Origin of the sequence: Acinetobacter sp. S40 (assembly GCF_016624705.1) — a bacterium.
Classification (GTDB): domain Bacteria; phylum Pseudomonadota; class Gammaproteobacteria; order Pseudomonadales; family Moraxellaceae; genus Acinetobacter.
In genome coordinates, this window is record NZ_JACVTU010000009.1 from 57672 (window position 1) to 107786 (window position 50115).

Annotated in this window: 50 protein-coding genes and 1 pseudogene (1 of these 51 cut by a window edge); 27 read left to right on the forward strand and 24 right to left on the reverse strand. The window is 40.0% G+C overall.

Annotated elements, in window-relative coordinates:
- The 5 genes in view from pseG to tviB are tightly spaced (at most 44 nt apart) and all read right to left on the reverse strand, a layout consistent with a single transcriptional unit that may run on beyond the window.
- A protein-coding gene (pseG, locus tag IAE19_RS11720; RefSeq protein WP_200461116.1) for a UDP-2,4-diacetamido-2,4,6-trideoxy-beta-L-altropyranose hydrolase crosses the window boundary here: on the reverse strand, positions 1 to 792 show its 5' portion. The gene continues 306 nt to the left of window position 1, outside the view; 792 of the gene's 1098 nt are visible here — the first part of the coding sequence; its start codon is at positions 790 to 792; its stop codon lies beyond the left edge, outside the window.
- Between the two features lies 1 nt (position 793).
- Positions 794 to 1486: a pseudaminic acid cytidylyltransferase gene (pseF, locus tag IAE19_RS11725; protein ID WP_200461117.1), complete on the reverse strand. Its 693-nt coding sequence runs from the start codon at positions 1484 to 1486 to the stop codon at positions 794 to 796.
- Between the two features lie 2 nt (positions 1487 to 1488).
- On the reverse strand, positions 1489 to 2649 hold the full coding sequence (pseC, locus tag IAE19_RS11730) for a UDP-4-amino-4,6-dideoxy-N-acetyl-beta-L-altrosamine transaminase (RefSeq protein WP_200461118.1): 1161 nt from the start codon (positions 2647 to 2649) through the stop codon (positions 1489 to 1491).
- A 1-nt stretch (position 2650) separates the two neighbouring features.
- On the reverse strand, positions 2651 to 3649 hold the full coding sequence (pseB, locus tag IAE19_RS11735; protein WP_200461119.1) for a UDP-N-acetylglucosamine 4,6-dehydratase (inverting): 999 nt from the start codon (positions 3647 to 3649) through the stop codon (positions 2651 to 2653).
- Between the two features lie 44 nt (positions 3650 to 3693).
- The gene (gene tviB / locus IAE19_RS11740) at positions 3694 to 4971 is read right to left on the reverse strand and encodes a Vi polysaccharide biosynthesis UDP-N-acetylglucosamine C-6 dehydrogenase TviB (protein ID WP_200461120.1); all 1278 of its coding nucleotides are present in this window, start codon (positions 4969 to 4971) and stop codon (positions 3694 to 3696) included.
- Between the two features lie 311 nt (positions 4972 to 5282).
- Here tviB and IAE19_RS11745 point away from each other — a divergent pair, with 311 nt between their 5' ends.
- From IAE19_RS11745 to IAE19_RS11765, 5 genes are all read left to right on the forward strand, one after another.
- The gene (locus IAE19_RS11745; protein WP_200461121.1) at positions 5283 to 6386 is read left to right on the forward strand and encodes a polysaccharide biosynthesis/export family protein; all 1104 of its coding nucleotides are present in this window, start codon (positions 5283 to 5285) and stop codon (positions 6384 to 6386) included.
- A complete protein-coding gene (locus IAE19_RS11750) occupies positions 6386 to 6814 on the forward strand; it encodes a low molecular weight protein-tyrosine-phosphatase (RefSeq protein WP_200461122.1) in 429 nt (142 codons plus the stop codon). Before IAE19_RS11745 ends, IAE19_RS11750 begins: the two co-directional genes overlap by 1 nt.
- 20 nt (positions 6815 to 6834) lie before the next feature.
- Complete coding sequence (locus IAE19_RS11755; protein WP_200461123.1) at positions 6835 to 9036, forward strand: polysaccharide biosynthesis tyrosine autokinase; 2202 nt, start codon at positions 6835 to 6837, stop codon at positions 9034 to 9036.
- A 196-nt stretch (positions 9037 to 9232) separates the two neighbouring features.
- Positions 9233 to 9940: an FKBP-type peptidyl-prolyl cis-trans isomerase gene (locus IAE19_RS11760; protein ID WP_200461124.1), complete on the forward strand. Its 708-nt coding sequence runs from the start codon at positions 9233 to 9235 to the stop codon at positions 9938 to 9940.
- 50 nt (positions 9941 to 9990) lie between these two features.
- Positions 9991 to 10683 carry an FKBP-type peptidyl-prolyl cis-trans isomerase gene (locus tag IAE19_RS11765; RefSeq protein WP_200461125.1) on the forward strand — a complete coding sequence of 231 codons (693 nt, stop codon included), beginning with the start codon at positions 9991 to 9993 and terminating at the stop codon, positions 10681 to 10683.
- A 124-nt stretch (positions 10684 to 10807) separates the two neighbouring features.
- Here IAE19_RS11765 and murJ read toward each other — a convergent pair whose 3' ends face one another.
- Positions 10808 to 12361 carry a murein biosynthesis integral membrane protein MurJ gene (gene murJ, locus IAE19_RS11770; protein WP_200461126.1) on the reverse strand — a complete coding sequence of 518 codons (1554 nt, stop codon included), beginning with the start codon at positions 12359 to 12361 and terminating at the stop codon, positions 10808 to 10810.
- A gap of 43 nt (positions 12362 to 12404) precedes the next feature.
- A complete protein-coding gene (gene ampD, locus IAE19_RS11775) occupies positions 12405 to 13001 on the reverse strand; it encodes a 1,6-anhydro-N-acetylmuramyl-L-alanine amidase AmpD (RefSeq protein WP_200461127.1) in 597 nt (198 codons plus the stop codon).
- A gap of 161 nt (positions 13002 to 13162) precedes the next feature.
- Here ampD and nadC point away from each other — a divergent pair, with 161 nt between their 5' ends.
- Entirely contained in the window at positions 13163 to 14008 is an 846-nt protein-coding gene (gene nadC, locus IAE19_RS11780; protein WP_200461128.1) for a carboxylating nicotinate-nucleotide diphosphorylase, read from the forward strand.
- On the opposite strand, the gene IAE19_RS11785 is transcribed toward nadC, so the two are convergent.
- The 5 genes from IAE19_RS11785 to IAE19_RS11805 form a co-directional block, all read right to left on the reverse strand.
- Entirely contained in the window at positions 14005 to 14208 is a 204-nt protein-coding gene (locus IAE19_RS11785; RefSeq protein WP_200461129.1) for a hypothetical protein, read from the reverse strand. The genes nadC and IAE19_RS11785 overlap by 4 nt on opposite strands.
- A gap of 182 nt (positions 14209 to 14390) precedes the next feature.
- Complete coding sequence (locus IAE19_RS11790; RefSeq protein ID WP_200461130.1) at positions 14391 to 16556, reverse strand: phosphocholine-specific phospholipase C; 2166 nt, start codon at positions 16554 to 16556, stop codon at positions 14391 to 14393.
- 288 nt (positions 16557 to 16844) lie between these two features.
- Positions 16845 to 17561, reverse strand: a complete 717-nt coding sequence (rph, locus tag IAE19_RS11795) for a ribonuclease PH (RefSeq protein ID WP_200461131.1) — start codon at positions 17559 to 17561, stop codon at positions 16845 to 16847.
- Between the two features lie 108 nt (positions 17562 to 17669).
- Positions 17670 to 18821 carry a fatty acid desaturase family protein gene (locus IAE19_RS11800; RefSeq protein WP_413784520.1) on the reverse strand — a complete coding sequence of 384 codons (1152 nt, stop codon included), beginning with the start codon at positions 18819 to 18821 and terminating at the stop codon, positions 17670 to 17672.
- A gap of 38 nt (positions 18822 to 18859) precedes the next feature.
- On the reverse strand, positions 18860 to 19882 hold the full coding sequence (locus IAE19_RS11805) for a flavin reductase family protein (RefSeq protein ID WP_200461132.1): 1023 nt from the start codon (positions 19880 to 19882) through the stop codon (positions 18860 to 18862).
- A gap of 189 nt (positions 19883 to 20071) precedes the next feature.
- Between IAE19_RS11805 and IAE19_RS11810 the strand changes: the two genes are divergently transcribed.
- Entirely contained in the window at positions 20072 to 20707 is a 636-nt protein-coding gene (locus tag IAE19_RS11810) for a TetR family transcriptional regulator (RefSeq protein WP_200461133.1), read from the forward strand.
- 121 nt (positions 20708 to 20828) lie between these two features.
- Complete coding sequence (locus IAE19_RS11815) at positions 20829 to 21476, forward strand: TetR/AcrR family transcriptional regulator (RefSeq protein WP_200461134.1); 648 nt, start codon at positions 20829 to 20831, stop codon at positions 21474 to 21476.
- Positions 21477 to 21528: 52 nt separating this feature from the next.
- Here the strand turns inward: IAE19_RS11815 and IAE19_RS11820 are convergent, their stop codons facing one another.
- Complete coding sequence (locus tag IAE19_RS11820; RefSeq protein WP_200461135.1) at positions 21529 to 22146, reverse strand: thiol:disulfide interchange protein DsbA/DsbL; 618 nt, start codon at positions 22144 to 22146, stop codon at positions 21529 to 21531.
- A 199-nt stretch (positions 22147 to 22345) separates the two neighbouring features.
- Here IAE19_RS11820 and ubiG point away from each other — a divergent pair, with 199 nt between their 5' ends.
- The 12 genes from ubiG to IAE19_RS11880 all read left to right on the forward strand — a co-directional run bounded on the left by ubiG (position 22346) and on the right by IAE19_RS11880 (position 32721).
- On the forward strand, positions 22346 to 23062 hold the full coding sequence (gene ubiG / locus IAE19_RS11825; RefSeq protein ID WP_200461136.1) for a bifunctional 2-polyprenyl-6-hydroxyphenol methylase/3-demethylubiquinol 3-O-methyltransferase UbiG: 717 nt from the start codon (positions 22346 to 22348) through the stop codon (positions 23060 to 23062).
- Complete coding sequence (locus IAE19_RS11830; RefSeq protein WP_200461137.1) at positions 23059 to 23754, forward strand: HAD family hydrolase; 696 nt, start codon at positions 23059 to 23061, stop codon at positions 23752 to 23754. The genes ubiG and IAE19_RS11830 overlap by 4 nt, the downstream gene beginning before the upstream one ends.
- Positions 23755 to 23797: 43 nt before the next feature.
- The gene (locus tag IAE19_RS11835; RefSeq protein ID WP_200461138.1) at positions 23798 to 24544 is read left to right on the forward strand and encodes a YciK family oxidoreductase; all 747 of its coding nucleotides are present in this window, start codon (positions 23798 to 23800) and stop codon (positions 24542 to 24544) included.
- Positions 24545 to 24708: 164 nt separating this feature from the next.
- The gene (locus IAE19_RS11840; protein ID WP_200461139.1) at positions 24709 to 24864 is read left to right on the forward strand and encodes a hypothetical protein; all 156 of its coding nucleotides are present in this window, start codon (positions 24709 to 24711) and stop codon (positions 24862 to 24864) included.
- 218 nt (positions 24865 to 25082) lie between these two features.
- Positions 25083 to 25478, forward strand: a complete 396-nt coding sequence (locus IAE19_RS11845) for an RcnB family protein (protein ID WP_200461140.1) — start codon at positions 25083 to 25085, stop codon at positions 25476 to 25478.
- Positions 25479 to 25678: 200 nt separating this feature from the next.
- A complete protein-coding gene (locus IAE19_RS11850; RefSeq protein ID WP_200461141.1) occupies positions 25679 to 26020 on the forward strand; it encodes an RcnB family protein in 342 nt (113 codons plus the stop codon).
- Positions 26021 to 26145: 125 nt separating this feature from the next.
- Complete coding sequence (gene argA / locus IAE19_RS11855; RefSeq protein ID WP_200461142.1) at positions 26146 to 27501, forward strand: amino-acid N-acetyltransferase; 1356 nt, start codon at positions 26146 to 26148, stop codon at positions 27499 to 27501.
- 364 nt (positions 27502 to 27865) lie between these two features.
- Positions 27866 to 28840: a sulfonate ABC transporter substrate-binding protein gene (locus tag IAE19_RS11860; protein WP_200461143.1), complete on the forward strand. Its 975-nt coding sequence runs from the start codon at positions 27866 to 27868 to the stop codon at positions 28838 to 28840.
- 25 nt (positions 28841 to 28865) lie between these two features.
- Positions 28866 to 29864: an aliphatic sulfonate ABC transporter substrate-binding protein gene (locus IAE19_RS11865; RefSeq protein WP_200461144.1), complete on the forward strand. Its 999-nt coding sequence runs from the start codon at positions 28866 to 28868 to the stop codon at positions 29862 to 29864.
- Between the two features lie 60 nt (positions 29865 to 29924).
- Complete coding sequence (gene ssuD, locus IAE19_RS11870; protein WP_200461145.1) at positions 29925 to 31100, forward strand: FMNH2-dependent alkanesulfonate monooxygenase; 1176 nt, start codon at positions 29925 to 29927, stop codon at positions 31098 to 31100.
- Positions 31097 to 31900: an aliphatic sulfonate ABC transporter permease SsuC gene (ssuC, locus tag IAE19_RS11875; RefSeq protein WP_200461146.1), complete on the forward strand. Its 804-nt coding sequence runs from the start codon at positions 31097 to 31099 to the stop codon at positions 31898 to 31900. The genes ssuD and ssuC overlap by 4 nt, the downstream gene beginning before the upstream one ends.
- Before the next feature lie 17 nt (positions 31901 to 31917).
- Positions 31918 to 32721, forward strand: a complete 804-nt coding sequence (locus IAE19_RS11880; RefSeq protein WP_200461147.1) for an ATP-binding cassette domain-containing protein — start codon at positions 31918 to 31920, stop codon at positions 32719 to 32721.
- Positions 32722 to 32753: 32 nt separating this feature from the next.
- Here IAE19_RS11880 and IAE19_RS11885 read toward each other — a convergent pair whose 3' ends face one another.
- The 6 genes from IAE19_RS11885 to rutA all read right to left on the reverse strand — a co-directional run bounded on the left by IAE19_RS11885 (position 32754) and on the right by rutA (position 37913).
- On the reverse strand, positions 32754 to 33620 hold the full coding sequence (locus IAE19_RS11885; RefSeq protein WP_200461148.1) for an NAD(P)-dependent oxidoreductase: 867 nt from the start codon (positions 33618 to 33620) through the stop codon (positions 32754 to 32756).
- A gap of 15 nt (positions 33621 to 33635) precedes the next feature.
- Complete coding sequence (gene rutG, locus IAE19_RS11890) at positions 33636 to 35000, reverse strand: pyrimidine utilization transport protein G (RefSeq protein WP_200461149.1); 1365 nt, start codon at positions 34998 to 35000, stop codon at positions 33636 to 33638.
- Between the two features lie 29 nt (positions 35001 to 35029).
- Positions 35030 to 35596, reverse strand: a complete 567-nt coding sequence (gene rutF, locus IAE19_RS11895; RefSeq protein WP_200461150.1) for an NADH-dependent FMN reductase RutF — start codon at positions 35594 to 35596, stop codon at positions 35030 to 35032.
- 83 nt (positions 35597 to 35679) lie between these two features.
- Complete coding sequence (gene rutC / locus IAE19_RS11900) at positions 35680 to 36060, reverse strand: pyrimidine utilization protein C (protein WP_200461151.1); 381 nt, start codon at positions 36058 to 36060, stop codon at positions 35680 to 35682.
- 9 nt (positions 36061 to 36069) lie between these two features.
- The gene (gene rutB / locus IAE19_RS11905) at positions 36070 to 36807 is read right to left on the reverse strand and encodes a pyrimidine utilization protein B (protein ID WP_200461152.1); all 738 of its coding nucleotides are present in this window, start codon (positions 36805 to 36807) and stop codon (positions 36070 to 36072) included.
- Complete coding sequence (rutA, locus tag IAE19_RS11910) at positions 36804 to 37913, reverse strand: pyrimidine utilization protein A (RefSeq protein ID WP_200461153.1); 1110 nt, start codon at positions 37911 to 37913, stop codon at positions 36804 to 36806. Before rutA ends, rutB begins: the two co-directional genes overlap by 4 nt.
- 453 nt (positions 37914 to 38366) lie before the next feature.
- Here rutA and IAE19_RS11915 point away from each other — a divergent pair, with 453 nt between their 5' ends.
- The gene (locus IAE19_RS11915) at positions 38367 to 38981 is read left to right on the forward strand and encodes a TetR/AcrR family transcriptional regulator (protein WP_200461167.1); all 615 of its coding nucleotides are present in this window, start codon (positions 38367 to 38369) and stop codon (positions 38979 to 38981) included.
- A 99-nt stretch (positions 38982 to 39080) separates the two neighbouring features.
- Here the strand turns inward: IAE19_RS11915 and rutD are convergent, their stop codons facing one another.
- The 3 genes from rutD to IAE19_RS11930 all read right to left on the reverse strand — a co-directional run bounded on the left by rutD (position 39081) and on the right by IAE19_RS11930 (position 41729).
- The gene (gene rutD / locus IAE19_RS11920; protein ID WP_200461154.1) at positions 39081 to 39875 is read right to left on the reverse strand and encodes a pyrimidine utilization protein D; all 795 of its coding nucleotides are present in this window, start codon (positions 39873 to 39875) and stop codon (positions 39081 to 39083) included.
- A gap of 70 nt (positions 39876 to 39945) precedes the next feature.
- Positions 39946 to 40515 carry a 5'-nucleosidase gene (locus IAE19_RS11925; RefSeq protein WP_200461155.1) on the reverse strand — a complete coding sequence of 190 codons (570 nt, stop codon included), beginning with the start codon at positions 40513 to 40515 and terminating at the stop codon, positions 39946 to 39948.
- A gap of 68 nt (positions 40516 to 40583) precedes the next feature.
- A complete protein-coding gene (locus IAE19_RS11930; protein WP_200461156.1) occupies positions 40584 to 41729 on the reverse strand; it encodes a TDT family transporter in 1146 nt (381 codons plus the stop codon).
- A 204-nt stretch (positions 41730 to 41933) separates the two neighbouring features.
- Here IAE19_RS11930 and ribF point away from each other — a divergent pair, with 204 nt between their 5' ends.
- The 4 genes from ribF to IAE19_RS11950 all read left to right on the forward strand — a co-directional run bounded on the left by ribF (position 41934) and on the right by IAE19_RS11950 (position 46845).
- Positions 41934 to 42935, forward strand: a complete 1002-nt coding sequence (gene ribF, locus IAE19_RS11935) for a riboflavin biosynthesis protein RibF (RefSeq protein ID WP_200461157.1) — start codon at positions 41934 to 41936, stop codon at positions 42933 to 42935.
- Positions 42936 to 43000: 65 nt separating this feature from the next.
- Positions 43001 to 45838: an isoleucine--tRNA ligase gene (gene ileS / locus IAE19_RS11940; protein ID WP_200461158.1), complete on the forward strand. Its 2838-nt coding sequence runs from the start codon at positions 43001 to 43003 to the stop codon at positions 45836 to 45838.
- Positions 45831 to 46370 (forward strand): signal peptidase II, encoded by a 540-nt coding sequence (gene lspA, locus IAE19_RS11945; protein WP_200461159.1) that lies wholly within the window; start codon positions 45831 to 45833, stop codon positions 46368 to 46370. Before ileS ends, lspA begins: the two co-directional genes overlap by 8 nt.
- Positions 46363 to 46845, forward strand: a complete 483-nt coding sequence (locus tag IAE19_RS11950) for an FKBP-type peptidyl-prolyl cis-trans isomerase (protein ID WP_200461160.1) — start codon at positions 46363 to 46365, stop codon at positions 46843 to 46845. The genes lspA and IAE19_RS11950 overlap by 8 nt, the downstream gene beginning before the upstream one ends.
- Before the next feature lie 61 nt (positions 46846 to 46906).
- On the opposite strand, the gene IAE19_RS11955 is transcribed toward IAE19_RS11950, so the two are convergent.
- Positions 46907 to 47386 (reverse strand): NF045616 family extracytoplasmic (lipo)protein, encoded by a 480-nt coding sequence (locus IAE19_RS11955; protein WP_200461161.1) that lies wholly within the window; start codon positions 47384 to 47386, stop codon positions 46907 to 46909.
- A gap of 2 nt (positions 47387 to 47388) precedes the next feature.
- Positions 47389 to 47946 (reverse strand): zinc protease, encoded by a 558-nt coding sequence (locus IAE19_RS11960; RefSeq protein WP_227611022.1) that lies wholly within the window; start codon positions 47944 to 47946, stop codon positions 47389 to 47391.
- 139 nt (positions 47947 to 48085) lie between these two features.
- Between IAE19_RS11960 and IAE19_RS11965 the strand changes: the two are divergent.
- A pseudogene (locus tag IAE19_RS11965) lies at positions 48086 to 49041 on the forward strand (M15 family metallopeptidase).
- Between the two features lie 70 nt (positions 49042 to 49111).
- Complete coding sequence (locus IAE19_RS11970; protein WP_200461162.1) at positions 49112 to 49660, forward strand: NADPH-dependent FMN reductase; 549 nt, start codon at positions 49112 to 49114, stop codon at positions 49658 to 49660.
- The last annotated feature ends 455 nt before the right edge of the window (positions 49661 to 50115 follow it).

A 50115-nucleotide genomic window follows, 5' to 3' on the forward strand; every position in this document is an offset into this window, starting at 1 on the left:
CATTAATTCCGCCATATTATTGGCGTTAATCAAAACTTTATTGGTAAATGGAAGTTTTTTCGATTGTTCTAAAATTAAATCTTTCCAAGGCGCATTAATCCCCATCACGACTGTAACAGATAAATACTGTCGTTGTTGGTCATGAGATAAACGTTCTAACACCGTTCCTGTTAAATTATCTTTATCTATTCCGCCTAAATTCACCAGAATTTTTAACTTATCATGGTGATATGTTTTTGGATGCTGCTCTAGCCATAATCGTTTGCTATGAAATTCGGGACGCAATAAAGCATAACTTGGTCCCATTAAATAGTGGCCTTTGCGATAATTTAATTTTGCATAATCTGAAGAAGTATGTGCTAAGCCACAATCCAAAATGATATCAGCATCATGTAATCGGTTTGCCAAATCATCAATAGCAACAATCCGTTTAACCTTTAGGCGAATGTTTTGTTGCCATATTGCAGATAAACCATAATGATCTACGATCATCCAGTCTACAGTATGTTTTTTCAAAATTTCTAGGGTTTCTTGAGCATCTTGTTGCTCAGTCACACCTAACCAGCGCTGATATTCTGTCAAATCTTGACAAGCATTCAGGGAAGGCTCTGGTAAGACATAGACGGTATAACCACGTTGTCTGACAAATTCAATTAAATTACCTTGATGCGAACGACAGATAAAATAGCTTTTATGACCATGTATTGCTAAAGCATCAGCAATGGTTAAACAGCGAACAACATGTCCTGAACCTATTTGTAAAGATGCGTCAGCTCGAAAACAAAATTTCATGTTATACATTTAAGAGTAATTGTGCCATCAACTCTGCACGATGCCAGTCTTCCAAAGTATCAATATCCTGCACACGTGTTCTAGGAAGCTCTACAATTCGTGATTTATTTGAGAAAATTACTGATTTTTCTAACCATGCCTGTGCTGTTCCCCAATAAAACTGCCCAGCATCATGCCATGCTTCTTCTAAGTCTTGAGAGCGCTTATTAAAGTTTTCTGGCTGGAACATTTCCACGTTACCCGCCTGATTCAGTTTAATTGCTCTTTGAATTGGAAAAGCAAAGGTTGTAGCACTAAATGCATAATCTATAGGGCAATCCTTCAATAACTGTAACCCAGCTCTAAGATCATCAATCTGTACAAATGGTGCTGTTGCATATAAACAGCAAACATAATCAGGCGATTGTCCCTGCAATCGAGTAAAAGCTTGTGTTGCGTGTTGCATAACATCTGCTGTAGTTGAATAATCATCAGACAAATGAGCCGGTCGCATAAATGGAACTTTTGCTCCAAAACTTATTGCAATATCTGCAATTTCTTGATCATCGGTCGAAACCCAAACCTCATCAAAACATTCACTTTTAAGTGCAGCTTCTATCGACCATGCAATCATGGGCTTACCATAGAAGTCTTTTATGTTTTTACGAGGGATTCTTTTGCTTCCACCTCGTGCAGGAATAACCGCCAATCGCATTGTTATACCAACACCTCTTTAAGTGCTTGGTAGACATACTGAATTTGCTCATCAGTCAAATCAGGGAACATTGGTAAGCTAATAGCTGCTTCGTAATAAGCCTCAGCTTCAGGGAAGTCCCCTTGCTTAAAACCAAGCTGCTCATAATAAGGTTGAGTATGTACTGGGATATAATGTACGTTGACACCAATACCTTTCTCTCGCAACGTTTCAAAGATTTCTTTACGTCCTTTGCTCAACTCATTAAGTTTTAAACGGATAACATATAAATGTAATCCAGAGTATGTTTCTGGCAATTGATAAGGTGTAATTAAGGGTAAATCTTTTAATAATTCATTATATTTTTTTGAAATTTCATGTCGTTTAGCCACAAAAGCTTCTAGACGTGTCAATTGAGTAACGCCCAGAGCTGCTTGTAACTCGGTCATACGGTAGTTATAACCCAACTCTACCTGCTGGTAATACCAAGGACCTTCTGAAGGTTTAATCATAAACTCTGGATTACGAGTTACACCATGACTACGTAATAAATCAATTTTCTTGGCTAACTCTTCATTATTAGTAAGCGCCATTCCACCTTCAGCAGTCGTAATAATTTTGACAGGATGGAAGCTGAAAATCGTAATATCAGAATACTGATTAGAACCAATATAATTTTCTTTATATTTGCCACCAATTGCATGAGATGCATCTTCAATAATGCTAAACCCATACTCTTGTGAAAGCGCATGAATCCTTTCCATATCACATGACTGCCCACATAAATGTACAGGCACGACAATCTTCGGTAATTTATTATTTTGTTTTGCAACCTCTAGCTTTACTCTTAAAGCGTCAACCGAAAGGTTATATGTATCTGGATCAATATCAACAAAATCAACATCAGCTCCACAATATAAAGCACAATTTGATGATGCAACAAAGGTAATAGGAGACGTCCAAAGAACATCTCCTTTTTTCAATCCCAATGCCAAACAAGCTACATGTAAAGCTGATGTCGCACTATTCATAGCAAAGGCATATTTAGCCTCTACCAGCTCTGCAACTGATTTTTCAAACAATGGAACTTGCGGTCCTTGTGTCAAAAAGTCAGATTGAAGAACCTGAATAACTGCATCAATATCTGCCTGATTTATATTTTGTTTGCCATATGGGATGAACATTTTAGATATTTCCTACTTTCTCAGCGTTTTGAGTTAACCAAGTTTGTAAGTCTTCTGGACTCATCCATTCAGTATTGTTGTCGCTAGAATAGTGAAAACCTTCTGGAACTCGTTTACCATCTTTAATACGTTCGGCTGTTTCAGCCCAGTCGTTAATTACTGGTAAAATTTTGTAATGCTCTGAATACTCATATGTATAGTATGCATCTTCGACACTAATCATTTGCTCATGAAGTTTTTCACCTGGGCGAATACCAACGACTTCTTGTTTAGCCTCAGGAGCAACTACTGTAGCGAGATCTGTTACCTTCATCGATGGAATTTTTTTCACATAAATTTCGCCACCCACCATGTCTTCAAATGCATGCCAAACCAGCTCTACACCTTGCTCCAATGAGATCATAAAACGTGTCATACGATCATCTGTAATTGGCAACACACCTTTGTCTTTAATTGACATAAAAAACGGAATAACTGAACCACGAGATCCCATTACATTACCATAACGAACAACTGAAAATTTCGTGCCATGTTCGCCTGAATATGCATTACCAGCCACAAATAACTTATCAGAAGCTAGTTTAGTCGCGCCGTATAAATTGATCGGACTACTTGCCTTATCTGTTGATAATGCAACCACACCTTTCACCTTTTTATCAATACATGCATCAATAAGATTCATTGCACCATTGATGTTGGTTTTAATACATTCAAATGGATTATATTCTGCTGTAGGCACAATTTTTGTTGCAGCAGCATGAACAACATAATCAACGCCATCTAAAGCACGATATAAACGCTCTTTGTCTCTTACATCACCAATGAAAAAGCGGACTCTTTTATCATCTTTAAATTTTTTCGCCATTTCCCATTGTTTCATTTCATCACGAGAAAAAATAATTATTTTTTTAGGATTATATTTTTCCAAAGTCATTGGAACAAAAGTATTACCAAAAGAACCCGTTCCGCCTGTTACCAATATTGTTGAGCCTTGTAACATCTCTTCCTCTTTTTAAACAAATTAAATTCGTAATTTTAATAAAATCAAAGTCTAATATTAGTCTCTGCTTTACCCAAAACATATTTCAAATCATAAAGTACATGCTTTTCTTTACCTAAAGCATGGAACTCATCAACAGTCATTTTTTTAAATTGATCATGCGCTACTGCAATCACGATGGCATCATACAGACCCTGTTGTAATTCTTTAATCGGTGCTAGACCATATTCATGTTGGACTTCTGTATCATCGACCCATGGGTCATAAATATCTAAATCCAGATCGTATTCTTTTAAAGCTTTAACCATATCTACAATTTTTGTATTGCGAATATCAGGGCAATTTTCTTTAAAACTAAGGCCCATGATTAGAATTTTTGAACCCACAACTTGTATACGTTGTTTGACCATTTCTTTAATAAGCTGAGTCGCCACATACTCACCCATACGATCATTTAAACGACGGGCTGCGAGTATAATTTCAGGATGAAGTCCAATAGACTGGGCCTTATGGGTTAAATAATAAGGATCTACACCGATACAGTGACCACCAACTAAACCTGGGCGAAATGGTAAGAAGTTCCATTTGGTTCCAGCCGCATTAAGTACTTCTTCTGTATCAATGTCTAATTTATTAAAAATAAGAGCCAACTCATTAATTAAAGCAATATTGACATCGCGCTGAGTGTTTTCAATCACTTTAGCAGCCTCAGCAACTTTAATACTTGGTGCTTTATAAGTCCCAGCTTCAATAATCAATTTATAAACCTGGTCAATATATTCGGCAACTTCAGGCGTTGATCCCGACGTAATTTTCAATATATTGGTCACACGTCGTTGCTTATCGCCCGGATTAATTCGCTCAGGACTATAACCCACAAAAAAATCCTGATTAAATTTTAAACCTGAGATTTTTTCTAAAACAGGGATACAAACCTCTTCCGTTGCTCCTGGATAAACTGTGGATTCATAAACCACAATATCACCTTTTTTTAAGGTTAGGCCAATCGTTTCAGAAGACTTAATTAAAGGCGTTAAATCGGGCTGTTTAAAATCATCAATTGGGGTCGGAACAGTGACAATAAAAAAGTTACAGTCCGTCAATGCACTTGTATTTGAACTAAACTGAAGCTTTTTAGCTTGAGACAATTCACTTGCTGAAAGCTCCAAGGTCTGATCTAACCCTTGCCTCAACTCATCAATTCTTTTCTCAGAAATATCGAAACCGACTACAGACACATTTTTAGCGAATTCAACAGCTAAAGGCAATCCTACATACCCTAAGCCAACGATTGCAATTTTAATGTCAGCAATTTGAAACATAACATTCGCCTTCAGCTGATTTTCTATAAAAATGTTTTTTTCAGTTTATATAGCAAAAGGCTTAAAGCAATACCAATATAAACCGTTGCGTACTATACCAGAAAAATCTATTTTATTTTTTCCATTTTGGTTCTGTAAATGAACACCTACATATCTTTACGATACCTTAATGCTTAAGCTACTAAACGCAAGTGAAAGACGGTGATTTTTACATGCTTTTCGATTTCTTTTGCTGTAAGATTGCGCTATTTTATTAAAATGACTTAAAGTTAGCTGAGTTAGCGCTAAACTAAACAAATACAGGGTCTCGTGTGAAGCATTACCAAAATATTTTAATTCTTGCCTTATGTATAAATGGTACAGGTTGTGCTGTAACCTCCGGTTTTCAAACTTATGACGTGCCCGAAGAAGGCTCTTTTCAAACCGATCTCGGCACATCCGTTGATGTCATTAAGATCACTGCTAATAATTTGCCAATAATACAATCAACAGCAAATGCTTTACCTGCTGGCAGTTTAACGTCTCTTTTTAAACGACACAGTTCTATTTATACACTCAGTGCCGGCGATGTGTTATCCATTCAGTTGTGGAATTATCCTGAGATTGCACCACCGACGACTTCCATTTCAAATGATCAATCTGTACAGGCCTATGGCTATCCAATCGATCAGGAAGGCTATATCCAGTTTCCTTTAGTAGGACGCTACAAAGCGTCTGGAAAAACGCTCGCTCAAATCAATAGAGAATTGCGTAACCGTTTAGGGCAGTACTTAAAAAATCCTGATGTGGTGGTGCGAGTATTATCTTATGAAGGTAAACGTTATTCTGTTCAGGGAAGTGTGACTAAAGGCGGGCAGTTTTTTCTAAGTGATCAACCTGTCAGTGTATATACCGCCCTTGGTTTAGCGGGTGGCGTGACCGATAAAGGAGATGACACCTCTATCCAATTGATTCGTAATGGCACGACCTATGATTTAAATAGTATTGCGCTGGAAAAACAGGGTTATTCACTGCATAAACTGCTCATACAGCCCAACGATACTCTTTATGTAAATTCACGTGAAAACCAGAAAATCTACGTGATGGGCGAAGCTGGCAAAAACCAGGCCTTGGAAATGCGTAATCAAGGTATGAACTTAAGTGATGTTTTAGGTGAGAGTTTAGGTATCAATCCAACATCCGCAAGTGCAAGTCGTATTTACGTACTTAGAAGTAACATCAAGACCCATCAAACACAACTTTATCATTTAAACTTACTGAGCTTGGGTGACTTTGGTCTAGCCAATCAGTTTCAAATGAAAAAGAATGATATTGTCTATATTGATGCGACTGGCTTGACTCGTTGGCAACGTATCGTTAACCAGATTATTCCATTCTCAAATCTGATTTATACCACCGATAGATTGGGGCAGTAATGCAGATACAAAATATTTTAGTGGTTTGTGTAGGAAATATTTGTCGTAGCCCAATGGCAGAATATTTTTTAAAACATCAATATCCACATTTAAATATTGAGTCAGCAGGTATTTCTGGTCTGGTGGGTGAAGAGGCTGATGAAAAAGCTCTACTATGTATGGACTCGTTACAGATTGATATGCGTCCACATATAGCACGTAAACTCAATAGTGATTTAATAAAAAAAGCAGATTTGATTTTAGTCATGAGCTTAAATCAACAAAAGCATTTAGAACAAACTTGGCCTTTTGCAAAAGGGAAAGTGTTTCGACTCGGACATTGGCAACATAAAAATGTGCCTGATCCATATCAACATGATCAGGCATTCTTTGATGAAACCTGCCGTAATATTCAGGCTTACGTGTCTGACTGGAAATCACATATTTAATTTTAAGTAGTTGCATACCCATGAGTCAAAATCCAACAAAAACTGAAGATACCATTGATTTAAAAGAGCTATTTTTCTCTTTAATTGCACAATGGAAAATTATTGCGCTTTACATTATTTTAAGTTTAATTTGCGCTTTACTTTATTTACGTGTAACGCCAAATACTTATTCAGTAGACGCGCTGGTTCAAGTGGAAACACAAAAGGGAGCATCGGCTGCGCTATTAGGTCAGGAACTCTCAAATATTATGGGGTCTTCTGGACTTGGTGGGCAACAAGTTGCCCAAGCAGAAATTGAAATTTTGAAATCTCGGTTAGTGTTAGGAACAACGATACAAGACTTAAATCTTGATATTCAAATTCAACCTAAAAATAACTCTTTGTTTAAACGCTTAATTACTCCAAGCGAATTTGAAACCCAGTATTCTCGCCAGGGTGTCATTGTTAAAGATCAACTCATTGGTTTTAATATTCAGCAATTTGATGTTCCTCAAAGCTATTTGGACAAATCGTTGCTTTTAGAGTTTAAAGATTCTTCTTTTTCTTTAACAGATTTAGAAACTGATGAAGTAGTTGCAAAAGGTAAACTCAATCAGCTCAATACCATTTCTTCAGTTGATGGCCTCTGGAAAATTAAAATTGATGCCAAAGATAAAATCAACGAGCCTTATATTTTAACCAAACAGGCAATTACCACAGCAGTAAATGGTTTACTTGATAATTATGCAGCAGTTGAAAAGGGAAAAATGACAGGGGTCATTGGTTTAAATTATCAAGGCACAGATAAACTGCATATCACCCAAGTTCTCAATGTGATCTTACAGACCTATAAACAGCAAAATATTGAACGTGGCACCGCTGAAAAAGAGCAAACACTTAAGTTTCTAGATAAACAACTTCCTGAATTAAAACAGGAGTTAGACCAAGCTGAGCGTCAATTTAACGTCTTTAGACAACGTTATAATACGGTGGATGTGACTAAAGAATCTGAGCTTTATCTCACCCAGAGTATTCAGCTTGAAACTCAAAAACTTGAGCTCCAGCAAAAGCAAGCAGAACTTGCAGCCAAATATACTGAACAACACCCAATGATGCAGGAAATAAATGCACAACTTGGAGCTGTGACTAAGAAAATTAATGAACTAAATGGTACATTGAAACGGCTGCCAGATGTTCAACGTCAGTATTTGCAATATTATCGAGATGTTGAAGTTAAGCAACAACTTTATACAAGCCTTTTGAACACCTATCAAACTTTAAATATTGCAAAGGCTGGTGAAATTGGTAATGTTCGTATTGTCGATACCGCTATAGAACCAGTTAAACCGATTAAACCACGGAAGTTAATCGTGCTTATCCTATCTATTTTTATGGGTGGTTTTATCGGAGTATTAGTTGCTTTAGCCCGTAATATGTTGCGTACAGGAATTAAAGATTCTTCTCAAATTGAAAATGAACTGGAACTTCCAGTATATGCCACCGTACCCCGTTCTCCTATTCAGGAAAATCGTTTGGCCGTATTGAAGAAGAAAAAGAATATTCCTATCTTGGCTGTAAAACATAGTGATGATATTGCCATTGAAAGTTTACGTAGTATTCGTACTGCGATTCATTTCGCTCTTTCAGGTGCCAAAAATAATATCATTATGATCAGTGGCCCTGCGCCAGAAGTTGGTAAATCTTTTATCTCCACCAACTTGGCCACTATTTTTGCGCAAGGCGATAAACGTGTATTGTTGATTGATGCTGATTTACGTCGTGGCTATTTACATAAATATTTCAATATGGGAACTCAGCCAGGTCTTACTGAATTATTAACTGATCAGGCTTCATCAGCACAAGTGATTCATTCAACTGAAGTGGCAAATTTAAACTTTATGAGTCGCGGTAAAAGCCCATCGAATCCATCTGAGTTATTAAGTTCTCAAAAGTTCCAGACTTTATTACAAGAGCTTTCTCAACAATATGATCATATTATTTTGGATACCCCACCCGTTCTTGCGGTTACAGACGGTATTATTATTTCGCAATATACAGGTGTAAATTTGATTGTTGCTCGTCATGCCAAAACTCAAATGAAAGAGCTTGAATTAGCCCTCAATCGTTTCGAACAAGCTGGCGTAAAAGTGAATGGCTTTATTCTCAATGATATTCAGCGTTCTGCGAGCGGCAGTTATGGGTATAACTATGCTTATGCCTATAAAGCTGCAAAAGACGATTAATTAATCGCACAGTTGCAATCTTTATTATGAAGTCGAACCATTAGGTTCGACTTTTTTACGAGCGAATTAAAGATTGATGTGAAAATAGATAAAAATCCTGTTATTTTTTTTATTAAACAGTCTATGCTTAAGATAGCCATGCTAAGATTGCAGGCGATTGATATTTGGTTAAATAAACAACATTTCTGGAACACTCATGAGTAAAGCCTTACCCATTGCTGTCGCTGTAATTTTAGGCGGTGCTGCACTTATTCCCGTTTACTATGCATCTCAACATCCAGTGGCAGAGGTTGGTTCAAAGGCAGACAAGAATGCCTCGCCTGTAAAAAAAATCAGCTATGCACTGGGTTATGAAGTTGCCCACCAAACTCCCCCAGAACTTGATGTTAACGCATTTGTGAGTGGTATTCGCGATGGGCATGACAAAAAGCCTGCAGCTTATACTGAACAAGAACTTCAAGCTGCATATGTAGAGTTCCAACAACAAATGCAACAAAAGCAATTGGAAGATGCAAAGAAAACTGAATCATCCAATGCTAACTTTTTAACTGAAAATGCCCATAAAGAAGGGGTTAAAACCACTGCTTCAGGCTTACAGTATAAAATTATTAAAGAAGGTACAGGTAAACAACCGACTGCTACTTCTGTCGTAAAAGTTCATTACAAAGGCCAACTCACTGACGGTAAAGTGTTTGATAGCTCTTATGATCGTGGTGAACCGGTTGAGTTCCCATTAAATAAAGTAATTCCTGGCTGGACAGAAGGTCTACAACTGCTGAAAGAAGGCGGCAAGGCAACATTCTATATTCCATCACAATTGGCTTATGGTGAACAAGGTGTGCCTGGTATGATCCCACCAAACAGCACTTTAATTTTTGATGTAGAACTGTTAGAAGTTAAATAATTCATGAGGAAGGAGAGTTAATACTCTCCTCTTTTATTTTAGGAAGCACAATGAAAAAAATCAGTTTAACACTCGTATTACTTGGCATGACGGGCCTTAGTTTTGCAGCGCCTGTCACTTCTCAAAGCCCGCAGAAAGATCAATTGGGCTATAGTTACGGTTATGTGATGGGACGTACCAATGCTGATACGCTAAAAGATTTAAATTTAGATACCTTTATTCAGGGATTGAAAGAAGGCTCTACAGGTAAGGCATCCTCTTTAAGTGATGAGGATATGGCTAAAGCTTTGAGCCAATATAAGAAACAGGTTGAATCGAAACAACTGATCGAGTTTCAAAAATTAGCTCAAGAAAATCAGAAAAACGGACAAGCTTTTTTAGCTGAGAATGGCAAAAAATCTGGCGTAATTACTACCAAATCAGGTCTACAGTATCAAGTTTTACAGGCAGGTACAGGTAAATCGCCGAAGGCAAATTCAAAAGTTAAAGTGAATTACGAAGGCCGTTTATTAGACGGCACTGTATTTGATAGCTCAATTGCACGTAACCACCCTGTTGAGTTTCAACTTAGTCAAGTGATTCCTGGCTGGACAGAAGGTGTACAAACCATGAAGGAAGGTGGTAAAACCCGCTTCTTTATTCCAGCTAATCTGGCTTATGGCGATGTCGGTTCGGGTGATGCGATTGGCCCTAATAGTGTTTTAATTTTTGATATTGAACTCTTACAAGTGACGCCTAATTAAAAATTGATAAAGATCGATTCATTTTTAATTTAAAAGCACAGCTACTTTTTTAAAGGCTGTGCTTTTTTATATCTTGATGATCTATTTACAGCGAAAATGCCAATGATAATGCAGGGAATATCCATTAATCATGACGTAAATGACGTGGTCTGAATCCTGTCGCTAACAGCGTAACAACATAGGCGACTACACCCAAAAAACATAAGGCCGCCACCTCTATGATTCGCATCCACTGTGAAGATTGACCATCATACCAATGTAAGCCAAACCATAACGCAGCAATCATGGCAATGTTAGCAATCGCATATTGAATTGCGAGTTTCTTCCAATGCCCACCAAATCTAAAAATATTGCGTTTATGCAAGTAGAAATAGAGCAAACCTGCATTCACTAGCGCTGAGCCAGATGAAGCCAATGCCAATGCCATATGCTCTGCATGCCAATTGATCAGTTTAAAAAAGCCAATCAGTACCACGTTTAAAATGGCGTTGGCTGCGACCGCCATCAGTCCCACACGTACTGGAGTTCTTGTATCCTGCTGCGCATAAAATCCTGGAGCAAAGACTTTGATAAGCATAAAAGCAATTACGCCACCGCTCATGCATTGTAATGCCAAGGCCGTCATCTGGGTATCACGAAGATCAAACTCTCCACGCTGGAACAGCGCCTGAATAATCGGTGTTGATAACATAAATAGCGCAATACTGGCAGGCAATCCAACCAAAACAATCACACGTGCAGCCCAATCCAGCATGCCTCGGAATTTAGCTTGATCCTGTTCAGCGTGTCGCGTCGAAAGTGATGGTAAAATCACTGTGCCAATGGCCACCCCAATGAGACCCAAAGGAAGCTCGGTCATTCGCTCAGCACTATATAACCATGACACGGAACCATCCTGCATAAATGAAGCCCAGATGGTATTGAGTAATAAATTGATCTGAGTGACTGAGACCCCAAATAATGCAGGCAGCATCAATTTCATGATGCGCTCAACCCCTTCATGTTTAAAATCAATTCTTGGTGGAATGAGCAGTTTTTTCCGCCATAGTTCAGGGATCTGAATGGCAAGCTGTAGAATCCCTGCGCCCAGCACGGCCCAGCCTAAAGCCATAATCGGTTGCTGCATATAGGGAGTCAGCCACCACGCGCCAGCAATCATCGCGACATTTAGTAACACTGGGGAAAAAGCGGGTGAAGCAAAAGAACCATAGCTATTTAAAATACTACTGGCAAAAGCCGTCAACGACATAAACATTAAATAAGGAATCGTCAGACGAAACATACCAACAGCCTGATCAAATTTCTCAGGATCATTATGAAAACCAGGGGCATAGGCATAAATGATGACAGGAGCGATGATCATCGCCACTAAAGTCAATAAACTCATGATCAGAAGTAAACAGCCGAATACACGGCTAATTAAAATCTGAACTTCAGTATGAGCTCGGCCTGTTTTATATTCTGTCAGGACAGGAATAAAAGCCTGTGAAAATGCGCCTTCAGCAAAGAGTCGCCGAAAAAAATTAGGAATACGAAAGGCAACCACAAAGGTATCGAAATCTTTACCTGCACCAAATACATTGAGCAAGACCATGTCCCGAACCAGCCCCAATATACGGGACAACATTGTCATTGCACTGACAATAAAGGTTGATCGCCATAATGCCATCGCATCCACCCACGGCTAAATACAAAGCCGATATTGTAATGAAAGTAAAAAATTATTTCGTTGTGAAATGATGTCTGGTATGGATATTTTTTTCATTTAATAATTTTCGGAAGTAAATCCATTGAAAAAAAGGTCCCGGATCAGTCTTACGACCACGCGCGATATCTGAATGCCCCGCAATATGCTGCTGAATTTTAGGATAACTGGCTTGCAATACGGCGGTAACCTCAACTAGCGCTTGGTACTGAACCTCTTCAAAAGGTAAATCATCACTCCCTTCAAGCTCGATGCCTATCGAATAATCATTACATTCGACCTGTGCCAAATAACTAGAACGTCCAGCATGCCATGCCCGATTATAAAAATTGACAAACTGAATCACTTCCCCTGTTCTTAAAATCAGGAGATGTGCAGACACCTGCATGCCCTCAATGCTTTGAAAATAAGGATGAAGTGACCAATCTAATTGATTTTGGAAAAACTGTTCAATATATCCGCCGCCAAACTGCGATGGTGGCAAACTAATGTTATGTACCACGATCAGTTGAATTTCTGCGGATTCAGGGCGTTGATTATAATTTGGAGAAGCAATCTGTCTGGCACCAATCAACTGCCCTTTTTCCACTCGATAGGTCGTGCTCAATGGCATAGTTAGGATGATCCGATGTATTTTTGAATAATCTTAGTTTAATCGAGTCCTAAAAAATTAAAACTGTTCATAAGGCATATTTATGACAATCGTTTGTGAATTTCTACAGGGACAATGCTAATATATTGCTCAATTTTCTGGGTTAATACTGAGTATAAAGTATGAGCATTCCTCAATCTTTGCTAGAACAATCGATTCAAATTAACGTACAACAAGCACTGGCTGAAGATATTGGTGATGGTGATATTACTGCTTTATTGACTCCGGAAAATGAACACGCGACAGCAACCATTATCAGCCGTGAAGATATGATTCTGGCTGGTCGTCCATGGGTCGATGCATTGATTTCCCAATACGATCCAAGCGTAGAAATTATCTGGTTAAAACAAGACGGTGAATCTGTTGGTGCAGGTGAAGCTTTTTTAAAATTGACAGGTTCAGCGCGTAGTCTATTAACGGTGGAACGCCCTGCCTTGAATTTTGTTCAGACTTTATCTGCGGTTGCTACCAAGGTGGCTCATTATGTAAAACAGCTACAAGGCACCCAGACTAAGCTATTGGATACGCGTAAAACCTTACCGGGTCTACGCATAGCCCAGAAATATGCTGTGGCGATTGGCGGCGGTCAAAACCATCGTTTAGGTCTATTTGATGCATTTCTCATTAAAGAAAATCATATTATGGCCGCAGGGGGTATTGCCCAAGCCATTGCTCAGGCGCATCATATCGCACCCAATAAACCTGTTGAAGTTGAAGTTGAAACTTGGGATGAACTCAATCAGGCACTTGAAGCTGGCGCGGATATTGTCATGTTGGATAATTTCAGCCAACAACAAATGATCGATGCCGTTAAACACGTCGCTGGGCGTTGTAAACTGGAAGCTTCTGGTAATATCACTTTGGATAATCTGCGTGAAGTTGCGAGCACAGGAGTAGATTATATTTCGATGGGTGTACTCACCAAAGATGTTACCGCCGTTGATCTTTCTATGCGGTTTAATGCTTAGGTTTGCTCAGTTTCAATCTTTTGTGTTTTTGTTGTTAGATTTTCTATCTTCGTAGCATGCTCAGGTTGGGTCAGGACTTCTGAGGTTTTGGTCTGAGCTTGCCATGCAGATTGATTACGTGATGTTTCATTGGGGCGTGGATCACAAGCCATAATCGTAAATGTAATAATCGCAAACAGTACAATAAAACCTTGTAGCATATTGATTTTCCCCTATCTCATAAAACTATAAAATTATTTGCAACTTTAAAATTTAATCATGACAAACTTGAGCAGGCTTTGTTTTAAGCTAGATGTAAAAAGTTATCGTTTGTGAAATCGTTGGCGTTTTTGTAAAAAGGATGTCTGATGACATCCTTTTTCTGCATTAGATTTTAATGCAATTAATTTTCAATATAGCCCATATATGGATCAGAAATTGAATCTTTTGGGGTTTCAATACGACCTGCAAACCGTCGACTGAAACTTAGATCAGACTCCATATAGACAGTGAAATCATACCAACCTCCAAATTCAGTCATGTCCCAAGCTAATTCTTTTTCTGAACTTGCTGTTTCAATCGACCATTGCTGATTGGGCAGATAAGCATTGGCTTTAACCCTTAGCGTACAACTTGATTGTCCGTCATGACGAACTTTTAAAAATAATTTGGCTTCACAGTCTTCGACGCAGATCCTAATTTCTGGTAAGGCTTGCTGTTGTAGACTTTGATTCAGATTACCTACGAATGCGCGATGAAATCCATTAGGCCCTAACACCCAGAGATCATACGCACCTTGCTGCGTATTCCATTCATCCTGTAATTGCTTGCCTGCTTCGACCATATAACGACGTGGAATGGCCTCCAGATTTAAGCGATCATACACATGAAATACCGCGGCCTGTTTCCCAGTATTGGCGAATAAAAGTTGTACACTTTGTCCCGATAGATTGACCTTGGCACTGGTATGCAAAATATACGGCAAGGCCCTTGATGGACGAATTCCCATATCCTGCTGGGGAAAAGCCTGCTGGTTCGGAACGGTCACCTGCGGTAGTAAGGACTGAGCTAAACGAATAGCATCTGCCTCCGCTTTTGCTTTTTTACCTTCAAGTTCAGTAAGCTGCGTGATGTTTGGCGTTTTAAAATCAAAGGCTGTCATCAAATCACCACAAACTGCACGACGATATGCGCTGATATTCGGTTCATTTACCCCAAAACGCTGTTCAAGGAACTGAATAACTGAAGTATGATCAAATACCTGTGAATTGACCCAACCACCACGACTCCACGGTGAAATCACATACATTGGTACACGAATTCCTGGACCATAAACTCGACCATCTGGCTGAGGTTGCGATGTTGCTGTCGCTACTGCAGGATGAGTGAAATACTCTGGTGCCAATGCTTCATCGGGCAAAGTGGTTTTACCATAAGTTTTTCCATTGTCATCTTTAGATGGCGCACTTGGTGATGGTACATGATCAAAGAAACCATCATTTTCATCAAAATTAATCAATAAAACTGTTTGTGACCAAATCTCAGGATTGTCTGTTAGCGCATTTAATACTTCCTGTATATACCATGCGCCTTGTACCGGACTAGATGGCCCTGGATGTTCACTATAAGTTGCGGGTGCTATAATCCAGCTGACTTGAGGCAATTTCCCTGCGCCAATATCTTGTTTGAATGTTCCTAAAAAACCACCATCAGGCATAGTATTGGCAATACCTTTATATAAAGGTTGTGTTGCATCAATTTTTTCATCGTAGGCAGGGCTGACGAGATCATCATGGCTGACAGGTTGACCTGATAATTCATTTGCACGGCGATATTGCTTAAAACCTGCCAGTGGATTATCCGTGAAGTTATCTGGCATATTTTGATAAACTTTCCAGCTAACCCCCGCTTGTTGTAAACGTTCCGGATAAGTTGTCCACTCATAACCACTTGAGGATGCACCTAGTCCATCAAACTCATTGACTACACTGGCGACATCTTCTGCTGGACCATTTGTTCCTGTCCAGATAAATTGTCGATTGGGGTTGGTTCCTGCATGCATGGCACAGTGGTAAGCATCACACACCGTAAACGCATTGGCCAAGGCAAACTGAAATTCAACTTCCTGTTTTTTATAATATCCCATGGATTGTGTTTTTTTAAATTTCACCCAATCCCCCATGCGTCCGTGGTTCCATGCGTCCTGACCATCCTGCCATGAATGTGGTGTCCCTGACACACGTTGAGCATTGCCCAAACGACTATCTAAATGATAAGGAAGAATTTTATTTTGACTGGCATCATACTGTTCCCAGACCTTGCGTCCTGCACTTAAAGGAATTGTAAAGCGATCACCAAAACCACGGACGCCTTTTAAGGTGCCAAAATAGTTATCAAAGGAACGATTTTCCTGCGTCAAAATCACCACATGTTTGACATCTTGAATGCTGCCTGTATCGACTTTGGCATCAATCGCCAAGGCTTTTTGAATGCTCAAGGGAAAACTAGATAGGGCAGCTGTACCAAATAAAGTCTTGGCCGTATTGAGTACAAAATCACGACGATTCATTTTTTTAATCCTTTTTATGATTTTATTATGGTTATGGTGCACAGTGCATGGTGCAATTATTTTTTGGTGGCTGTGGCTGCTGGGTCGATGTATCATCATCCTTGCAAGCACTAAGTGTGAAACTAGTGATAATCAAAAAAAAACAGAAAAATTTAGACATGATCCTCTCCATTTAGGAATGGAGACTAGTAAAAAGCTTGAAAATTACAGCGTCATGATGATTTGATGTCGATTATATGAAGCCATAAAAAAACGCATCCGAAGATGCGTTTTAATATCTGGAATAACTTACCAGCCTAATGCTTCTTGCTGTTTTTGAATCAGGGTCTGAATTCCCTTTTCAGCAACTTCAAGCATGGCATTGGCTTGGGTACGGGTAAATGGTTTTTCTTCTGCTGTACCCTGAATTTCAATAAATTCACCTGCCTGTGTCATCACCACGTTTAGATCTGTTTGGCAGTTTGAATCTTCTTCGTAACATAAATCCAGTAAAACTTCGTCCTGATAAATGCCGACTGAAATTGCAGCGACCAAGCCTTTCAATGGATCTTGCTTGATTTTCTTTTTCTCTAGCAGCACATTCATGGCATCGATCAAAGCGACTGCTGCACCTGTAATAGCTGCGGTACGCGTACCACCATCTGCCTGAATTACATCACAGTCGATGGTAATCGTATTTTCACCCAATTTTTTCAAATCTACCATGGCACGAAGACTACGACCAATTAGACGCTGAATTTCCTGCGTACGGCCACTTTGTTTGCCACGAGCCGCTTCACGGTCACTACGGGTATGGGTAGAACGCGGTAACATTCCGTATTCTGCTGTCACCCAGCCCTGCCCCTGACCTTTTAAAAAACGAGGTACAGAATTATCAATGCTTGCGGTACATAACACCTTGGTATGACCGAATTCGACCAGAACCGAACCTTCGGCATAACGGGTATAATTTCGTGTAATTTTTACATCACGTAATTGATCAAGTGCTCGTTGGTCAAGACGCATAAACTATCCTTTCATTGCCGCTAAATTAAGATTGCAGCATAGTATAGCAAATGCCTTCAATAAAATTGGGCCGAATTCGGCCCAATTCCCTGCTTTTTACAAAAGCACTTATTTGGCAAAGGCAAAGATACTTTTTACTTTTTGAATCGCATTTGAAACCTGATCTGTGTATCCATTTGGCAATGAACATTTAGCCAAACGCACCCAAACACTCCAGAACTGTTTAACAAAATTGGCTTCGTTATAATTAACACCATATTCTTCACATAATGCTCTGATTTTTGGCGCAACTTCAGCATAACGATTAGCAGGCATATCTGGAAATAAGTGATGTTCAATTTGATGGCTTAAATTTCCACTTAAAATATGTAACCAGTCTGTTCCGGTAAAATTGCTCGAACCACGAATCTGACGTAAATACCATTGGGCACGAGTTTCAGTCTCTGTATTATCTTCTTCAAAGGTCTCAGCATCTTCTGTAAAGTGACCATTAAAAATCACCGCTGATGACCATAAACTACGGATCACATTGGCGACTACGTTACCTAAAAATACAGGAATCGCATTCGGCCCTGCAATCAGCGGAAAAAATACATAATCTTTACCCACCTGACGTACAACTTTTTTACGTAATTTAGCCGAATCTTTCCAAACTTCTTTCCACGATTTGGTTTTATAAATAATGGCATCTTCCAAATGTAGATTTTGGACTCCCACATACCATTCAAATAAAATCATCAATTGCGCAGCTAAAGGAATATTCAATAAAAAGCGAGGTTCCCATTTTTGTTGTTCGCTGACACGCAGCAAACCATAACCCACATCATGATCTTTACCCACAATATTGGTATAAGTATGATGCACGTAATTATGGGTATGTTTCCAATCATCCCCTGTTGCAATGGTATCCCAGTCATAATTGGCGCCATTTAAGCTTGGATCATTCAGCCAGTCAAACTGACCGTGCATGACATTATGACCAAGTTCCATGTTCTCAACGATTTTAGAAATACCCAACAAACCTGTTCCTAACAACCAAACAGGTGGAATCCAACCGCCAAACATCAACATACCGCGTGAAGCGATTTCACTATAACGGACAAAGTTACGAATTTTGTAGATATATTTGGCATCGGCTTCGCCCAGATTATCCATAACCTCACGGCGGATTTCCTCGACACGACGACCAAACTCTTCAACCTGTTCTGGGGTTAAATAACTAGATTTACTGTTTAATGGAAACTTTACGGACATATTCATTATTTTTCTCCGAATCTATTGAAATTGACTGACTGTAATTAAAGATTGATCACGACAGGACTAATTGCCTGACTGACACATAACCTGATCTGGGTATTGTTGCCATGATCAATTTCACCCGTCAGAATATTTTTGGTTGAACCACTGACTTTAGTGCAGGTACAAGTATTACAAATACCCATACGACAACCGTGAGAGGGACGCAAACCCGCCTGCTCAGCACTTTCCAATAAATTGGTATTGGCTTCAAATTCCTGTTGTGAACGTAAAAAGATCACGGGTTGTGCTTCAAGGGTTTCATCTACAACAGGCTGGAAATATTCCATATGTAGACGATCGGCCAGATCTAATTCTGCAAAAATCGTTTTGGCTGCCTGCATCATGCCAGATGCACCACACAGATAAGTTTGTTTTTGTTCTAAGTCACTCACCAGCTTATTTAACAAGTCTGGAGTTAAATGCTGTTTTTGCTGAAGAGTATGAATGTGGTGATAATGAATCATGGGATAACGTTCAGCCAAACGCTGTAATTCATGATGAAATGCAGCGTCACGGCTAAAATAAATCACATCAATTTGAGGTAATTGCTGTTGTATTGCTTGCTGCAATAAAGAATAAATCGCCGTAATACCACTACCTGATGCAATCAATACTGCTGCGGTCTGATCCGTATGTAAACAAAATTCGCCCTGAGTTTGTGAAATTTCAATCACATCACCCGACTGTAACTGACTCATGGCACGTGATACTACGCCCTGAACTTTGATCCCTAAATAAAGATTTCCCTGCGCATCGATTTGCATCACAGAATAACTACGCTGATAACGCACACCGGCAACCACTACTGTCACAAGAATGCTTTGACCTGCTTTAAAATGACGTGCTGCAAAGTTGCTATTTGGCTGTAAACAAATTTGATAAAGCTCAGGAGTGATCGCCTTCACTGAAGTGACTTGAGCTTTGACTTTTTTCCAAGTCCACATCGGATTGACTTTTTCCAATATGAAATCGACAAAATCTTCGCGAATCCATTGAGGCTGATAATTGGCTGCAATGTTCATACGTTCCTCGTTTGTATCTGGCTATTTATATGAGTGAACAAATGTTCTTTCAGTGAACATGTGTACACATTATTCTTTTTTTTTAATTCAGTCAACAGGTGTTCACTGATTTTTTTATTTATTCATTTATTTTTTGAAAGCAAGGTAGTTTTTGATAGACTCATGGCTGGTTTAATATAGGTCTAATGAATGTCGATACGGGATGAACGTAAACAACAAAGCCGTCAGGCGCTGCTGGATGCTGCATTGCAACTGAGTACTGCTGGACGTTCATTTAGCAGCATTAGTTTACGTGAGGTCGCACGTGAGGTTGGTTTAGTTCCCACTGCATTTTATCGCCATTTTCAGGATATGGATGCTCTCGGACAAGAACTGGTCGACCAAGTTGCTCTGCACATTAAAAGTCTGATTCATCAACTTGGACAAAGTTATTTACATCAAGCCAAGGCCAATCCACAAACCAGCATTGAGTTATTTGTACAGGCAGTTAATCACAGTCCACTCGAATGGCAATTTATGATTGCTGAACGCTGGGGGGGATCTTCTACAGTACGCTATGCCATTGCGCGCGAAATCGACGACCTGACCGAAGCGCTGACTACAGATTTGCGTAAATTACCAACATTTGAACACTTTCAAGAAAATCAAGACCTTAAAGTTCTTTCTACGATTTTAATTAACATGTCATTTACGTGGGCCATGACTTGGCTGAGTTTGCCACGCCAATACCAGGCCGAAGCGTTGCATCAACAGCAACAAGGTTTTATTGAGAATGCTTCAACACAAGTTCGCTTGATTTTCCGTGGTATTGCCAACTGGGAATAATTCGTACTTATTATATGAAAACAGAAAAAAATCAGTAAATTTCTTTAATCATCTTGGCGAATTTACGAATTTGGCTTAATGTCGGTAGACGCGTGTATCTACTGCTGTAATAGGAACGGTTATGAATCCAGATCGCCATCAACAATTTTTAATCCGCAAAGAACGTATTTTAAGTGTTGCCGAAAAACTATTGCTGGAAAACAATCAGGAAATCACGCTAGATGAGCTAGTGGCTGAATTGGATATTGCCAAAGGCACATTGTATAAACATTTTAAAAGTAAGAATGAACTGTTACTGGAACTGGTCATCGAAAATGAAAAAAAACTATTAGATATTTCCAATAAACACCACACTGATTTTAAGGAATATGCACCAATTTATATGCTGCATCATCTTTTAGCGCCAGCACGTACCATTTTATTGCATCAGCTAGAAGAAAATCTGACGATGAGTGAATCCAAACTCAATCATTTATTTGAAGAATTATACGAAATCCGTCAAGCGCGTATTTTAGCAATCAAAGATATTACCGAAGCCTATTTGCAATCTGTGCATTATGATATGTCCATTCGGGATTATTTATCTTATATCTGGTCACTCACTTATGGTGCCGCTTTGTTATTAAATTCAAGCTATTATCAAAGATCTATTGGTTCCCGTCAGAAATTGATCAATCTTTATGTCAATCAGGCACTCTCCCTACCCACACAATCAATCAATCTAGATGCGTTTGAACTCGAAATTAAGCTGGATGATTTGAACAAGTAAAATAAAAAGCCCCTTTATTTAAAATAACAAAGGGGCTTTTTTAAAACCAACATTATTTTGTTTTACGTTCTTTTTCAATTAGATAATTAATCACTTGAGTTACTTTACCGTCTTCACCCTGAACCACATATTTACCATTGACTACAACCGCTGGAACGCCAGTTAGCTGATATTGCTGCGCCAATTTATTGGATTCTGCAATTTTTGCGGTAATTGGAAATGAGTTAAACATGCTATTAAACTTCTGCTCGGGAACACCATAACCTGCATAAAATTTAGCTAAAGATGCCTGATCAAAAATTTGTTGTCCTTGATCATGAATTGCATGAAACAATGGCAAATGGGTCTTTTTACGGACATTCAGAGCTTCAGAGACATAATACGCACGCGCACCCTGTTCCCACACCTTGTTCATCGCTGCTGGCGTACGCAGGAAATTTACATCTTTAGGAATCTGTTTTAACCATGTTTGCATATATGGTTCAAGCTTAAAACAGTGCGGACAACCGTACCAAAAAAACTCACGTACTTCGATTTTACCGGGTACAGCCACTTTTCCCGGGTTAGCCACCACGGTGTAATCCTTCCCTGCCACAAAATCAGCAGCCATTGTTGTACCAGAAATTACCATCATTGCGGCACAAAGACCACCTAATACAAACTTTTTCATTACCTGTTTTTTCCTCTAAATCATTATGTTGAGTTTATGCTCTAAATATAAAGCAAATATGCTAAATTCGTTTTCCTTGTGTGAAGATTTTTACCATATCTTTAAGCAAGCTGGTCGCTTTTTTCCGATTTCTGGTTACACTAACACTAGTAAACCAAACTTAACGATTGATGAAAACACTTATAAAAGAGGTGACACCATGTCGCAACTGAATGTTGATCCACAAGAAATCGCAAAATTTGAAGCACTCGCAGCCAAATGGTGGGATCAGCATTCGGAATTTCGTCCTTTACACCAGATCAATCCATTACGTTTGAACTGGATCGATGAACACGCAGGTGGCATCGCTGGTAAAAAAGTTCTGGATGTGGGCTGTGGTGGCGGTATTCTAGCTGAAAGTATGGCGCGTCGCGGTGCAAACGTTCTAGGTATCGATATGGGCGAAGCACCGCTCAATGTTGCACGTTTGCATGCAGAGCAGGACCATGTAAAAAATATCGAATATCGTCAAATTCCAGTTGAAGAACTTGCTCAAGAACAAGCAGGACAGTATGACGTTGTGACGTGCATGGAAATGATGGAGCATGTTCCTGATCCAGCGTCTATCGTCAAAGCGTGTCAGACTTTAGTGAAACCAGGCGGCCATGTGTTTTTTTCAACCATTAACCGTAATCCGAAATCCTATCTGTTCGCCATTATTGGAGCTGAATACATTTTACGCTTATTACCTAAAGGGACGCATGATTATCACAAATTTATCCGCCCTTCAGAAATGGCGCAGGATATTCGTGAAGCAGGTTTGACCTTAAAAGAAATGATTGGCTTGCACTATAATCCGCTCACTAAACACTATTGGCTGGCACCGAATGTTGAGGTCAATTATATGGTGCATACGATTAAGGCAACTCAAGCATGAAAGCTGTTCTATTCGACCTTGATGGTACTTTAATCGATACCGCGGCCGATTTTATTCGCATTATTCAAGCCATGTGTCGTGAAAAACAATGTGACATCGTTGATGCAGATTTAATTCGTACACAAGTTTCGGAAGGCGCACGCGCCATGGTGAAACTGGTCTACCCGGAGTTAGAGCTAGATGATCCTGTATTTTTACAACATCGCCAACGCTTTCTAGACAATTATGGTCAGCAGATCGTGGTGGATACAGATTTGTTTTCGGGAATGTATCCTCTACTCGAAGAACTTGAAACGCATGACATTCCGTGGGGTATTGTCACCAATAAACCTCGTGGTTTAAGTGAATTGTTACTGGCTGAATTGAATTTGACCGAACGTTGCAGCGTTTTGGTTTGCCCTGAAGATGTCACGAAGACCAAGCCAGATCCTGAACCCCTGTATCTTGCCGCCAAACAATTGAATTTGCCAAGTGAGCAAATTATTTATGTTGGCGATCATCCACGTGATATTGATGCGGGTCGAGCCGCAGGTATGTATACCATTCTGGCGGCCTATGGTTATTTGCCATTAGAGTATCAAGATGATTTGGAGGCATGGCAAGCCGACGCTATCGTGAACGATGTTACTGAATTACAATCCATTTTACGCCAATTACTACAGTTAAATTCCACGAAACCCGTTAGGATGTGAGCATTATCATTATAATTTGAATCAAATTTTAGGGAGGTTCACCATGAAATACTCAGAATATCAGCCTCGTACCGATTTATTAAAAGACCGTATTATTTTAATTACAGGTGCTGGCGATGGTATTGGTCGCGCTGCTGCCATGAGCTACGCGCTACATGGCGCAACAGTGGTTTTACATGGCCGAACCCTGAATAAACTTGAAGTTATTTATGATGAAATCGAAAGTTTAGGTGCACCACAACCAGCTATTTTACCGCTACAGCTTTCCAGCGCATCAGTACGTGATTATGAGCTATTAGTTAATACACTTGAATCACAATTTGGTCGTTTGGATGGTATTTTGCATAATGCGGGTATTTTAGGTGAACGTGTACCTTTAGCGGATTATTCGCCGCAAGTGTGGGACGATGTAATGGCGGTAAATCTGCGTGCGCCATTTATGCTGACTCAGGCTTTATTGCCTCTTTTACAAAAGTCAGAGCATGCTTCAGTGGTATTTACCAGTTCTGGAGTCGGACGTGAAGCGCGCGCACTTTGGGGGGCGTATTCTGTTTCAAAAGTCGCCATTGAAGCTGTCAGCAAGATTTTTGCCGCTGAGCATATGCATCCCAATATTCGTTTTAATTGTATTAATCCAGGTGCAACCCGTACTGCCATGCGTGCCAAAGCTTATCCCGATGAAGATCCATTAAGTTTGCCTACAACAGAGTCAATTATGCCGGCTTATTTATATCTAATGGGCGATGACAGTTTGCATCTTGATGGTCAAAGTATTGATGCACAGGATTGAAGCTAATTTTATATAAGATTACCAGCATCTTTCGAGATGCTTTTTTTACGCACCAATAATCGTATTTTTAAATCAAAATAAGAAAATTATTCGTTTTTACAAATTAAAAGATCTCCTTTAATCTGAATCTATGTTTTAACACAGCGTTATAAGGAGCAAACTTAATGCGTGATTCTGTTCATAAGAAGCAACTCATTCTCTCCATTCGTCATTTACAACTTTCCGAAACATTGGTTACTTCGCTAAATGATGCTGAACAGGCAAAAGACATTATTTTAATGTTAGATTCTTTGCAAATTTTTTCTGAACATTGGCAATAAATCTTTTTTATCTATCCGTTCTATATAAATTTAAATCTTTCAGACTTATGCCGTTGACCACTGGACAAAACAATTTAAAGCAGTGCAAAATGCCTAGGCAAGAAGAGCAGAGTTATCTTCATATTTTTAATTGAATTATTGCGCAATCTTCACAGTTTCTCTGCATTTTTTTTGTACATTAAAACAATGAGAAAGAAGTACGTCCCCGAGGATGCATTATGAAAAAGATTTTGACAGCCCTGGCATTATCTTTGACCGCACTAATGAGTACGGTTGCAGTTGCAGGACCGTATTTTGATCGCGATAATGGCGGTGATTTTCCTCAAGCGCGTAAAGAACGCAGTTATGATCGTGACCGTGATAACGATGATGAACAAGTACGCTCAGAACAACGTCGTATACGAGAAGAACGTGGTGTACAACGTTTAAAACAGCACCGCTGGCAAACGGGTTATGTTATGCCTCAACATTACCGTGGCAATGGTTATAAAGTTGAATATCGGGATCACAATCTTCCAAAACCTGATCGAAATCAACAATGGTACAAAATCAACAATGACTATATTTTAGTCAATTCCAGTACCAATGATATTATTCGGATCGTAGGTTTTTAACCCATTTAATTTTATTAAAAATTTTACACTTTATAGCCCAGATTCCAAATCTGGGCTTTTTTTAAGCTGTCTTCACATGCCCTTCTCAATCTGTGTCGATCTTTCACAATTTGCTAAGTACTCTTCACGTTTTCTCTCATATTTAATATTAAGTTAAAACCATCAACGATCAGTGAAAAGAATATGAGGTACAGATGAAGATGAATAAATGGATTAGCGCACTTGTTTTTAGTATGAGTGGATTATTGGCAACAAGTGCCATGGCAGCTCCGCAAGATCCTCATTCAAAACATTATGTCCATCAAAATCAGGCGGAACTCCATCAACCCACCCATGCAAAAGATAAAAAACTAGATCCGAGCCGCGACTGGCGCATTGGTCAAACTATGCCGCGTCAATATCAGTTGTCACGTTACCAAGTCGACTATCGCGCGCATAAACATATAGCCCAACCCAAACGTGGCCAACAATGGTATCAAGTTAATGGACAGTATGTTCTCGTTTCACAACATGACCATAAAATTTTGAAAATTGCCCGATAATCTTTATTTCTTGACTATATCTCACACCTTTATCTTTTAGATCAAGGTGTTTTTTTATCTCAGGCATTCCCCTTTGGCTAATTTTGTTTAAAATCAGTCTATGTTTCTCTTTTTTTGAGTCGATTATGCCATTACACGAGACTGAGTCTACTTCCAGCACCACGCAAGATTATGTGCGTTGGTTCCGTCACTCAGCACCGTATATTAATGCACATCGAAATAAGACCTTTGTTTTAATGTTTGGTGGAGAAGCAGTTCAACACCCTAATTTTCAACATATTATTCACGATATTGCGTTACTACATTCGCTTGGTATTCGACTGATTTTAGTACACGGCGCACGCCCACAAATTAATAAAAACCTCCAAGAAAAACAGATTCAAACGCCAATTCATCTTCATCGCCGCGTCACTACACGAGAATCCTTAAGTTGTATTATGAATGCTGTAGGCTCTATTCGACTGGAAATTGAGGCGTTATTATCAATGGGACTGGCCAACTCACCTATGTTTGGTGCGCGTATTGATGCCGTTTCTGGAAACTTTGTTACAGCTAAACCTTATGGAATTCGCGATGGAGTTGATTTTCAACTGACAGGTGAAGTCCGAAGTATCGATACAGATGCAATTCAGCGCCATTTAGATAATCATAATATTGTGGTATTAGGGCCTACAGGTTATTCAACCACCGGAGAAGTATTTAACCTTTTGGCAGAAGAAGTAGCCACCAAAACCGCGATTGCCATTCAAGCCGACAAGCTGATTTTTCTTGGCAATAAACAAGGATTACTTGATGATAACCACAAAATTTTACGTGAACTTACTCCCCACCAATTAGATAATTATATTGAGCAATTTCAAAAAAATGATGATGAAATGGCCTTGCATTTACAAGGTGCGCAGCGAGCTTCTCTTTCAGGTGTACATCGCGTGCATGTAATCTCCTATGCCTATGATGGTGCATTGATTGAAGAGTTATTTACTCGCGACGGCATTGGCACCATGATTACTGACGCGCATTATGAGGAAGTACGCACGGCGACAATTCAAGATGTCGGCGGGCTAATTAATCTGTTACGTCCACTCGAACAAGAAGGTATTTTGGTTTATCGATCTCGTGAGCGACTGGAAAGTGAAATTGGACAATTTGCTGTAATTGAACGTGATGGCATGATTCTCGCCTGTGCCGCGCTATATCCAATTCCCACAGCAAAAAATGAAATCCGTTCTGCTGAAATCGCATGTGTAGCGGTTGACCCTGCATATCGTCAATCCAATCGTGGTAGTCAAATCTTGCATTTTTTAGAAGAGAAAGCACGACAACAAGGTATTCTACAATTGTTTGTGCTAACCACCCGTACTGCACACTGGTTCTTGGAACAAGGTTTTCAGACAGCCACTATCGATGATCTTCCAAATGCACGACAGGAACTCTATAACTATCAACGTAATTCATTGGTGTTTAAAAAAATGCTGATGTAAATTGTTGATCTGCTGTTTTAAATAAGCCAGTTTGATTGACGTGCATCGACTGGCTTTAGCACCAATGACTATATCTTTATTCTCACTAAGCTTAGTACAAAAACATCTTTTTATTTCTTTTGATGATATTCAATTGCTTCATAAGCTTATCTTTTTAAAACATAAAACATTAGAATCAATATCTTATTTAAAAAAAATCGAAGATTATCCTTTATTTTAAAATCTACATTTTAGATAAACTTAGCATTTTTTTATTTATCCATTTTTCTCATAACTAATGTTAAAAAACTTATTTTTTATGCAATAGAAATGGTTTTAAGGTGTGCCCTCAACTTACATTTTTTAATACAGGGCATCACACATCATGGCGAGCATCCGTTCTTCTTCGTGGTTCAAATTTTCAGTGATTACGGCGAGTGTCGCAGGAATCATGATGCTCAGTGGCTGTGCTAAGAAAGAAAATTCAGATCTCACTACCTTAAATATTGGCTTTCAAAAATATGGCTTACTGCCTATTGTAAAAGAGCGTGGTGCATTAGATAAAGCTTTAAAAGAGCAAGGCATCACAATCAAATGGGTTGAATTCCCTGCTGGTCCACAGCTTTTGGAAGGCTTAAACGTGGGTAGTGTGGTGTTTGGTGAAGCGGGTGAAGCTCCGCCTATTTTTGCACAGGCAGCGAACTCTAATCTAGTGTATGTTGCGAACCAGCCTGCTGCACCAAATGCTGAAGCTCTGATTGTTCCCAAAAGCTCTACGATTCAATCTATTCAGGACTTGAAAGGTAAACGCGTTGCCTTAAATAAAGGCTCAAATGTGCATTATTTATTATTAAAATTATTGGAAAAAAATCATTTAACCTTGAACGATATTCAAGTGGTGTATTTACCTCCTGCCGATGCCCGAGCGGCCTTTGAAAAAGGTGCAGTCGATGCATGGGTGATCTGGGATCCATTCTTTGCGGCGGCTGAACAACAGATTGGTGCACGAGTACTGGCTACAGGACAAAATCTGGTTAGCAACCATCAGTTCTATCTGGCAGATCGTAAATTTGCCCAAGCCCATCCTGACGTCCTGAACACTCTGGTCAAAGAGCTTAATCAAAGTACGGAATGGGTCAAAACTCATCAGGATGCCGCCGCCAAATTACTGGAAAAACCGACCGCGCTAGATTTCAATATTTTAAAAACATCTATTTCTCGCATGGGCTTTGGCGTTACCCCATTGTCGACTCAAGTAGTCAATGAACAACAACAAGTGGCGGATGCTTTTTATCAGCAAAAATTGATTCCGCAGCCCTTAAAAATTCAAGATGCCATTTTAACTGGCGAAATTAAATAAATGCGAACAATTAGGATAACAACTCATGATTAGCTTAAAACAATTGAGTGTCATCGGAACCATAAGTCTGGGTTTAAGCTTAAGTGGCTGTCAGAAAACAGAACCTCATACACAAGCACAAAAAGATTCATCGACTACAAGTAACGCACCTGTCAAAACCTTGTCGATAGGTTTTCAAAAGTCTTCGCTGAATTTTTTAATTGCTAAAGAGCAAAAAATATTTGAACAGGAATTTCCAAATGCCAAAATCGAATGGCGCGAATTTCCTGCTGGACCACAAATGCTCGAAGCTTTAGCCGTTGGTGCAGTGGACTTTGGTATGGTAGGTAATACTCCGCCCATATTTGCACAAGCAGCCGATAAAGATCTGAGTTATGTAGGTTATGAAGTAGTTCCTGCAAATTCACAGGCACTTCTCATTCCAGTAAATAGTGCCATCAAATCCATCCAAGATCTTAAAGGTAAGCGCATTGCGGTACAAAAAGGTTCAAGTGCACATGAACTGCTGGCCAAAGTGCTGCAAAAAGCAGGTTTAAGCTGGCAGGACATTCAACCTGTCTGGCTACCTCCAGCCGATGCACGTGCCGCGTTTGACAAAGGTGCGGTTGATGCTTGGGCAATCTGGGAACCCTACTTAAGTACTACCGAGCTCAAAGGCCATGCCAAATCACTTATTGATGGGACTGCATTTCCAACGACCTACTCGTTCTACATTGGTAATCCTAAATTTATCCAACAACACCCAGATGCCACTCAAAAGGTTCTGAATGGTTTAAATAAAGCAGATCAATGGTTTGTGAAACATCAGGACGAAGGCTTAAGTATTTATGCGCAAAGTACGGGACTCGATACTCAAGTAGCTAAAGCGGTACTGGACAAACGGCACAAACCATCTCCCATTCAACCCTTAACTCCAGAAGTTACCAAGGCTCAGCAGAGTATTGCCGATCTGTTTCAGCAAGTTCAGCTCATTCCAAAAGGTATTCAGGTGAATCAAACCATCTGGACACCAAAAGCTTCTTAGTTCTTAGGCCTTTTAAACACACACGCAATTTTATCAAAACGCATTTAAAGGAATGTTGATATGAATATTTTCTGGTTTATTCCCACTCACGGTGACAGTCGCTATTTAGGAACCAGCAAAGGTGCACGTCAAGTGGATCATGCGTATATGAAACAGATTGCGGTAGCGGTTGATAATTTAGGTTATAGCGGCGTTTTGATTCCAACTGGTCGTTCTTGTGAAGATCCGTGGATTACCGCTGCCAGTCTGATTGATGCTACAAAACATTTAAAATTTTTAGTGGCTCTACGTCCAGGTATTACCACACCTGCGCTGGCAGCACGTATGGCCGCAACCTTTGATCGTTTATCTGGCGGTCGTGTGTTACTTAATCTAGTGACAGGTGGTGATGAGCAGGAACTTAAGGGCGATGGCTTATATGAAGACCATTCAACACGTTATCAAACTGCAAGTGAATATGTAAAAATCTGGCGTGAAATCCTGACGCGTTCACATACAGGCGAGTCATTTACCTTCCATGGTGAGCGTTTGAGCGTCGATGAAGCCAAGCTTCTCTATCCACCCATTCAAAAACCTTATCCACCATTGTGGTTTGGTGGTTCATCAGATGCGGCTTCAGAACTGGCAGCTGAGCAAGTGGATACCTATTTAACTTGGGGCGAACCTCCTGCTGCAGTCAAAGAAAAAGTTGAAGGTATGAAGGCAAAATCTGCCGCCAAAGGCCGTACCCTAAATTATGGCATTCGCTTACATGTCATTGTCCGTGAAACGAATGAGCAGGCGTGGGCAGCAGCGAATGAACTGATTCAATATCTCGATGATGACACTATTGCCGCAGCACAGAAGAAATTTGCGCAGATGGACTCAGTCGGTCAACAACGCATGGCCGCCCTCCATGGTGGTCAACGTGACAAACTTGAAGTCTCACCCAACTTATGGGCAGGTATTGGTTTAGTACGTGGCGGTGCAGGTACCGCATTGGTAGGTGATCCGGAAACAGTGGCAGCTCGTATTCAGGAATACGCAGATTTGGGGATCGATACCTTTATTTTTTCAGGCTATCCACATCTTGAAGAATCTATTCGCTTTGCTGAGCTAGTTTTCCCACTCTTACCACTCAAAACTCGTGAGAAGCTGGCCCAACCTAACCTTACAGGCCCTTTCGGTGAAATTATTGCCAACAATTATGCTCCAGATCAGAGCAAGAAAGAGAAAGTGGTCAAGGAGTCCGTATGAGTGTAAATACCGCCTCTTCTATTGTTTCACGTGGAACAGCTGCGATTTTTAAACGCAGCCTTCCTTGGTTGTTTCCAATCGCACTGGTTATCATTTGGCAGCTTGCATCAACCACAGGCTTACTGCAAAGTCGAGTCTTGCCAGCCCCCACTGCGGTTGTAAGCGCCTTCTGGCATTTATTAGTCAGTGGAGAACTCTGGCATCATGTTAAGGTCAGTGCAGGTCGAGCATTGCTCGGCCTCTTGGTCGGTGGAGGATTAGGGCTATTTTTAGGTCTACTCAATGGTTCATCAAAAACTGCATCAACCTTACTCGACACGACCCTACAAATGATTCGTAATATTCCTGCTCTCGCGCTGATTCCATTAGTAATCCTCTGGTTTGGAATCGATGAAACAGCAAAACTGTTTCTTGTAGCAGTCGGGGTATTTTTTCCTATTTATATCAATACGTATCACGGTATTCGCTCGGTCGATCCACAGTTGATTGAAATGGGTAAAAGCTATGGTTTAAACCGCTGGCAACTCTATAAAGAAATCATTCTACCAGGCGCAATGCCTTCAATTTTGGTCGGTTTACGCTTTGCTCTTGGTCTGGTTTGGGTACTACTTATTGTGGCTGAAACTATTTCGGCACAATCAGGCATCGGCTATATGACCATGAATGCCAGAGAATTCTTACAAACCGATGTGGTGTTAGTCGGTATTTTACTTTACGCCTTATTGGGCAAACTTGCCGATGTTCTGGCTCAGGGCCTTGAGCGCTATTTATTGCGCTGGCATGCAGGCTATCAACAATAAATTCGAGGGCTTTGATCATGACCAATTTAAATTTACCTTTATATCAAGATGAACTGACTAACGTGCATATAGAACAGCCCGTTCAAGTTGGAGATGTGCCAATTGGTGCCGAAATTATTATTGAACAACTGCATAAGTTTTATGGACAGGTTAAAGTTTTAGAAGATCTTGATCTACATATTCAGCCCGGAGAGTTTGTTGCTATCGTCGGTCGCAGTGGTTGTGGTAAAAGTACTCTATTACGCCTGATTGCTGATCTCGAACAGCCAAGTTATGGGGAGATTAAATTTAAATCAGCACGACATTTCCGTGAAGGAATTACCAGTGATGATATTCGGGTCATGTTTCAGGATCCACGCCTATTGCCTTGGAAAAGTATTTTACAAAATGCACAATTAGGATTAGCCAAAGATAAACGTGATATTGCTGAACAGTTATTGGAAAAAGTAGGCTTAAAAGATAAAGCAGGACAATGGCCGTCACAACTGTCAGGTGGTCAACGACAACGTACTGCTTTGGCGCGCGCACTTTCACATTCACCACGTATATTATTGTTGGATGAACCGTTGGGTGCACTCGATGCTCTGACTCGTCTGGAAATGCAAAACCTGATTGAACGTTTGTGGAAAGAGCAAGGTTTTACCGCTATTTTGGTGACGCATGATGTCAGTGAAGCAGTGCAATTAGCTGATAAAATTATTTTGCTGGATAAAGGTCACATTGCGCATAGTTTTGAAGTCGATCTTCCACGACCACGCAAGAAGGGCGCTGAATTTGCAGAGCTGGAACAGCGTGTATTAGAAGCCGTCTTAGCCACTTAAATAAAGCCGCAATCTGCGGCTTTTATTCATTTTTAATTGAGCAGCACTTGGTTGTATTGCTCCAACACCTGAATTGCAGCTGAAAAATCGATGTGCTCGGCTGTTTGCCGATCTATTTGATTATACAGCTGTTGTACACAATGCAATAAACTTCCCTGCTGTCCCGTCTCCGCGATCAGATCAAGTGCTATTCCAATATCTTTTTGCAATAAATTAAGTGCAAACGTTTTATTAAAACAACGACTCATGATTTTTTGCGGCATCACCGTTTCAGACATACTACTTTTACCACTGGAATGATTAATACAAGCCAAAGCAGCATCTAAACTGACCCCACGAACTTTGAGAACCGATAATCCTTCACTTAAAGCCCAAAGATTAGCTGCCATCAAAATATTATTCACCGCTTTAACCGCGAAGCCAGACCCACTCTCTCCAACATGCTCAATTACACCTGCAAATGCCTGAATCACAGGTCTGGCCCGCTCAAAGGCGGGTTGGTGACCGCCAACCATTACAGTTAATGTCGCATTTTCAGCACCAATGGTTTGTCCTGAAACTGGCGCATCTAAAAATTCCACACCTTGTCGTTTCAAAGATTGACTTAATTGTTGTGCAGAAAAGGGAATACCACTGGTACAGTCAATCCAGATACTGCCAGATTTTGGTGGATGTGCAGAGAGTATTGCTTCTACTTCTGAACTTGTTGGGAGGCACGAAAAAATAAAGTCGGCTTGCACAAGTAAGTCTAAATCAACTGAGATTGTTCCAAATTGTGCTGCATGTGCCTCAGCTTTACTTTTCGTTCGATTCCACACCATTACTGTGGCATCCAGCTGAGTCAAATGCCCTGCCATATGCCATCCCATTGCCCCTAATCCTATAAATCCAATTCTCATCACCAACCCTACTCCTTAAGACTGCGGACTGAGCGGTTGGATATTTTTATCATTGTGCTCTGTAGAATCAGTCTGATTTAGCGTCGTTTTATCACGATTCAACAATAAATTTAGGACAATTGCAGCTAGAGTAGCTGTGCCAATCCCTCCCAAATCAAATGAACCAATATGTAAACTAAAATTCCCTGCACCCATAATTAGGCTTACTGCGGCAATAATCAGGGTGCTGTTCTGACTAAAATCTACTTTATGATCGATCCAGATTTTAGCTCCTGCAACTGTAATCAAACCAAATACAACAATCGATGCACCCCCCAAAAGAGCTACAGGAATCGTATGAATGACTGCACCAAATTTCGGTGAAAGACCAAGCAAAATTGCAAATAAGCCAGCAACGACAAATACTGTAGTGGAATAAACCTTGGTCACTGCCATCACGCCAATGTTTTCGGCATAAGTGGTCATTCCTGTTCCTCCAATAGAGGCAGACATAGTCGTACATACGCCATCAGCAAAAAAACCACGTCCCATATACGGCGATAAATTTCGCCCAGTCATTGCTGACACAGCTTTAAAATGACCCAGGTTTTCTGCAACTAAAATCAATGCAACTGGCGCAATCAACAAAATGGCCTTAGTTTCAAAGACGGGCGTATGAAAAGTCGGCAAACCCAACCATGCGGCCTGTGCAATAGGTGTGAAATCAATCGGTTTTCCCCAGCCAAATACATTGGCAAATAGAAAATAAGCCAAATAGGCAACACACAAACCAACCAGTAACAACAAACGACGAACCATACCACGGGTAAATACAGCCACAGCACTAATACATAAAATGGTTAAAACGGCCATCCATGTATCAAAGCTATTGCCAGAAACCCCTTTAATCGTGACTGGTGCGAGATTTAAGCCAATAATCATCACGATGGCTCCTGTGACGATTGGAGGCATCAACTTTTCAATCCACGCTGTTCCCGTACGCATGACGATCACGCCAATAGCAGCATATATCAAACCACAGACGACAGTCCCTCCCAACGCCAAAGCCAGATTCGGGTTAGCACCGACACCGTTATAGCCTGTTGCCGCAGCAACAGCCGCAATAAAAGCAAAACTTGAACCCAGATAGCTCGGTAAGCGTCCTCCGGTAATCAAAAAAAATAAAATGGTGCCAAACCCTGTAATAAAAATCGTCAAATTCGGATCAAAACCCATCAATAACGGCGCCAGCACTGTTGCCCCAAACATGGCAAAGGCATGTTGCAGCCCTAAAACCACACTTTTTCCAGTGGGAAGATATTCATCAATCTGGACAGGATTTTGATCCAGATTTCCTTGATAAGGTTTAAATTTGACAAACCACGGTTCTTGACTCGACATCGCTATTTCTCCTCATTTCAACATGAGATTTAAGCTACATAATGGGGTTCACAATAATTACGGTTAAAATACATGAGTGGGTTTTGCCCCTGCCCGTATTGAATCGCTTTAACTTGACAGAAAAAAACGTCATGGCTCCCTACAGACAGGCTTTGCACCACTTCACAATCAAAAGACACCAGTGCATCTTCCAGAACAGGCGCTTGTGTAGCCAGTGTTTGCCATGTTCCATAAGTAAACCGTTCGTCCATGGGGGTTTTACCTCCAAAAATATTGGAGAGAGTTGCCTGATGCGCAGCCAATGTGTTGACACAGAGCACCTGATTCTTCTGAAAGGTTTCAAATACCGAAGCAGCGCGATTTAAACACACCAATAAAGTCGGTGGACTATCTGTCACGCTACACACCGCAGATGCGGTAAAACCTGATTTTCCTGCCATACCATCCGTAGTAATTACATTTACCGCAGCTCCCAAATTCGACATACCCTGCCGAAAGATGTGTTGATCAACCTGCATACTGGTAAAGCGATTGGACGGAGTGATTTGCTCAAGTAAGCTTTTCAGCTGATTTGGAGTTTGTATTAATGCAGTCATTGCTTATCTCCACCTCAAGACCTTCAAAGTGATGAGGTATAATTTATGATGTTTAACAGCCTTAATTTGGTTTTCAGTTTGGCTTAGACATGCGCTACTGAGGCGATTTCAACCAATGCCTCAGGTTTGACCAACCCCACTTGAATGCAATAACGTGCTGGACGCTGTTCAGGAAAATACTCCGCATAAACCTCATTTATCGCGGCGTAATCGGCCCAGTCTCGTAAAAAAATATGGTTAAAAGTGACATCTTTTAAACTGCCTCCTGCGTTGGCCAAAATCCCTTTAATGGTTTCCAACACGTGACGTGTCTGTGCAGCAGCATCACCCACATGCACCACATTGTTATTTTCATCAAAAGCCAAAATTCCAGAGACGTACACGATATTATCGGCTTTGGTAGCAGGCACATAAGGTGCTAAAGGGGGTGGAGTACCTGCGGGTAAAATAATTTGCTTTGGCATGTCGTACTCCTATGCAGATTTGGCCATAATTTGGGATGGAGGAAAGCTCTCAACAAAACTTTGCGTATCGGACACCCAGCCAAAAAAGGTTTTAATGTTGTACATGCTAGCAGTATGCATTTCGGGCGGGCCTGCCTGATAACACGCATCATCCAGTGCTACACCGAAATATTCGAGGAAGAAGCCATCTCGCAAAGTCGACTCCACACAAACATTTGTCGCAATACCAACGAATACCAGATTGCGAATCCCACGAGCGCGTAACATGCTATCGAGTGCAGTATTAAAGAAACCGCTATAGCGTGGCTTTTCAATGACAATGTCTTGACTTGTTGGCTGTAATTCATCAATTAGCTCAAAATCCCAGCCACCTTTCGCCAGTAATTTACCTTGCAGTTCGGGTTGATTGCGCATGGTTTTTAGGGCATTGGATTTATGAAAATTAGGGGATCCTGCGCCACCCGCCTCAATATACTGATTGTCCCAGCCATTTTTAAAGTAAATCACCTGGATGCCTGCTGCATGTGCTGCTGATACGGCTTTTTGAATATTTTCTACAACAGGCTTAGTTTTAGAGACATCAAAACCTGCCAAATCCAGATAACCACCTAATGAGGTATAAGCATTTTGCATATCAATCACGATCAATGCGGTTTGTTCTGGTGCAAGTTGAATCGCTTCCGGTTCTGCTTTTAAGATACGTCCTGTACCTGCACGTTCGGTAAAATCTGCAATCACCATACTCATGCGCTTTTCTCCAGTGGGGTAAGCATTTGATATTCAGCAACAGTGCTTTGTCGTGATTGCATCAGAGGCTGAATACGCTCACCAAAATCTTCCACACCTTGTAAGAAATCATCAAAGGTCAATAAAATGCCTTCCGTACCCTGAATCTCGGCAATTTCATCCAACATTGCGGCAACTTTTGCATAGGAACCTACTAAAGTCCCCATGTTGATATTGACTGGAGAAACGCTGGATGCCATTTGGCGAATATTGGTATCTGTACCCGATTTGGTATCTTTACCGCCCTGATTCATCAGCCAGTTAATCGCTTCCATATCGGCACCGTCGTTATAGCTTTGCCATTTCGCCATGGCTTCAGCATCAGTTTCGGCCGCAATCACCATAAACAAAACATAGGTCTGCACATCACGCCCAGTTTGTTCAGTAAAGTGTTTTAAACGATCATTAATATCGGCATAGGCAGTTGGAGTATTTAGCCCTTTCCCAAATACAAAATTATAGTCAGCATGTTGCGCTGAAAACTCGAGCCCTGTATCAGATTGCCCTGCACAGATAATCTTCATGTCAGCCTGTGGTTTCGGACTAACACGACAGTCTTCCATCTGGAAATGTTCACCTTTAAAGTCCGATTGCCCTGTCGCCCAAAGTTCTCTCAAAATTTGAACGTATTCAGACAAGTATTCATAACGCTTAGCGAAATATTCATCCCCTGGCCACATGCCCATCTGACTATATTCAGGGGCTTGCCAACCTGTTACTACATTTAGACCAAAACGCCCATTTGAAATCGAATCAATGGTCGAAGCCATTCGCGCCACAATAGCGGGTGGCATTACCAGTGTTGCAGCAGTGGCATAAATTTTAATCTTGCTTGTGACCGCAGCTAATCCCGCCATCAGCGTAAAAGTTTCGAGATTATGATCCCAAAATTCAGTTTTCCCACCAAAACCACGTAACTTGATCATGGAAAGTGCAAAATCGAAACCATAATGTTCAGCGCGTTGTACGATTTGTTTATTAAGTTCAAAGGTCGGCATATATTGAGGCGCATTTTCTGAAAGCAGCCAGCCATTGTTTCCGATTGGACAAAAAACACCTATTTTCATCTGGTCGATCCTCTTGGGAAGATGTAATTCATGGACTACATGAGCACTACCTAAAACTCATTATTTAATTTTCAAGAATGGCCATTTCTTATTACTTTCCAATGCATACATTATGCCAACTTTATTTTATTAATATTTAATAAATACTTACATAAAACATATGGTTAATTTGTTTTTACCATTTAGTAAAATTATGGCGCACAACAATGCACTATTTAGGTGAAAACAGGATCAATAACGTGCAAAAGAAATTGAAATACAACAGCCAAATCATTTGACTAAAATTTATATAATTTGTTTGCTTTTTGATCAAAAAGATGCTGGAATTTCAAACAACTTCCGTAAGATGAAGCACTTATTTTTTCTTCTCAGACAGAAAAATAACCTTATGCTGTGCACAAATCATGCGGTTTACCTTACAATTCATCAGAACCGTCTAGACTAGTTATGCCAATGGAACAAAAAAAGAGTACACAAAAACGAAATCAGTTGCTCAGTGCTGCGCTGGATGTCTTTTCAACTTACGGTTTTAGTGGGGCGAGCCTAGATGAAATTGCTCAACTGGCAAATATGCATAAATCCAATATTTTCTATTATTATGAAAATAAAGAGGCGCTTTATGTCGAGGTTCTTACTACAGTTCTACAAAAATGGCTTGCACCATTGCAAACATTAGAAGCTGAACTTGAACCTACTGAAGCATTGGCACATTATCTCATTCAAAAAATAGAAGTGTCGCGTACTCAACCCAAAGCCTCTAAACTGTTTGCCCTAGAAATTATTCAAGGTGCGCCACATATTTTGGAAATTTTGAAAGGACCTCTAAAAAAACTATTTAAGCGCAAAGCCAAAGTTATTCAAACTTGGCAGGAACAAGGCAAAATTTCTGCTGATATTGACCCTGAACTCTTAATTTTAAATATCTGGGCAATTACTCAAAACTATGCAGATTTTAGTATCCAGATGGAAATGGTCACAGGAAAGACCCTTCGCAATCGAAGTATGCAACAACGCGCCATTGAACATACGGTGCATATGATTCTTTATGGCGTTTTACCTCGCCTTTAACTTTGTTTAGAGATTTGATTCGTCGTTTATATGGCTTACGACCATAGTTGCCTATGGTCGCCAAAATTCAATCCATTTAGCGTTTACATGCTGTTTAATTCATCGGCTCTGGTGTAAAAATTTTAAAATCTGATGATTGATTAAGGGTGTTTGAGTCACAGTTGAAGCATGCCCTCCCTCAGCCATCAAATATAAGTGCGCTTGGGGTACTAATTTCCAAAACTTTAAACTCTGATGATAGGGCACCAACATATCATCCTGATTCGCAATCAACAGCACAGGCCGTTGAGCAAGTTTGGCCAAATGCTCAGGTGTAATTTGAAAATGCATTAATGCAGCTATACGTCGAATAACATTTTGAATCGGTGGAAAGTCCTGTTGCTGTTTTTGTTCTTGTTGTTCAATATCGAGGTAGTATTGAGAAATCCAGCTTGGCGGATATAAAAATAATGCTTGTGCAGCCACATAGGCAGCAATACCTGCGTGTTCCAGTAAAGCCAGTCGGGTTTGGAAACATTTTAAAGTATGGGGATCTAAATCTGCCCAGCCATTAATGACAGTTAAACTTTGCATATCGAGTTCAGATGCATCAAGCAACTGCGTCAATTCTATTCCAATAAATCCACCAATCGCATGACCAATAAAATGAAACCGATGAATATTAAGTTGAAGTAGTAGATTTTTAATTTGCTCAGCCAAATCACCAAAGGAATAAGACTCTGGCAATAAGCGACTATCTGCATGACAGCCTTCATGATCATAAATCAAAACATGGTAAGTTTGCTGAAATGCAGCAATCTGTGGCTGCCAAAACTGACCGTGCCCTCCCAAACCCGAAGAAAAAACCACATATTCCTGACTTTCATTTAACGCTGGATAAAGCTGATAGTTCATTTTAAACCGTTTGGTAAAATTAATATTTCTATCAACCAGCAAGATTTATGCCTTTCTTTGCAGCCAGTAACTAATTTTTCAAAAAATGCTGTTGATATAAAGCCAATAATTTTTGTGCGCCTAATAACAAATTAGCCTCCCAGTCCAAATGCGCCGTATCATTGGCTCCATCGGTAATATATTTTACTGAAATGCAGCGAACACCTAATTTTTTACAAACTTTGGCAATCGCATAAGCTTCCATATCCACCATCTCACAGGCAAGTTTTGGCGCTCCCGTTTCAAAGGAATCCCCTGTACCACAAACACCTTGGGGCAATTCTGAGAAAAATGGTTCAAGGACAATGGCAGCGGGAAACTCTTGATCTAAAGGTGTTGTGCCAATTGCAAAGCCTAACGGGGAAACATCCATATCACGTTGTACCACTTGACTCACTTCAACTAATGTATGTGCATCAAAAACTGAACTGCCTGCACTACCCAAATTCAAAAGCACATCACAGCCCGTTTTTTGAATCACATCAAATGCAGTAAATGCAGCATTCACTTTACCAATACCGCTGTAGTGGACAGTAATACCCGCCTGCTCAAATAAACTTTTGGATTCATCAGGAATCGCCATGATCAGCGCAATATTCATGTTTTATTATCTCAGTTTCATCACACCGCATTTAAACTGATCGATTGTGCTTATACAACTTTTCTAGATCAAGAATGAGAATTTTCTTGTCGCTGTTTCCACATTTGCAAACAAGGAGAATAAAATAATTGTCCTGTGTATGCTCCACGAATCGTTTTTAGGCTAACCAATAACCACAAGCCCAATAACACCACCATCAGACTATGGACAATAAGAGTCAAACTCATCCAGTGCAGTTGTGCCGCCAATTGTTGTAATGCCAAAATTAAAACACCGAAGGGAAAGGTCATCCCCCACCAACCTAAATTGAACGGAATACCTAGTTTGAAACGATATAGCGTCGCAAAAATAGCCAGTCCCAACCACCAAACTCCCACTCCCATAAACACCAGACTAATGAGCAGACCGCTATGTTGTAAAAAATGCCCCAGCATTTGTAAACTATGCTGCTGTAAAACATGTGGTGCAGCCTGTCCAAGTAATAACATCGCAAGCGCCCCCGTTCCAATCGGGCCAATAGACAACCAGCTTGAAATGGCAAGTTCTTTTTCAGGAATTTGATGTAAAGCCAATCGCAAAATCAGAATTGCTAAAACTAAAAAAGCAGGTAATACAGACATTCCCCAGAGTATATAACTGAACCATAAAATACTGACTGCATGGGGTACATGTGGCGCGACATTCAGGATTAAGCCACCAGAACTTGCAGCAACTTCTGCCGCAACAATGGGGAGTAGCCACATCGCAGTCATATTGGGCAACGCATGTTGCTGCCGACTAAACATACAAAACGGCACAATCCAGCCGACCAGAACTGCCAGTAACACATCCAGATACCAGAGTTTGAGTGCGATCATGGCCGCAATTTCACCCCATTCATTTATTCCATAGATCAACAGACCATTTAGAACTGTTGCCAGTGCCATTGGAATGGTTCCTAAAAATAAACTCATAGTGGGGTGACTGAAAATCTGTTTTGCTTCGTTCGTATAAAAAAGCCAGCGAGCAAGATACAACACACTAAAAAGACTAAATAATAGTGTATTCAATCCCCATAATATAAAGCCAAGACGATAAAATAAATCAGAGGCGACAGGAAAATGCGCCATGATTAATGCCACTACTCCAGTACCCATTACTACTGCAAACCAGTTCGGTGTGAATTCACGGATAATATTTTGCTTGAATCGTAATTGATAAAATGGAGTGTTCATTCAACGTATCTCAACATTTGTTACTGCAATCATAATCAAATACAAAAATAAGAAAAATTGATTTATTTTTAATTTATATATCAATATTTTTTATAAGAGGAAAAAAGTTGCGGCTTTTTGCCTGCATAAAAACGCAACAATAGCACCAAGCCCCCAGTTTATGGCAATATAGAGGACTTTCAAAATTTAGCTTCATTGAAATCCATGAAACTGCTCCGCCTGAATGCCTTATCGCCAAACTTTAAGTTGCCTGCCACTGCAGTGACGATTGGCAACTTTGATGGTGTCCATCTAGGGCATCAGGTCATGATTAAGCAATTAAAAAACATCGCTGCGGCCCATCATTTAAAAACACTGGTCATGATTTTTGAACCTCAGCCTCTTGAATACTTTAAAGGCTTTGATGCGCCCCCTCGGATCAGCTCACTTCGGGAAAAAGTCGAATATTTAACCGAGTTGGGTGTGGACTATATTGCAATTGCCAAATTTGATGAACAATTTCGCGGTTTGAGTGCCCAAGAGTTTGCTGACTTATTGCACTTTAAGCTCAATACACAGCAGCTCATTTTGGGTGATGATTTTCACTTTGGGAAAAATCGTCAAGGTAATAGCGAGTTTTTACGTGACTATGGCTTTAAAGTTACCAATTTAGACACCATTGAATATCATGGGGAACGCGTAAGTTCTACGCGTATTCGTCAGGTTCTGGCCGAAGGTAACTTAGCACTGGCAGCACAACTTTTAGGGCGCCCTTACAGTATTACAGGTCGAGTACAATATGGTGATCAAATTGGCCGCACTTTAAATTTTCCAACCATTAATGTGCGTTTAAATCGCCATAAACCGTGTTTAAGCGGTATTTATGGGGTAGATGTAGTCTGTGAAACAACCTCTCTACGGGATAAAGTCCAAAGCGACGATCACACACAGTCAGGGATCGCAGGCTATCATCCAGATAGTTTATTTGGCGCAGGCCATGTCGGAACTCGTCCTGCCATTCAACAGACACATCCAGAATGGCGATTGGAAGTACATTTTCCCCAAGTTTCTGCTAATCTGTATGGCTTGTTAATGCGGGTGACGTTTCTTAACTTTTTGCATGGTGAACGAAACTATCCGTCGCTGGAAGCGCTGAAAGCTGGAATTGACCAAGATGTGGAAGACCTGCTCGACTTTCGTGAGCAACAACCACAATTCCCTTTTTAATTTCGAATTTTTTTGATGATAAAACACGTCAGCTTAACTGCTGATCGAACTGGAAGACAACTTGCATGAGCGATAAGCAAACTCCTGAAAATGCCGTGGATTATAAAGCCACACTCAACCTACCAGGTACCGAATTTGCCATGAAAGCCAATTTGGCTGTGCGCGAAGTCAAATGGTTAGAAGAGTGGTATGCCGACAACATTTATCAGAAGATTCGTGCATCGCGTATTGGCAAGAAAAAATATGTTTTACATGATGGCCCTCCGTACGCTAATGGTCAGATCCATTTAGGCCATGCGGTCAATAAAGTATTAAAGGATATTATTGTCAAAAGCCGTGTTATGGATGGTTTTGATGTACCATACGTACCGGGTTGGGACTGTCATGGTCTGCCGATCGAACTAAAAGTTGAAGAAAAAGTCGGTAAAGTCGGTGTCAAAGTTGATGCGTCAACTTTCCGTAAAGCTTGCCGTGAATATGCCATGAGTCAGGTCGATTTACAGCGCAAAGACTTTATTCGTATGGGTGTGTTTGGTGATTGGCAAGATCCTTATCTGACCATGAATTTTAAACAAGAAGCCGATATCGTACGTGCTTTGGGTGAAATTCAAAAAGCAGGTCATATCGAGCCCGGCTTAAAACCGGTGAATTGGTGTATCGACTGCGGTTCAGCACTGGCCGAAGCCGAAGTTGAATATGAAGATAAAAAGTCCGATGCGATTGACGTTGGTTTTGGTGTAGTTGATCTTCAGGATTTAACTCAGCGTGTGGGTGTAAACGTTACGGCGCCAACCGATATCGTGATCTGGACGACTACCCCTTGGACTTTGCCTGCAAACCAAGCAGTTGCATTACATGCTGAGATAGACTATCAACTGGTACAGGTACAAAGCGACCGCGGTACACAAAACTTTATATTGGCCAAAGATCTGGTTGAATCCGCCATTGCCCGTTATAAGCTGGAAAATCCAGTGGTTCTGGCAGATTTTAAAGGTGCTGTACTGGAGCGTTTGACCTTACAACATCCATTACTAAGTGATCGTCAAGTTCCTGTGATTTTGGGTGAGCACGTCATCGCAACTAGTGGTACAGGTGCAGTACATACCGCGCCAGGTCATGGTGCGGACGACTATAAAGTTGGTCTGATCTATAACCTCCAAGTTGATAACCCTGTCGGGGGGAATGGCGTATATTTACCAACTGCGCCTATTTTTTCTGGTGAACATATTTATAAAGCCAATCCACAAATTATTGAAGCTTTGGGTGCTGTCGGCCGTTTATGGGCTCATCAACCGATCGTACATAGCTATCCGCATTGCTGGCGCCACAAAACACCAATTATTTTCCGTGCAACACCGCAATGGTTTATTAGCATGGATGCCAAGGGTTTACGTGATTGTGCCTTGAAGGCGATTGAAAATGATATTAGCTTTGTGCCTGATTGGGGAAAAAACCGAATTGAGTCGATGATTGAAGGTCGTCCAGATTGGTGTATCTCACGTCAACGTACTTGGGGTGTGCCAATCCCATTTTTTGTGCATAAAGATACCAATGAGCTTCATCCTCGTACGCCAGAACTGATTGAAGAAGTGGCACAACTGATTGAGAAAGAAGGCATTGATGCATGGTATAACCGTGAAGCTAAAGACTTTATTGGTTCAGATGCAGAGCAGTACAATGCCGTACGCGATACGCTTGATGTCTGGTTCGATTCAGGTACAACCCACTATGCGGTGTTACGTCAACGTGAAGAATTGACCGATCCTGCAGATTTATATCTGGAAGGTTCAGATCAGCATCGTGGCTGGTTCCAGTCGTCCTTACTCACCTCAATTGCGATTAATGAACGCGCACCTTATAAAGGTCTGCTCACTCATGGCTTCGTGGTTGATGAAAAAGGCCGTAAAATGTCTAAATCTTTGGGCAATATCATTACGCCTCAAGATATTATTAAAGATATGGGCGCTGATGGATTGCGTTTCTGGATTGCATCAAGTGACTATCGTTATGAGATGACAGCAGGTAAAGAAATTTTTAGCCGTGCTTCTGATGGTTACCGTCGTATCCGAAATACCTTACGTTTCTTATTGGCAAACTTGAATGGATTTAAACCATCAAGGGATGCATTGCCTGTTGATCAATTAATTGCCCTAGATCAATATATCCTGCAACGTGCTGCAGACGTACAAAAAACTATTCAACAAGCCTATGAAGATATGAATTTCCATATCGTATGTAGCGCTTTGACGAACTTCTGTATCAATGACTTGGGTGGCTTCTATCTCGACATTATCAAAGATCGTCAATACACCACTAAAGCCGATTCACAGGCACGTCATTCTGCACAAACGGCGCTGTATCATCTAGTTCAAGCCTTTGTACGCTGGATGACACCCATCTTAAGTTTTACCGCTCAAGAAGCATGGCCACTGATTCCTGAACAAAACGAACAATATGTATTTACTGCCCAATGGTATGATTTACCTGTTGCCTCTACAGCCAATCTCATTTCTGAAGCTGATTGGCAAACCCTGATTCAGGTCAAATCGGCAGTCAACAAACAGATTGAAGCAGCTCGTAATGCCAAACTGATCGGCAGTAACTTGTCAGCCAAAGTAGAAATCTGGGCTAAAGACGAATTACAAACGGTACTGAACCAGTTAGGTGATGAACTACGCTTTGTATTGATTACATCGCAAGTGCTTGTCTATCCTTATGCGGAACAGGGTGAAATTACGGACATAGAGGGCTTGCGTGTACAGGTCTCAGCAGCAGAAGGCGAAAAATGTGTACGCTGCTGGCATGTGCTACCAGATGTTAATACACATGCCGATCATCCTGGTCTATGTGGCCGTTGTATCGTAAACGTCGCAGGTCGTGGCGAAGTGAGAAAATATGCCTAAGGCTCAAGTAAAGAAAGGCTTATTCCAGTTTTATCCACATAATCTAATTTGGCTCGGACTTTCTGTTCTTGCCATCCTCTTGGATCAATGGACCAAATGGATTGCAAGCACACATCTGAACTATGCTGATCCTGTGCCAGTATTGCCCTTTTTAAACTGGACCCTACTACATAACTATGGTGCGGCTTTTAGCTTTCTCTCCGATGCAGGGGGCTGGCAACATTATTTATTTACGGGTCTGGCAGGCATCGTTTCGATTATTTTTGTGTTCTGGTTATTACGCATGCCGAAAACTGCAATGGTTTTACCCGCAGCCATTGCTTTGATTTTAGGTGGAGCATTAGGTAATCTAATCGATCGAATGACTTTGGGATATGTCGTCGATTTTATTCATGTCTATTATCAAAATCATCATTTTCCAGCCTTTAATATTGCAGACAGTGCAATTACGCTGGGAACCATCCTCTTGTTAATTGATACTTTTTTCCTTGAGAAAAAACGCATCCAACGTGCAGAAGTAAAGCATGACTGAAATTATTCAACCGAACGAAGAAATTCGTATACAAGAAGGCGCTCAGGTCGAGTTACATTTTTCTGTTGCACTGGAAAATGGTGTTGAGATTGACAATACACGTAGCCGCGAACAGCCCGTAAGCCTGACCATTGGTGATGGCAATTTATTACCAGGTTTTGAAAAAGCACTATTTGGCTTACGTGCGGGAGATCGTCGTACCGTACATTTACCCCCAGAAGATGCTTTCGGCCCTTGGAACCCTGAAAATATTCAAAAATTTGATACCGTCAAATTTGAACAACGCCCGATTGTTGGTCATATGATTGAGTTTGAAGACAAAGCCAAATCATCATTATTTGGCGTGGTTGCTTCAGTCAATGATGATATTACCGAAGTAGATTTTAATCATCCGTTGGCGGGTAAAAATATTAGTTTTGAAGTTGAAATCTTTAAGGTGACTCCTGCGGGTCAACAAGGGATTAAGCTGATGTGATGTAAGCATTTAACTGATTTAAACCTCCTAAAGTAATTAGGAGGTTTTTTATTTTTCAACATTAATTAAACTTCAAGACAGATTTAATCTTATTCATTACTCCATCAGGTTCTTCTAATTTAATTTCCTCATCACTACAAATTAAATTTTCTTTTATCCTATAATATAAAATAGAGTTTCTTTTATCTTTTTTCACACAAACTAGTTGTGAATAATTTTTGTTTGATTCTAAGTTTATACTATAAATTCCGGATTTTTCAAAAATTTCACTTGGAACATTAATACAACTTTTTTTATTCGTTGGGAATTTTAGACTATTATATTTTTTCTCATAGATACTTTTAAAACTCTCTTGTGGATTGTACTCTCCAACAAAAATAATAAAATAGTCATCTTGCGTTGAATATCCTGTTTTTCTTCCCGTATAGATGCACAAATCATTATTGCTTATTATGTTCAATTGGTTATTAATAGGTTGAGCACATGCAATCAACTGAAATAATATCGACACCAATATAAGTACTAGTAATTTTTTATTCATAATTAACTTCTAGGCAATAATGATGGATCATGTGGATTATCTAAAAAATCTCTCAAAATTCTTTCAACATAGCCTAATAGCTTTAAACTTTTCTGATGATGTGGTCTTGATGATACAATATTCTGCAAATAGCATGCGTTAAACCAAAATTCAATTATTCTACCTTGTTGTTCGAAATTGAAATCCTTAAATTTTTTATTTAAATCTTTTCCTGTAATATCTGTATCATAGGCTTTTAACTCTCCTAAACCTGAGTCAACACAATCTACTTTGATTATATATCCACTTTTACACAAGAGTTGTTCAAGACCTAGCCAAGCATTTTTAGTACCCATTTGATATTGCCAAACATGTGTCATCTCATGAATGAACCAATGTTGTGCATTCCCTTTAGACTTACTAAAAGCTAGGTTTTCAAAATAATTTTTATTTGATACATTTACATTTCCAAAAGGTGTCATAGCATTATCAGTCAAATTAATAATTATGCTTATAAAACCGCCAATCTGTATATATACTTTCGAATAGTCAATTGAATCTTTAAAAACCAATTGACACATTTTTATTTCACCTGAAGTTAGCTTTCTTTTAGTTGGAATAGATATTGTTCAAGTAGAAACAGAAAAAAATGAAAATCCAAATACTTTAAGTGAACTTGCAGGTACTCAGAAGCCCGATACAGTGCAATAAACGTCTTCCATGATCCTTCTTATTTTTATTTGCTTTTTCGGGCTTACAATAGCACTCGCTTGTCTCATGTTCCATGAATTACGTCATAAGCTTTTTATTTTATTAAAAAATATATTGCCGAAAAGTAAACAAAAATTTAAACGCGCTAGAAAATTTGCCCAACAACTTGATGATGCATCTGCATCAGAACAACTTCAATCTCAATGGCATTTACAACAATGGTGGATTTTAAGTGCTGGATTTCTTTTGTTTACTAGTATTATTGTATTTGCCTTTACACGCCCCATTAGCTCAACTCGTATAGAAGCCGAATATCTCAAAGAAGTCGATCCACAAATTTATACGCTTTTAAATGGTGAGCTCCTAACACCACCGCCTGAAGTTGATGCATCTTTAGTTGAAGCAGCAATTATTGAAGCTAAGCAACTTGAACAGTATGAGCAAGCACAAAATAATTATTCCGTTGAAGCATCACAACTTGAAACTATAAATAATCGTAGTCGCTTTGAGAATGCATGTATTGACCGCAAATGGGATAAAATGCACCCGCGTTACAAACAACGCTTACTCATGGTATTTAAACTCATGAAAGAGCGCTACGGTTATGAATTGGTGCTACTTGAAGGCTATCGTAGTCCAGTGCGACAAAATATGCTTTCAAACAATCCCAACACCACGCGTGCTCGTGTTTACCAAAGTTATCATCAATTCGGCCTAGCCGCAGATATTGCATTTAAACGCAATGGCAAAATCGTGATTACAGAACGTGATCCCTAGGCCATGTGTGGCTATCAACTATATGGCGAACTTGCCGAATCGGTAGGATTGACTTGGGGTGGCCGCTGGAAATCTATTCAAGACTATGGGCATACTGAATACCGCATGCCAGGGTTGAAAAAACCAAAGAAATGGCAGATAAACTGCTGACTGAAATTGAAATAGCAGCAAATAATTCCAATTCATAACAAAGTTTTACTTTCCAAACCTTTAGAAGATCGTTTAACTTTTAATCTAATTCATAATTTTGGAATAACCATGCTGATCTATATTATTGTCGGAAGTATTCGTGAAGGGCGTACTGCGATTAAAGTCGCAAATTGGGTATATAATCAACTTGTAAATCATCAAGATAACGATATTCAAGTTGAATTGGTCGATTTAAAACAATGGAATTTGCCCCTTTTTTCTGGCAGTCATCCACCAGCAACTGGCATCTACGATCAACCCAAACAACAAGAATGGGCAAATAAGATTGCGCAAGCAGAAGGCTTTATTTTTATCAGCCCTGAATATAATCATGGTTATAGTCCTGCCTTAAAAAATGCTTTAGACTATCTTGGAAAAGAATGGAAAAATAAACCTGTAGCATTTGTTGGTTATGGTTCAACCTATGGTTCCCGTTCAATTAGTCAAATTCGTCAAGTTACATCTAGTCTAGATATGATTGATCCTAATGCTGTAATTGAAATCCGCGATATCTTTAAACGCAACCAATCAGAAGAATTTGAAGCTAATGATTTCGAAATCAAATCATTAATCAATCTTGTTGAGAAATTAAAAAAATATCATAAAAATTTGGTGTAAGCTAAAACTTACAACTATCGAAGTCATTGGCGAATATCCCTTCATTAATTTTTCGCCTATTATCTACATCATAGAGAGATAGGAAGTCTCATTGAAAATAACAAGATGCACAGGATGTGGTCGTAAATAGGATATCTACGACACTATAAACGGAATATAAAGAAGCCCTGTCAGGATGATGGGGCTTCTTTTTATTTATACTTTGTAAAGGTATTAAAATATTTAATCCTCTCGAATAAGCTTAAATACCGTATAAGCATACTGGTCGTCAATTAAATGGATTATAAATTTCTGAATTACTTGTCATGAGAACGTGCCTTTAAATAGCTGTTTAAGCCACCCAAATGGTTTTATTCCTAAATTCCTGAGATATTTCATAGTACTTAGTAAAAAAGAAGCCCCGTCACTGGCTAGTGACGGGGCTTATATTTAAAAGCTGGCGATGACTTACTCTC

What these genes read in the sequence shown, in the direction of transcription:
- rutF (WP_200461150.1), bottom strand. Translation starts at nt 35,596, where the DNA reads ATGACTGCATTAATACAAACTCCAAATCAGCTGAAAAGCTTACTTGAG.
- lspA (WP_200461159.1), top strand. Translation starts at nt 45,831, where the DNA reads ATGCCTAAGGCTCAAGTAAAGAAAGGCTTATTCCAGTTTTATCCACAT.
- nadC (WP_200461128.1), top strand. Translation starts at nt 13,163, where the DNA reads ATGAGCATTCCTCAATCTTTGCTAGAACAATCGATTCAAATTAACGTA.
- ileS (WP_200461158.1), top strand. Translation starts at nt 43,001, where the DNA reads ATGAGCGATAAGCAAACTCCTGAAAATGCCGTGGATTATAAAGCCACA.
- rutG (WP_200461149.1), bottom strand. Translation starts at nt 35,000, where the DNA reads ATGTCGAGTCAAGAACCGTGGTTTGTCAAATTTAAACCTTATCAAGGA.
- IAE19_RS11850 (WP_200461141.1), top strand. Translation starts at nt 25,679, where the DNA reads ATGAATAAATGGATTAGCGCACTTGTTTTTAGTATGAGTGGATTATTG.
- IAE19_RS11925 (WP_200461155.1), bottom strand. Translation starts at nt 40,515, where the DNA reads ATGAATATTGCGCTGATCATGGCGATTCCTGATGAATCCAAAAGTTTA.
- IAE19_RS11750 (WP_200461122.1), top strand. Translation starts at nt 6,386, where the DNA reads ATGCAGATACAAAATATTTTAGTGGTTTGTGTAGGAAATATTTGTCGT.
- IAE19_RS11880 (WP_200461147.1), top strand. Translation starts at nt 31,918, where the DNA reads ATGACCAATTTAAATTTACCTTTATATCAAGATGAACTGACTAACGTG.
- ampD (WP_200461127.1), bottom strand. Translation starts at nt 13,001, where the DNA reads ATGCCATTGAGCACGACCTATCGAGTGGAAAAAGGGCAGTTGATTGGT.
- IAE19_RS11785 (WP_200461129.1), bottom strand. Translation starts at nt 14,208, where the DNA reads ATGCTACAAGGTTTTATTGTACTGTTTGCGATTATTACATTTACGATT.
- IAE19_RS11805 (WP_200461132.1), bottom strand. Translation starts at nt 19,882, where the DNA reads ATGAACATTGCAGCCAATTATCAGCCTCAATGGATTCGCGAAGATTTT.
- IAE19_RS11955 (WP_200461161.1), bottom strand. Translation starts at nt 47,386, where the DNA reads ATGAATAAAAAATTACTAGTACTTATATTGGTGTCGATATTATTTCAG.
- IAE19_RS11755 (WP_200461123.1), top strand. Translation starts at nt 6,835, where the DNA reads ATGAGTCAAAATCCAACAAAAACTGAAGATACCATTGATTTAAAAGAG.
- ssuD (WP_200461145.1), top strand. Translation starts at nt 29,925, where the DNA reads ATGAATATTTTCTGGTTTATTCCCACTCACGGTGACAGTCGCTATTTA.
- pseC (WP_200461118.1), bottom strand. Translation starts at nt 2,649, where the DNA reads ATGTTCATCCCATATGGCAAACAAAATATAAATCAGGCAGATATTGAT.
- ssuC (WP_200461146.1), top strand. Translation starts at nt 31,097, where the DNA reads ATGAGTGTAAATACCGCCTCTTCTATTGTTTCACGTGGAACAGCTGCG.
- ubiG (WP_200461136.1), top strand. Translation starts at nt 22,346, where the DNA reads ATGTCGCAACTGAATGTTGATCCACAAGAAATCGCAAAATTTGAAGCA.
- IAE19_RS11930 (WP_200461156.1), bottom strand. Translation starts at nt 41,729, where the DNA reads ATGAACACTCCATTTTATCAATTACGATTCAAGCAAAATATTATCCGT.
- ribF (WP_200461157.1), top strand. Translation starts at nt 41,934, where the DNA reads ATGAAACTGCTCCGCCTGAATGCCTTATCGCCAAACTTTAAGTTGCCT.
- IAE19_RS11835 (WP_200461138.1), top strand. Translation starts at nt 23,798, where the DNA reads ATGAAATACTCAGAATATCAGCCTCGTACCGATTTATTAAAAGACCGT.
- argA (WP_200461142.1), top strand. Translation starts at nt 26,146, where the DNA reads ATGCCATTACACGAGACTGAGTCTACTTCCAGCACCACGCAAGATTAT.
- IAE19_RS11970 (WP_200461162.1), top strand. Translation starts at nt 49,112, where the DNA reads ATGCTGATCTATATTATTGTCGGAAGTATTCGTGAAGGGCGTACTGCG.
- IAE19_RS11790 (WP_200461130.1), bottom strand. Translation starts at nt 16,556, where the DNA reads ATGAATCGTCGTGATTTTGTACTCAATACGGCCAAGACTTTATTTGGT.
- IAE19_RS11765 (WP_200461125.1), top strand. Translation starts at nt 9,991, where the DNA reads ATGAAAAAAATCAGTTTAACACTCGTATTACTTGGCATGACGGGCCTT.
- IAE19_RS11800 (WP_413784520.1), bottom strand. Translation starts at nt 18,821, where the DNA reads ATGAATATGTCCGTAAAGTTTCCATTAAACAGTAAATCTAGTTATTTA.
- IAE19_RS11810 (WP_200461133.1), top strand. Translation starts at nt 20,072, where the DNA reads ATGTCGATACGGGATGAACGTAAACAACAAAGCCGTCAGGCGCTGCTG.
- IAE19_RS11845 (WP_200461140.1), top strand. Translation starts at nt 25,083, where the DNA reads ATGAAAAAGATTTTGACAGCCCTGGCATTATCTTTGACCGCACTAATG.
- IAE19_RS11830 (WP_200461137.1), top strand. Translation starts at nt 23,059, where the DNA reads ATGAAAGCTGTTCTATTCGACCTTGATGGTACTTTAATCGATACCGCG.
- rutC (WP_200461151.1), bottom strand. Translation starts at nt 36,060, where the DNA reads ATGCCAAAGCAAATTATTTTACCCGCAGGTACTCCACCCCCTTTAGCA.
- rutD (WP_200461154.1), bottom strand. Translation starts at nt 39,875, where the DNA reads ATGAACTATCAGCTTTATCCAGCGTTAAATGAAAGTCAGGAATATGTG.
- pseF (WP_200461117.1), bottom strand. Translation starts at nt 1,486, where the DNA reads ATGCGATTGGCGGTTATTCCTGCACGAGGTGGAAGCAAAAGAATCCCT.
- pseB (WP_200461119.1), bottom strand. Translation starts at nt 3,649, where the DNA reads ATGTTACAAGGCTCAACAATATTGGTAACAGGCGGAACGGGTTCTTTT.
- IAE19_RS11960 (WP_227611022.1), bottom strand. Translation starts at nt 47,946, where the DNA reads ATGTGTCAATTGGTTTTTAAAGATTCAATTGACTATTCGAAAGTATAT.
- tviB (WP_200461120.1), bottom strand. Translation starts at nt 4,971, where the DNA reads ATGTTTCAAATTGCTGACATTAAAATTGCAATCGTTGGCTTAGGGTAT.
- IAE19_RS11860 (WP_200461143.1), top strand. Translation starts at nt 27,866, where the DNA reads ATGGCGAGCATCCGTTCTTCTTCGTGGTTCAAATTTTCAGTGATTACG.
- IAE19_RS11840 (WP_200461139.1), top strand. Translation starts at nt 24,709, where the DNA reads ATGCGTGATTCTGTTCATAAGAAGCAACTCATTCTCTCCATTCGTCAT.
- rutA (WP_200461153.1), bottom strand. Translation starts at nt 37,913, where the DNA reads ATGAAAATAGGTGTTTTTTGTCCAATCGGAAACAATGGCTGGCTGCTT.
- IAE19_RS11820 (WP_200461135.1), bottom strand. Translation starts at nt 22,146, where the DNA reads ATGAAAAAGTTTGTATTAGGTGGTCTTTGTGCCGCAATGATGGTAATT.
- IAE19_RS11865 (WP_200461144.1), top strand. Translation starts at nt 28,866, where the DNA reads ATGATTAGCTTAAAACAATTGAGTGTCATCGGAACCATAAGTCTGGGT.
- IAE19_RS11915 (WP_200461167.1), top strand. Translation starts at nt 38,367, where the DNA reads ATGGAACAAAAAAAGAGTACACAAAAACGAAATCAGTTGCTCAGTGCT.
- rutB (WP_200461152.1), bottom strand. Translation starts at nt 36,807, where the DNA reads ATGAGTATGGTGATTGCAGATTTTACCGAACGTGCAGGTACAGGACGT.
- IAE19_RS11885 (WP_200461148.1), bottom strand. Translation starts at nt 33,620, where the DNA reads ATGAGAATTGGATTTATAGGATTAGGGGCAATGGGATGGCATATGGCA.
- IAE19_RS11760 (WP_200461124.1), top strand. Translation starts at nt 9,233, where the DNA reads ATGAGTAAAGCCTTACCCATTGCTGTCGCTGTAATTTTAGGCGGTGCT.
- IAE19_RS11950 (WP_200461160.1), top strand. Translation starts at nt 46,363, where the DNA reads ATGACTGAAATTATTCAACCGAACGAAGAAATTCGTATACAAGAAGGC.
- rph (WP_200461131.1), bottom strand. Translation starts at nt 17,561, where the DNA reads ATGCGTCTTGACCAACGAGCACTTGATCAATTACGTGATGTAAAAATT.
- IAE19_RS11815 (WP_200461134.1), top strand. Translation starts at nt 20,829, where the DNA reads ATGAATCCAGATCGCCATCAACAATTTTTAATCCGCAAAGAACGTATT.